This window comes from Brasilonema sennae CENA114, assembly GCF_006968745.1.
In the GTDB taxonomy this organism is placed as follows: domain Bacteria; phylum Cyanobacteriota; class Cyanobacteriia; order Cyanobacteriales; family Nostocaceae; genus Brasilonema; species Brasilonema sennae.
Genome location: NZ_CP030118.1, coordinates 1,243,996 through 1,301,666, shown reverse-complemented (window position 1 = coordinate 1,301,666; position 57,671 = coordinate 1,243,996). Strand labels below are relative to the sequence as shown.

The 57,671-nt window shown below is 42.4% G+C and carries 55 protein-coding genes, 1 tRNA gene and 2 pseudogenes (1 of these 58 running past the window's edge); 30 read left to right on the top strand and 28 right to left on the bottom strand.

The annotated features are described in order from the left end of the window. The first annotated feature begins 297 nt into the window (after positions 1–297). Positions 298–453: a ribbon-helix-helix protein, CopG family gene (locus DP114_RS05515; RefSeq protein ID WP_071654251.1), complete on the top strand. Its 156-nt coding sequence runs from the start codon at positions 298–300 to the stop codon at positions 451–453. Between the two features lie 63 nt (positions 454–516). Here DP114_RS05515 and DP114_RS05510 read toward each other — a convergent pair whose 3' ends face one another. The 3 genes from DP114_RS05510 to DP114_RS05500 all read right to left on the bottom strand — a co-directional run bounded on the left by DP114_RS05510 (position 517) and on the right by DP114_RS05500 (position 2,799). After that, the gene (locus DP114_RS05510; protein ID WP_171975652.1) at positions 517–1,269 is read right to left on the bottom strand and encodes a phycoerythrobilin:ferredoxin oxidoreductase; all 753 of its coding nucleotides are present in this window, start codon (positions 1,267–1,269) and stop codon (positions 517–519) included. A gap of 93 nt (positions 1,270–1,362) precedes the next feature. Then, entirely contained in the window at positions 1,363–2,094 is a 732-nt protein-coding gene (locus DP114_RS05505) for a 15,16-dihydrobiliverdin:ferredoxin oxidoreductase (RefSeq protein WP_171975651.1), read from the bottom strand. 114 nt (positions 2,095–2,208) lie between these two features. After that, entirely contained in the window at positions 2,209–2,799 is a 591-nt protein-coding gene (locus tag DP114_RS05500; protein WP_169266870.1) for a phycobiliprotein lyase, read from the bottom strand. A gap of 191 nt (positions 2,800–2,990) precedes the next feature. On the opposite strand from DP114_RS05500, the gene DP114_RS05495 reads away from it, so the two are divergent. The 3 genes from DP114_RS05495 to DP114_RS05485 all read left to right on the top strand — a co-directional run bounded on the left by DP114_RS05495 (position 2,991) and on the right by DP114_RS05485 (position 5,904). Beyond that, entirely contained in the window at positions 2,991–3,812 is an 822-nt protein-coding gene (locus tag DP114_RS05495; RefSeq protein ID WP_169266869.1) for a pentapeptide repeat-containing protein, read from the top strand. Between the two features lie 306 nt (positions 3,813–4,118). Continuing rightward, positions 4,119–4,796 (top strand): AIM24 family protein, encoded by a 678-nt coding sequence (locus DP114_RS05490; protein WP_169266868.1) that lies wholly within the window; start codon positions 4,119–4,121, stop codon positions 4,794–4,796. A gap of 142 nt (positions 4,797–4,938) precedes the next feature. Next, positions 4,939–5,904 carry an acetamidase/formamidase family protein gene (locus DP114_RS05485; RefSeq protein ID WP_171975650.1) on the top strand — a complete coding sequence of 322 codons (966 nt, stop codon included), beginning with the start codon at positions 4,939–4,941 and terminating at the stop codon, positions 5,902–5,904. Positions 5,905–5,948: 44 nt separating this feature from the next. Here DP114_RS05485 and DP114_RS05480 read toward each other — a convergent pair whose 3' ends face one another. The 3 genes from DP114_RS05480 to DP114_RS05470 form a co-directional block, all read right to left on the bottom strand. Beyond that, positions 5,949–7,154 (bottom strand): MFS transporter, encoded by a 1,206-nt coding sequence (locus tag DP114_RS05480; RefSeq protein WP_171975649.1) that lies wholly within the window; start codon positions 7,152–7,154, stop codon positions 5,949–5,951. A 206-nt stretch (positions 7,155–7,360) separates the two neighbouring features. Further along, positions 7,361–8,341 carry a 2-dehydropantoate 2-reductase gene (locus tag DP114_RS05475; protein WP_169266865.1) on the bottom strand — a complete coding sequence of 327 codons (981 nt, stop codon included), beginning with the start codon at positions 8,339–8,341 and terminating at the stop codon, positions 7,361–7,363. A gap of 285 nt (positions 8,342–8,626) precedes the next feature. Then, positions 8,627–10,156, bottom strand: coding sequence for an acyl--CoA ligase (locus DP114_RS05470; protein ID WP_171975648.1), 1,530 nt, complete (start codon positions 10,154–10,156; stop codon positions 8,627–8,629). A gap of 229 nt (positions 10,157–10,385) precedes the next feature. Between DP114_RS05470 and DP114_RS05465 the strand changes: the two genes are divergently transcribed. Further along, positions 10,386–11,528, top strand: coding sequence for a BMP family ABC transporter substrate-binding protein (locus DP114_RS05465; RefSeq protein WP_171975647.1), 1,143 nt, complete (start codon positions 10,386–10,388; stop codon positions 11,526–11,528). A gap of 39 nt (positions 11,529–11,567) precedes the next feature. Here the strand turns inward: DP114_RS05465 and DP114_RS05460 are convergent, their stop codons facing one another. After that, positions 11,568–11,975 (bottom strand): retropepsin-like aspartic protease family protein, encoded by a 408-nt coding sequence (locus DP114_RS05460; protein WP_171975646.1) that lies wholly within the window; start codon positions 11,973–11,975, stop codon positions 11,568–11,570. A gap of 192 nt (positions 11,976–12,167) precedes the next feature. On the opposite strand from DP114_RS05460, the gene DP114_RS05455 reads away from it, so the two are divergent. The 3 genes from DP114_RS05455 (at position 12,168) to DP114_RS34295 (ending at position 14,268) form a co-directional block, all read left to right on the top strand. Further along, positions 12,168–12,665, top strand: a complete 498-nt coding sequence (locus DP114_RS05455) for a helix-turn-helix domain-containing protein (RefSeq protein WP_169263472.1) — start codon at positions 12,168–12,170, stop codon at positions 12,663–12,665. 31 nt (positions 12,666–12,696) lie between these two features. Then, complete coding sequence (locus tag DP114_RS05450; RefSeq protein WP_256379389.1) at positions 12,697–13,371, top strand: transposase; 675 nt, start codon at positions 12,697–12,699, stop codon at positions 13,369–13,371. Positions 13,372–14,076: 705 nt separating this feature from the next. Then, complete coding sequence (locus tag DP114_RS34295; protein ID WP_216669969.1) at positions 14,077–14,268, top strand: hypothetical protein; 192 nt, start codon at positions 14,077–14,079, stop codon at positions 14,266–14,268. 112 nt (positions 14,269–14,380) lie between these two features. Here DP114_RS34295 and DP114_RS05445 read toward each other — a convergent pair whose 3' ends face one another. Continuing rightward, positions 14,381–15,616 carry an LL-diaminopimelate aminotransferase gene (locus tag DP114_RS05445; RefSeq protein ID WP_171975645.1) on the bottom strand — a complete coding sequence of 412 codons (1,236 nt, stop codon included), beginning with the start codon at positions 15,614–15,616 and terminating at the stop codon, positions 14,381–14,383. A 191-nt stretch (positions 15,617–15,807) separates the two neighbouring features. Between DP114_RS05445 and DP114_RS05440 the strand changes: the two genes are divergently transcribed. Next, positions 15,808–16,749, top strand: coding sequence for an SPFH domain-containing protein (locus tag DP114_RS05440; protein WP_171975644.1), 942 nt, complete (start codon positions 15,808–15,810; stop codon positions 16,747–16,749). Positions 16,750–16,752: 3 nt separating this feature from the next. Further along, positions 16,753–16,929 carry a type II toxin-antitoxin system antitoxin gene (locus DP114_RS05435; protein ID WP_169266859.1) on the top strand — a complete coding sequence of 59 codons (177 nt, stop codon included), beginning with the start codon at positions 16,753–16,755 and terminating at the stop codon, positions 16,927–16,929. 37 nt (positions 16,930–16,966) lie between these two features. Here DP114_RS05435 and mtnC read toward each other — a convergent pair whose 3' ends face one another. Together mtnC and DP114_RS05425 are read right to left on the bottom strand one after the other, a co-directional pair. Further along, the gene (gene mtnC / locus DP114_RS05430) at positions 16,967–17,695 is read right to left on the bottom strand and encodes an acireductone synthase (protein ID WP_171975643.1); all 729 of its coding nucleotides are present in this window, start codon (positions 17,693–17,695) and stop codon (positions 16,967–16,969) included. Positions 17,696–17,787: 92 nt separating this feature from the next. Next, on the bottom strand, positions 17,788–18,306 hold the full coding sequence (locus DP114_RS05425) for a pentapeptide repeat-containing protein (protein WP_171975642.1): 519 nt from the start codon (positions 18,304–18,306) through the stop codon (positions 17,788–17,790). A gap of 307 nt (positions 18,307–18,613) precedes the next feature. Between DP114_RS05425 and DP114_RS05420 the strand changes: the two genes are divergently transcribed. Then, positions 18,614–20,158: a mercuric reductase gene (locus DP114_RS05420; protein WP_171975641.1), complete on the top strand. Its 1,545-nt coding sequence runs from the start codon at positions 18,614–18,616 to the stop codon at positions 20,156–20,158. Between the two features lie 67 nt (positions 20,159–20,225). Here the strand turns inward: DP114_RS05420 and DP114_RS05415 are convergent, their stop codons facing one another. Beyond that, the gene (locus DP114_RS05415; RefSeq protein ID WP_246163064.1) at positions 20,226–21,509 is read right to left on the bottom strand and encodes a helix-turn-helix domain-containing protein; all 1,284 of its coding nucleotides are present in this window, start codon (positions 21,507–21,509) and stop codon (positions 20,226–20,228) included. A 570-nt stretch (positions 21,510–22,079) separates the two neighbouring features. On the opposite strand from DP114_RS05415, the gene mgtE reads away from it, so the two are divergent. Further along, a complete protein-coding gene (gene mgtE / locus DP114_RS05410; RefSeq protein ID WP_169266855.1) occupies positions 22,080–23,480 on the top strand; it encodes a magnesium transporter in 1,401 nt (466 codons plus the stop codon). Positions 23,481–23,737: 257 nt separating this feature from the next. Here the strand turns inward: mgtE and DP114_RS05405 are convergent, their stop codons facing one another. Further along, positions 23,738–24,001, bottom strand: a complete 264-nt coding sequence (locus DP114_RS05405) for a hypothetical protein (RefSeq protein WP_172195163.1) — start codon at positions 23,999–24,001, stop codon at positions 23,738–23,740. A gap of 8 nt (positions 24,002–24,009) precedes the next feature. Then, positions 24,010–24,375: a hypothetical protein gene (locus DP114_RS05400; RefSeq protein WP_171975640.1), complete on the bottom strand. Its 366-nt coding sequence runs from the start codon at positions 24,373–24,375 to the stop codon at positions 24,010–24,012. Here DP114_RS05400 and dtd point away from each other — a divergent pair. From dtd to DP114_RS05385, 3 genes are all read left to right on the top strand, one after another. Further along, positions 24,362–24,796 carry a D-aminoacyl-tRNA deacylase gene (gene dtd / locus DP114_RS05395; protein WP_171975639.1) on the top strand — a complete coding sequence of 145 codons (435 nt, stop codon included), beginning with the start codon at positions 24,362–24,364 and terminating at the stop codon, positions 24,794–24,796. The two genes, DP114_RS05400 and dtd, sit on opposite strands and share 14 nt — an antisense overlap. 104 nt (positions 24,797–24,900) lie before the next feature. Continuing rightward, positions 24,901–25,236 (top strand): photosystem II reaction center protein Psb28, encoded by a 336-nt coding sequence (gene psb28 / locus DP114_RS05390; protein WP_171975638.1) that lies wholly within the window; start codon positions 24,901–24,903, stop codon positions 25,234–25,236. Between the two features lie 503 nt (positions 25,237–25,739). Beyond that, positions 25,740–26,147 carry a response regulator gene (locus tag DP114_RS05385; protein ID WP_169268868.1) on the top strand — a complete coding sequence of 136 codons (408 nt, stop codon included), beginning with the start codon at positions 25,740–25,742 and terminating at the stop codon, positions 26,145–26,147. A gap of 153 nt (positions 26,148–26,300) precedes the next feature. On the opposite strand, the gene DP114_RS05380 is transcribed toward DP114_RS05385, so the two are convergent. Next, positions 26,301–26,480: a hypothetical protein gene (locus DP114_RS05380; protein WP_169268869.1), complete on the bottom strand. Its 180-nt coding sequence runs from the start codon at positions 26,478–26,480 to the stop codon at positions 26,301–26,303. Between the two features lie 439 nt (positions 26,481–26,919). Here DP114_RS05380 and DP114_RS05375 point away from each other — a divergent pair, with 439 nt between their 5' ends. Further along, the gene (locus DP114_RS05375) at positions 26,920–27,468 is read left to right on the top strand and encodes a DUF2854 domain-containing protein (protein WP_171975637.1); all 549 of its coding nucleotides are present in this window, start codon (positions 26,920–26,922) and stop codon (positions 27,466–27,468) included. 761 nt (positions 27,469–28,229) lie between these two features. After that, the gene (gene ltrA, locus DP114_RS05370; RefSeq protein ID WP_169268871.1) at positions 28,230–29,462 is read left to right on the top strand and encodes a group II intron reverse transcriptase/maturase; all 1,233 of its coding nucleotides are present in this window, start codon (positions 28,230–28,232) and stop codon (positions 29,460–29,462) included. 412 nt (positions 29,463–29,874) lie between these two features. Here ltrA (DP114_RS05370) and DP114_RS05365 read toward each other — a convergent pair whose 3' ends face one another. Continuing rightward, positions 29,875–31,269 (bottom strand): transposase, encoded by a 1,395-nt coding sequence (locus tag DP114_RS05365; RefSeq protein ID WP_246162595.1) that lies wholly within the window; start codon positions 31,267–31,269, stop codon positions 29,875–29,877. Between the two features lie 84 nt (positions 31,270–31,353). Between DP114_RS05365 and DP114_RS05360 the strand changes: the two are divergent. Both DP114_RS05360 and ltrA (DP114_RS05355) read left to right on the top strand, forming a co-directional pair. Then, positions 31,354–31,645: pseudogene (locus DP114_RS05360) on the top strand (reverse transcriptase N-terminal domain-containing protein); the annotation flags it as partial. Positions 31,646–32,324: 679 nt separating this feature from the next. Further along, the gene (gene ltrA, locus DP114_RS05355; protein ID WP_169264597.1) at positions 32,325–33,980 is read left to right on the top strand and encodes a group II intron reverse transcriptase/maturase; all 1,656 of its coding nucleotides are present in this window, start codon (positions 32,325–32,327) and stop codon (positions 33,978–33,980) included. Between the two features lie 452 nt (positions 33,981–34,432). On the opposite strand, the gene DP114_RS05350 is transcribed toward ltrA (DP114_RS05355), so the two are convergent. Next, a complete protein-coding gene (locus tag DP114_RS05350) occupies positions 34,433–34,693 on the bottom strand; it encodes a CRR7 family NDH-1 assembly protein (RefSeq protein ID WP_169264598.1) in 261 nt (86 codons plus the stop codon). 845 nt (positions 34,694–35,538) lie between these two features. Here DP114_RS05350 and DP114_RS05345 point away from each other — a divergent pair. Then, positions 35,539–36,573, top strand: a complete 1,035-nt coding sequence (locus DP114_RS05345) for a GGDEF domain-containing response regulator (RefSeq protein WP_171978120.1) — start codon at positions 35,539–35,541, stop codon at positions 36,571–36,573. Positions 36,574–36,661: 88 nt separating this feature from the next. Here the strand turns inward: DP114_RS05345 and DP114_RS05340 are convergent. After that, positions 36,662–36,733, bottom strand: a tRNA-Thr gene (locus DP114_RS05340). A gap of 23 nt (positions 36,734–36,756) precedes the next feature. On the opposite strand from DP114_RS05340, the gene DP114_RS05335 reads away from it, so the two are divergent. After that, the gene (locus DP114_RS05335) at positions 36,757–37,029 is read left to right on the top strand and encodes a DUF3493 domain-containing protein (protein ID WP_169267794.1); all 273 of its coding nucleotides are present in this window, start codon (positions 36,757–36,759) and stop codon (positions 37,027–37,029) included. A gap of 299 nt (positions 37,030–37,328) precedes the next feature. On the opposite strand, the gene DP114_RS34290 is transcribed toward DP114_RS05335, so the two are convergent. From DP114_RS34290 to DP114_RS05320, 3 genes are all read right to left on the bottom strand, one after another. Continuing rightward, positions 37,329–37,604 carry an efflux RND transporter permease subunit gene (locus DP114_RS34290; RefSeq protein ID WP_211178678.1) on the bottom strand — a complete coding sequence of 92 codons (276 nt, stop codon included), beginning with the start codon at positions 37,602–37,604 and terminating at the stop codon, positions 37,329–37,331. Positions 37,605–38,101: 497 nt separating this feature from the next. Beyond that, the gene (locus tag DP114_RS05325; RefSeq protein WP_171975636.1) at positions 38,102–39,841 is read right to left on the bottom strand and encodes a DUF1565 domain-containing protein; all 1,740 of its coding nucleotides are present in this window, start codon (positions 39,839–39,841) and stop codon (positions 38,102–38,104) included. A gap of 729 nt (positions 39,842–40,570) precedes the next feature. Then, the gene (locus DP114_RS05320) at positions 40,571–40,768 is read right to left on the bottom strand and encodes a hypothetical protein (RefSeq protein ID WP_169267796.1); all 198 of its coding nucleotides are present in this window, start codon (positions 40,766–40,768) and stop codon (positions 40,571–40,573) included. A gap of 747 nt (positions 40,769–41,515) precedes the next feature. On the opposite strand from DP114_RS05320, the gene uvrC reads away from it, so the two are divergent. Next, entirely contained in the window at positions 41,516–43,393 is a 1,878-nt protein-coding gene (gene uvrC, locus DP114_RS05315) for an excinuclease ABC subunit UvrC (RefSeq protein WP_171975635.1), read from the top strand. A gap of 808 nt (positions 43,394–44,201) precedes the next feature. Continuing rightward, entirely contained in the window at positions 44,202–44,381 is a 180-nt protein-coding gene (locus DP114_RS34725) for a replication restart DNA helicase PriA (RefSeq protein WP_169267798.1), read from the top strand. Between the two features lie 50 nt (positions 44,382–44,431). On the opposite strand, the gene rlmN is transcribed toward DP114_RS34725, so the two are convergent. The 7 genes from rlmN to DP114_RS05280 all read right to left on the bottom strand — a co-directional run bounded on the left by rlmN (position 44,432) and on the right by DP114_RS05280 (position 50,511). Continuing rightward, a complete protein-coding gene (gene rlmN / locus DP114_RS05310; protein WP_171975634.1) occupies positions 44,432–45,523 on the bottom strand; it encodes a dual-specificity RNA methyltransferase RlmN in 1,092 nt (363 codons plus the stop codon). Between the two features lie 74 nt (positions 45,524–45,597). Further along, positions 45,598–45,927: an MGMT family protein gene (locus DP114_RS05305; protein ID WP_169267809.1), complete on the bottom strand. Its 330-nt coding sequence runs from the start codon at positions 45,925–45,927 to the stop codon at positions 45,598–45,600. 43 nt (positions 45,928–45,970) lie between these two features. Then, positions 45,971–46,324: a phenylpyruvate tautomerase MIF-related protein gene (locus DP114_RS05300; RefSeq protein ID WP_171975633.1), complete on the bottom strand. Its 354-nt coding sequence runs from the start codon at positions 46,322–46,324 to the stop codon at positions 45,971–45,973. A gap of 51 nt (positions 46,325–46,375) precedes the next feature. After that, positions 46,376–47,161, bottom strand: a complete 786-nt coding sequence (gene cobM, locus DP114_RS05295) for a precorrin-4 C(11)-methyltransferase (RefSeq protein ID WP_171975632.1) — start codon at positions 47,159–47,161, stop codon at positions 46,376–46,378. 262 nt (positions 47,162–47,423) lie between these two features. Continuing rightward, on the bottom strand, positions 47,424–48,074 hold the full coding sequence (locus DP114_RS05290) for a DUF3386 domain-containing protein (protein ID WP_171975631.1): 651 nt from the start codon (positions 48,072–48,074) through the stop codon (positions 47,424–47,426). Between the two features lie 114 nt (positions 48,075–48,188). Continuing rightward, positions 48,189–49,946, bottom strand: coding sequence for a sensor histidine kinase (locus tag DP114_RS05285; RefSeq protein ID WP_169267803.1), 1,758 nt, complete (start codon positions 49,944–49,946; stop codon positions 48,189–48,191). A 328-nt stretch (positions 49,947–50,274) separates the two neighbouring features. After that, positions 50,275–50,511: a hypothetical protein gene (locus tag DP114_RS05280; RefSeq protein WP_169267804.1), complete on the bottom strand. Its 237-nt coding sequence runs from the start codon at positions 50,509–50,511 to the stop codon at positions 50,275–50,277. 582 nt (positions 50,512–51,093) lie between these two features. Here DP114_RS05280 and lepA point away from each other — a divergent pair. The 5 genes from lepA to DP114_RS34285 all read left to right on the top strand — a co-directional run bounded on the left by lepA (position 51,094) and on the right by DP114_RS34285 (position 56,677). Then, the gene (gene lepA, locus DP114_RS05275) at positions 51,094–52,905 is read left to right on the top strand and encodes a translation elongation factor 4 (RefSeq protein ID WP_169267805.1); all 1,812 of its coding nucleotides are present in this window, start codon (positions 51,094–51,096) and stop codon (positions 52,903–52,905) included. A 363-nt stretch (positions 52,906–53,268) separates the two neighbouring features. Next, entirely contained in the window at positions 53,269–54,624 is a 1,356-nt protein-coding gene (gntT, locus tag DP114_RS05270) for a guanitoxin biosynthesis MATE family efflux transporter GntT (protein WP_171975630.1), read from the top strand. A gap of 204 nt (positions 54,625–54,828) precedes the next feature. Further along, a complete protein-coding gene (locus DP114_RS05265) occupies positions 54,829–55,260 on the top strand; it encodes a GNAT family N-acetyltransferase (RefSeq protein WP_171975629.1) in 432 nt (143 codons plus the stop codon). Between the two features lie 371 nt (positions 55,261–55,631). Further along, positions 55,632–56,384 carry a transposase gene (locus DP114_RS05260; RefSeq protein ID WP_216669932.1) on the top strand — a complete coding sequence of 251 codons (753 nt, stop codon included), beginning with the start codon at positions 55,632–55,634 and terminating at the stop codon, positions 56,382–56,384. After that, on the top strand, positions 56,381–56,677 hold the full coding sequence (locus DP114_RS34285; protein WP_211178817.1) for a hypothetical protein: 297 nt from the start codon (positions 56,381–56,383) through the stop codon (positions 56,675–56,677). Before DP114_RS05260 ends, DP114_RS34285 begins: the two co-directional genes overlap by 4 nt. A 62-nt stretch (positions 56,678–56,739) precedes the next feature. Here the strand turns inward: DP114_RS34285 and DP114_RS05255 are convergent. Continuing rightward, positions 56,740–57,003 (bottom strand): annotated as a pseudogene (locus tag DP114_RS05255) (MAPEG family protein); the annotation flags it as partial. 110 nt (positions 57,004–57,113) lie between these two features. On the opposite strand from DP114_RS05255, the gene DP114_RS05250 reads away from it, so the two are divergent. After that, entirely contained in the window at positions 57,114–57,611 is a 498-nt protein-coding gene (locus DP114_RS05250) for a helix-turn-helix domain-containing protein (protein ID WP_169263472.1), read from the top strand. A gap of 31 nt (positions 57,612–57,642) precedes the next feature. Further along, positions 57,643–57,671 carry the start of a transposase gene (locus DP114_RS05245; protein ID WP_256379389.1) on the top strand. It continues 646 nt past the right edge of the window, so 29 of the gene's 675 nt are visible here — the first part of the coding sequence; its start codon is at positions 57,643–57,645; the stop codon falls past the right edge of the window.

Sequence of the window (57,671 nt, the reverse complement as noted above, 5' to 3'; positions counted from 1 at the left end):
TGATATTGGGCATCAGAGTTCTCAGGAATTCTCAGATTTTACTGTTTCAGTATATTGAGAACAGTGTTAACTTATTTAACGAATCTGAGACAAACTCCTCTTTTTATGATTTTAGAGGTAACTGAGCCATAAGATGCTTCTCATTTTTGCCTTCCTAAATCTTTATACAATGGAAAGGGGATCCTTGTGTGTGAAAAGTTGTTAGAACTTAGTTTTTTTTTACAATCGGTAACAATATAGATACAGTCTAGCTTTTAACCTTGACAATACGTACCATAGTTACACCACTTTTGCGCCGTGGCTACCAAGAAAAGTAGATTAAACGTTACATTAAACGACATTGAACGGGAGAAGTTGGAAAAGCTCGCCGAAGAGTCTGGACTCTCCCTGTCTCGTACGATCGCCCAATTAATCCGCAAAGCAAAGCTTAAGCCAAATGATAAGGAAAGTTAACGCTTAACACTGAACAGAGGAAGCGATTTCTTGACCCCCCTGATAACTGATAACTGCTTACTGTTAACTGACAACTGATTCGGTCAGCTTTCTCTCTAGGTCAAAAAGGAAGCCATGAATGTATTCCTCTGTCCACTCTTGGCCGTAGAAACGCTTGAACATTCCTCGTGCTGGGTCTTTCTCGGCGCGATACCGCAAATAGCGCAATTGTGCCTGCTTGATGGTAGCTAGGGCTTGAGTATCCATCACAGGTTCTGCCTGTTCTACAAAATCCAAGTATGCCTTGAGGTAGTCTTTAAACGCGGCGAACACATGGGTTTCAACATCAGTAGTCTCTTTGGGGCGAGTCCAAAGGAATGCGGGCGAAAAGAAAGGGCGGGCTTCTTCGGGAAAGTCTCCACCCCACGGTAGATGTTGCCGATAGCTCTCAAAGATGGGCAGAATCGGTGCGCTATACTTTGCCTGATAGTCCGGATCATCCCGAAACAAGGGTTGCATATCCAGGGCAATCAGGTGTCCTCCTGGCAAGGTTACCAAATCCGCTCCAAAAAATGGCAGATCGTAGTTCAGATCAGGAAAAATAACGAAATTGAGAACTTGGAGTGATTTGCCACCCTGTACGTGCGCTGCCCGAATCTGTCGAAGTTTTGGTGCACAAAAGCCATAACTGGTCGTCACAACTTCCTCTTGATTTTTGCCCTTGCCTGTGATAGCACTTTTGTATTCAAACCCTGAAGGAATGGGATAGGGCATCAGTTCTAATCGCGATTGCAAATAGGCGATCGCATCATCGAGAAACGGTTGATAAAGAGTCATTGGTTATTAGTCATTAGTCATTAGTCATTAGTCATCAGTCATCAGTAATTTTTTTTAACAGATGACTAATGACAGAACACAAGGAGCAAAAAACTACTTTTTAGCGGTAGCGGCTAATGGTACTGCATCTTCAAACAAAAACCCGTAGAGGAAGCGTTCTGCCCACTCATGACCAAAGTAACTGCTGAATAGACCTGACGCCGGATCGCGTTCAGCACTGTATTGGTCGTAATCTTTTTGCGCCTTGACGATTCGCGCAATGTCTTCTGGATCTTGTAGAGGTTCCGCCTCATCTAGCATTTGCCAGTACAAATTCAAGTAGTCGTTGAACGCTGCAAGTAAGCGTGTCGCGACGGTTTCGGCATCTGTTTTGGCAAACAGTAGGTATTTAGAGAAATATTGATTGGCGTCATAAAACTTCATCTCCAAGTTTTGTGCCAAATCTGGATATTTAGCGTGTAGGAATTTCAATGGCTCAATGTACTTGCGCTGATACGCATCATCTTGGAACAGAGGCTGAAAATCAAGCACAACCAAGTTTTTTATTTTGCCGAACGACAGAAAATCTACTCCCAACAAGGGTAAGTCGTAATGATGGTTAGGATAAATAACGCTATTGAAAATTTGAGCACTTTCGCCCGCATCAATGTAGGTATAGCGAATTTTTCGCAATTGTCGGCATTGATAGCACCAGCTTTGAATGGTTGCTGGGTTTCTGCCGCGATCGCTGACCTTCAACTCTAACCCTGCTGGAATTGCCCGATTTTGTAAATTGAATCTGTTAAACAGTTCATTTTCTAAATGTTTTACAAAGGGCTTGTACATTGATATTAATCCGTATTTATAAGACTTTCTCGACAACAATAAAGGATTGTGAGAACCTCTGTCCCATTTCTTTACAAGGATGCAATAATTTGTGACATACTCCAGTTGCCAAACTTAACTTGCTGATGCTCTTGCCAAATTCTGTTCAATCAATTGATTTAAGGTTGCCTCTGATACGCAACGGCGTTCTGAACAATATGTCATCATATATACACCATTTATAGCACGCACAGTACTAACACGCACACGAAAGTCATCAGTAATAAACCAGCACCGTTCTTGTCCCTGGTTGATATCATATTCCGTGTCCATTGTCAAAATGCCATCTTTACCAAACCAGTAGCGACTAGTAACTGGCATTTTTTCCACGTAGCCGCGATCGCGGATCAGTTTTCCAGACAACAAACTTTCATCATCTGGCACATCAACGAGCACCGCCGCTTGATCTGGATTGGGTTCGCGATTGTCCTGGTTTTCCTGCCACATAAAACTGCCTCCTCCCATTGCCCTGGCAGGATCAATTCCTTGATTTTCACAAATCGTTTTCACTCTTGGATCTTCTGGTTCAACGACTTGAATAATCAAATTTGACTCCCCAGACTGATCCGCCGCCAGGTCAAAATGGTGGACAGTGCGTTGGGTAAACCACGTGCCTTGACTCTTACGAAAAAAGTCCATCATAGTCATGGGTGGAATCAGCCGCATTTCTAACCTCAACAGCAGGAAAAGTATAAAGGAATGTAACAAGAATTAATCTTATGTTCCACATTGTACACTTTTATCAGTTATCAGTTATCAAGTACCCGCAGTACCAGTGATCAATTGTTCCCCGTTCACTGTTCACTGTTCACTGTTCCCTGTTCACTGTTCACTGTTCTCAGCGCTCCTTAAAGAAAATGACTGCAAAAAACTCCAATATTTCCTTATCTAGTAACATAGCAGCCCTCAAAGCAGGAGAGGCTGTCAATCATGAAGATTTGTATCAGTCCGACCTCAGGGGACTCGATTTGCAACGAGCAAACCTGCGCCAGACAAATCTGGTTGGAGCCAATCTGAGTGGAGCCAATCTGAGTGGGGCAGATCTGAGTGGTGCTGATCTGCGTAAGGCTGACTTGCAGGGCGCTGATTTGAGCAATGCTAATTTGCAAGGAGCATTTTTGCACCGCACATCTGTTCAGAAAGCAAATTTTAGCGGTGCGAATTTGGAAGGAGCTAAACTACAAGCAGCTCGATATGACCAAGACACAATTTGGCCGGAAGGATTTGCTTACAAAAGCTGTGGAGCAATTGGTCCAGGTGCCAATCTCAGCGGTGCTCACCTCAACACTGCCAATTTGAGAGATGCTGATTTGAGGAATGCAAATCTGTTGGGAGCATACCTATGTGGTGCAGATCTCACTGGAGCAAATTTACAGAATGCACGCCTGAGTGGTGCGGATTTACGGTTAGCCTATTTGACAGGAGCTGACTTACGGAATGCGCGACTGAATAATGTAGATTTACAAGGGGCAGATTTGCGAGCTACCAACTTCAGTGGTGTTGAAATCGAGTACCTTCAGAGTATTGCTGGGGCAGATTTTACTCTTGTTCAGGGATTGAGTGAGGCGATAAGAGCTCTTTTACTCAGCCGTCCTGCTTTAGAATTGGATGCTTGGAATTCCTTTACTCGCAAAACAACGCGTCAAAGTTTAGAAGTTGGTGATAGCGCCAACAAATAAGCCAGGACTTACCCAAAAATAACGTACTTGCACCCGTTGCGACGTCTGGTAGCCAATCTCACAGTCTTCTTCTTTCATAACTCGTGTGTGAGTCCTATAAGCGTTACATTTTTGCGGGATAACTTTATTTTGTTTGCTTACAATAAACTATTTCTCTCGTTCCTTCTCTCTGCCAAGGAACGCATAACTGTGGGTTGCTACCTCTATATAATTGTTGGAAGGTGAGGAGAGCGCGAATGACATGGAACAAGCAAACTTAGTCTTGCAAACAATGAATTTGTATTTCTGTAATAACAGAGGAAAGCAATGGCAACTTTTGAGGTGATAACAAAAGAAGGATTGCGCTTAGTCAAGGTTATTTTACAACACGAAACCGTGAAAACGGAGTCTGGTGCTTTGTACTATATGCGTGGCAATATTAATATGGAATCTAAAGCACCTTCAGCAGGTAGCTTTTTTAAATCTCTAGCAACAGGTGAGAATATTTTTCGACCCACTTATACAGGAACGGGTGAATTATATTTGGAGCCTTCTTTATCTGGATTTCACATCATAGAGTTAAATGGTATTGAATGGATTTTAGACAAAGGAGCATACTGGGCAAGTGATGGATCTGTAGAAGTCAGTGTTGAGAGAAATAAATTATTTTCTGGTTTAATCGGTGGCGAAGGTTTGTTTCAAACTAAAGTCAAAGGTAGAGGAAAAGTGGTCATGGTAGCCCAAGGACCTGTTGAAGAGATACATTTGCAAAATGACCGCTTGGTTGTCGATGGTAATTTTGCAATCGCTCGCACGAACACCCTAAAATATCGAGTTGAAAAAGCCACTAAGTCTATTTTGGGTTCGATGACTTCGGGTGAGTTTTTAGTCAATACTTTTGAGGGAACTGGTACTGTGCTTCTTGCTCCTGTTCCTTATTGGGGAGAGATGTTGCTGCGTCAAATTATCTCAGCACGTCCGACAAATACTTCTAGTTCAGAATAATTATGAAAGCGTAGAAAAGAAAGGAATTATAAATTGAGTTATTCCCTCTATGCAATTTATAATTTAGAATATTTTTCTCGTTCCTTGCCAGAGACAAGGAACGAGAGAAAAACACAAAAATAACAAAATATCATAATAAACAATGCCTCACCACATTCTCAAAGCCACCAGGGAAACTGTGCATCTGGGTGGGTTCTCTCATCTTCTAGAACCAGCACTCACTGTTGACTCTGGCGACACAGTTGACGTAGAAACATACACTGGTTACTACGTTTACGACAAAGCACCACCAGAGTTTGTGACACCTGCATTTTTGGATATTTGCCAAAATCTTCCTCCAGAACGCAAAGTTGCAGCCGGACCACATTTGTTGACAGGACCAATATATGTGCAGGGTGCCGAACCTGGAGATGTTTTGGAAGTCAAACTAGAAGCAATCACACCCAGTTTACCTGTTGGCTTTAATGCGATTCGTACAGGTTGGGGAGCATTACCACATCAGTTTCATCAACCAGCTTTAAGATTTGTTCCTCTCGATTTAGAAAATCAGATTACAGAATTTCCAATTGATAGTGGTATCAAAATTCCTCTCAAACCCTTTTTTGGTATCCTGGGTGTCGCAACTACAGAAGCATCCCGAAACTCAATTCCTCCTGGTGATTATGGTGGTAATATTGATAATCAGGAACTCCAAGCTGGGACTAAGATTTTTCTACCAATTTTTGTTCCTGGTGCTTTATTTTCTATCGGTGATGGACACTCAGTTCAAGGAGATGGGGAAGTTAATGTCACCGCAATTGAGACTTCAATGAACGGCACAATTCAGTTAAAAGTTCGTAAAGATTTGCAGTTGACAACGCCGATTGCCGAAACACCTACAGATATCATAACTATGGGATTTGGTCAAACATTAGATGAAGCTTTGGAACTGGCTTTAAAAAACATGATTGACTTTTTAAAACGCTTCATCAATTTGTCACCGGAAGATGCTTATGTTTTGTGTAGTTTAGCCGTGAATTTTCGCATTACTCAAGTTGTCAACAGTCCGCAAAAAGGTGTTCATGGAATTTTATCAAAGTCCATTTTGCCTAAAGCAATTGAATTATAGAAATCTTATTTTTTTTCAAAAATATTAATTTTTTATGCTTACAGTTAAGAGGGCGTATCACTGCTTTGCTTTAACTTGAGTAGAGGAATGAGAAACCAACAAAGCATTGTAAATACTGCACTGACAATGACAAGGATGGAAACTGGAATTCCCCGATTATATAAGTAACCACCCAAGATAGGACCCGGCTGTTTAGCCAGGTTATACACGGACATTAGCAGTGCGTAGGTTGTTGCTTCCACACCAACAGGACAAGCTCTTGCTGCTAGTTCTAATACACCCAGCATGGATATCATGTAAAAAAATCCAAAAAATATACTCGCCAGGATAGCACTTTGCTCATTCTGTATAAACAACAAACCGAGGGTAGAGACAGCAGTTAACCCAATTGCAAGATTAAGCAGCAACTTTCGTGACATTCTGGCGGCAAAAATCCCAAAAACGATTGCACCTAAACCATTGGCAATAGCTTCAAATGTACCTAAAAGACCTATAAATTGAGCGTCAAATTTCAAAGTATCTTTATAGTAATATACCACGTAATCTACCAGAGGCGGAATAAGAGTGAATTCAAGACAAGCAATAAAGCCAAGAATAGCTAGAAACCGTTGCGATTTTAGTGTTAACAAAAGGGATTTCAAACTACTTTTCATTGAAACAGTTGTGTGCTGCTTTTTTTCATCTCCAAGTAATATGAAGGTTCCAATTAAACCAATCAACGGCACAATTGCAGTTGCTCCAAAAGCGATGGATAGATTAGAATTTGTAGCGAGCCAGCCGCTGATATAATACAGAAGCGCCACACCAAAACTCAGAGAAGTCCATTGAACTGCTTGTAAGAGAGCTGTTTTGCCTAACATCGTGCCTTGAACGACCATGATTTTGTCTGTCAGCACATCGCTAAAAGCTATGCATATATTGACTAAAATAAGACCGCCTGCCAGCATGTTAATCGTATTAACTTGAAAACCGCATAATCCTAATAAAAGAATCAGCGCTAGCCCATAGCAGATAAAAAAATAGCTTTTGAACTGATAGCCAAAGAGCGGAATTGCATCCTGAATGATTCCGAAAAATGGTCTTACTAACCAGGGAAGAAAAATAAAACTGGTGAAGCTTGCCAACTGTGCTGGTGAAAGTCCAAGGTTATCTTTTAGATAGATCCTCAGTGGAAGATTGAAAAGTCCTGGATAACATCCATAAGATTGAATTAAATAATACAGAACCATCATGCAAATAAGTCGGCGCATTGCTGTCTAATCTTCCTTTGTTCTAATCTTCCTAGTATTGTTGCACACTAATTACATGTATTCTGTGCGTTAGATTTAGACGCAAAACTAAACTCAATTGCCGAAAGGTTGGTTTGGATGTCAACCACTTTTTCTAACTTAAAGCCAGACTTGTCAAACAATTTCTGAAAATGTCGTCTTGTGCGCCATCCACCCCCAATATTTTTCTAGTTCCCCATGTGGGTTTTCTCCAGCAACTTAACACTGGCATAGATAGCATCAATATGGGGAGTGGGAGTTCGCGTCAGTCTTCCCAGTTCTGCGACAGCACCAACGATCGCATCCACTTCTGTTGGACGAAACGCTTCAACATCCTGCAGCATCGAAGTTTTGTGAGCACCAACTTTTTGGGCACCGTCAATTCGCTGATCCAAGGTGATGCCAAAATCAATCCCCAGCTTTTGGGCGATCGCCTGTGCTTCGCTCATCATCTGTTTTGCTAGTTCGCGAGTCAAAGGGTATTGGCAAATATGATCGAGTGTTGCACCAGTCAAGGCGCTAATGGGATTAAACGCTACGTTCCCCCACAACTTCACCCACAGATCAGTGCGGATTTGAGTGCGTATGGGTGCTTTCAAACCTGCTGACTTCAAAGCTTGCGCTAACAACTGAATCCGTTCGGTTTTAGAAGCATCGATTTCACCCAGACTGAAGCGATCGCCCTCAATATGTTTAATCACACCCGGTTCAACTATCTCAGTCGCTGGGTAAACAACACAACCAATCACGCGCTCAACATTAATATGAGCTTCAATGGTACCATCTGGATCTACAGATTGAATCGCAGTTCCTTCATACTCGCCGCCGTGCTTGCGAAAGTACCACCAGGGAATGCCATTCTGAGCTGTCACTACCATTGTTTCAGGTTTATAGAGAGAGGGGAGATTGGGGGCGATCGCCGCCACACTCGTAGTTTTAACAGCCAAAATCACCACATCCTGAGGTTCGGCTTGACTCATATCACTAGTTGCCAAACTTGGTGTAGCTACGTGAGTTGAGCCATCTGGCATCATCAGTTTCAGCCCATTTTTTTGAATTGCTTCTAAATGAGCACCACGAACAATCAGCGTCACCTCATTGCCAGAAAGCGCCAACTTTGCTCCCAAATAACCACCAATAGCACCCGCGCCAACAATACAGATTTTCATTTTTTTATCACTCCCCTATAGCAATCCTAAATGAGTTGTAAAAATTATTTTTTGAACGAACCGCCCTTCGGGTTCGCCAGTCCCCCAAACTCCTGCGGAGACGCTACGCGAACGTGACGGAAGCCGCCAAGACGGGGGCTGGACTCACCAAGTCGCCTTAGCGTAGCGTGCGCCTTAGCGCATAGGACGCCAAGAAAAGAGAAAAGAGAGAATTTCACGTAAGCGCAAGCGCACGCTAAGAGCGAACGCGCAGCGGGCAAGGCAGGGCTTATGATGCGCGGATTGCTATAGCTTGAGCAACTTCGCCATATTCAGCCGTTGCAACTTCCCTGTCGCTCCACGGGGTAGTTCATCTAAAATGTGAATTTGGTTAGGGACTTTGAAGTCTGCCAATAGGCTTGCACAGTAAGCCAAAAGTTCCTTTTCGCTGGTTTCACCCTTAAGGACGACAGCCGCGTGAATATCTTCTCCCAAGGATTTATGAGGTACGGCAAAAGCAAGGGCTTCAGCAACTGCAGGATGACGCAGCAGTATATCATCTACTTCTAGTGGAGAAATTTTTTCACCGCCTCGGTTAATTAATTCCTTAATCCGTCCAGTCAGGCGCAGATACCCCTCAGCATCCAGTGTCCCCTGATCGCCAGTACGGAACCAACCATTCACAAAAGCAGTGGCATTAGCTTGTGGGTTATTCTCGTAGCCATCAATTACATTTGGTCCTTTTACCACAACTTCGCCCAAGCTTCCTTGAGGCACTAAATTGCCATCTTCGTCCATAATACCGACTTCCACACCAAAGCCATAGCCAACCGTGCCCGGTTTACGTACTTTAGGCGGTAACGGATTAGTCGCCATCAAGTGAGCAGCTTCGGTCATGCTGTAAGATTCTAAGACAGGAGCATTGAGCGTTGCTTCCATTTGTTCGATAATGACAGGGGCAAGGGGAGCGCTGCTAGAGCGAATGAAGCGGAAGCGGTTCGCTTTGATAATGGCTTCGTTACGGCTAGCTCGCGCTAGAATTGTTTGGTGCATGGTGGGTGCAGCCGAGTACCAAGTGGGTTTATAAGTTTCCACCAGTTTCCAGAAACTTAGAGCATTGAAACCATCGGGTATGACGAGCGTTCCGCCAGATGCCAGAGTTGCCAGCATACACCCCACCAGCCCGTGAATGTGGAACAAAGGCATAAAACAGAGTGTCGTGTCAGCTGGCGAAAGTGAGTATGCACCGATAATATTATTAGCAGAAGCAATCAAGTTACGATGCCGAATCGGGACTCGCTTGGGACGACTCGTGGTACCGCTGGTGTGCAGAATCATCGCCACATCGTCGGAGTCGGGAAACTCTTGATTGCCCAAGGATTTCCCTTCCCCGCAAGCTGTTTTCACTAATTCAAAGCTTAATGTGCCGTTCTCGCTAACCTGAGCATGAATGTGTATCATGTCGGGCGTAGCAGCGGCGATACTCCCAGAAGGAGTCGCCCCTTGGGCGATCGCAGCTTCTGGCACGTCAGGCAGCGTAATCAAGGCTTTTGCCTGAGTATCTTCGTAGTAAAAGCCAAATTCTTCTTGCTTGTATTTTGGATTGAGTGGTGCTGCAGTACCACATAAAGCCGCCGCAATAAAGCTGAGTACCATAGGTACCCCGTTTGACATGGCAATGGCGATGCGTTCGCCCCGTTGCAAACCAAAACTGTTGAGTTGGGATACCAGTTCGACCACGTTCTCACGCAGTTGCTTATAGGTGAGTGTTGATCCCTCTGGTGCAACCAAGGCTGGATGATCGTCTTCCCCTGCTAAAAGCTCAAATATATTCATAGACAACACCTGGAGTAGCCAGGGGAATCACGGTTGATTGTCAATCTAACTAATCACATATTTGTGTTGATTGAGCAATACGTGATTCATATACAGTGAATATGTAAATTTTGCTACTGAGTAAACCAATGAAATTAGCAATTCACACGAGTTCACGCGTGATTGTAATTACGGCAATTTCTGCTACTATAGGACACGCTAGGAGCGGCAATATCTTAACATTTTATTTATGGAGCGTCGTAAGTTTATAAAGTATGCCACTTTAGCAGGAACTAGCTTTACATTTGCTGGTTGTAACCAAGGCGGTAAATCTCAACCACAGGGTGAAGTACCTGTCTGGGCTTCACCTATGGCGGCGAACGAAGTTCTTAAGGTAGGATTTATCTACGTTGAACCTATAGGTGAAGCTGGGTGGACTTATGCCCACGATTTAGGTCGCAGAGAAATGGAGGCAAATCTTCAGCAAAGGGTGAAAACCACTTTTGTGGAAAATGTGAGTGAAGATGCCAACGCCCAAAGGGTTCTTCGTCAATTGGCGTTAGAAGGTAATAAGTTAATTTTCGCGACTTCTTTTGGCTACATGAACCCAACTTTTGAAGTAGCAAAAGATTTTCCCAATGTTCGTTTTGAGCAATGTAGTGGACCTAAACGCGTTACAAATGTCGGTACTTATCTGGGACGCTTTGAAGAACCGCGATACTTAACTGGCATGATTGCTGGTAAAATGACAAAATCGAATGTGATTGGTTTTGTTGGTTCATACCCAATTCCTGAAGTGATTCGAGGAATAGGCGCGTTTACGCAAGGACTGCGCAAGACGAATCCGAAAGCAAAAGTAAGAGTAGTCTGGGTTGAGAATTGGTATGATCCAGCCAAAGAAAGAGAAGCAGCGCAAGCTTTGGTTAACTTAGGTGCAGACGTCCTAACACAAGATACTAACTCTGCTGCCCCGATTCAACTAGCAGAGGAAAAGGGTATTTATGCTTTTGGCTACAACACTGATATGAGTAGGTTTGGTGCAAAAGCTTGTTTAACATCAGATCTGAATCAATGGGGTAAATTTTATACAGAGCAAGCCTTGGCTGTGATCAATGGTACTTGGAAGTCTGAAGAAGTTTGGTATGGAATTGCCCAAGAAATGGTGGATATTTCGCCCTTGAATCCTGTAATTCCTCAAGATGTTCAACAATTGGTGATGGCGAAGCGTGATGAGTTTATTAAAGGTACAGCACATCCTTTTGATGGCCCAGTCAAAGACCAAAACGGTGTGCTGCGAGTCCCGAACGGTCAGGTGTTGAGTGATAGGGAACAACTAGCAATGGATTGGTATGTAGAAGGAATTGAAGGATTGATTCCAAAGGTACAATCGTGAAGGCTTAACCGTGATTGCAAAGAATTGGTTTTGATAGCTTTATTCGCGAAATTCTACAACATCGCGTTTGATAATGACTTCGTGGTTTCCAAAAAAGCTTTGTCCCAGCAGAGGAACATTGCCAATTGCAACCAGTACATTCTCAACCTTCGCTCCACCAACTTCTATCGATTCTACTTCAGCGAGAGGCATTTTTACTTGTTTATTATCAGCGAGTGTGAAAACGGCTTCACCTACTGGTTTTACTTTCAACGTTTTTGCCATATTCTGGGTGATGGTGGTGACAGAAGCACCTGTATCCAAAATCATCTCTTCTTTGTGATCGTCATTGAAAGTAACTTCAATTCTTGGCGTGAGACTATTTCCCCGTTGAACTCGGGCTGGTCCAGACTTACGTGGGAAATGAATAACCAGAGCCATCAATAAAACCAACAAGGCTAGTTCCATATTAAACACTCCGCAGAAATATTAAGTCAATCAACAAACCATATTTTCTATTACAAAGAAACGGGATATAGGAATCCTGTTTGGTTTATGAACTGAACTAGTACAGCACGGCGTAAGTTAACCAGGTATTACTGTGGGAGAATGAGTAATTAGATTAAAAGTAGTTTTTGCTGAGAAGCGGAGAATTAGGATGTGGCAGGATTAGCTCCAAAACAATTAAACTTAAGCGATGGCGATCGCTCAGAACTGCAAGAGTTGGTAAACCGACACAATACAGGGCAACAAATAGTACTACGTGCAAAAATAATTCTTCTAGCGTCAGAGGGGAAAAATAATGGCGAAATTGCTCGAACATTAAATATAAGTCTGGATATGGCTCGTTTATGGCGAAACCGATGGTTTAAAACTAGCGATAAAAAGTTGCCTACTTTTGAGAGACTACGAGATTCGGAGCGTATTGGGGCACCAGTAAAATTTAGTATGGAGCAAGTAATCAAACTGTTTGCCCTTGCATGTTCAAAACCCGAAGACTACGGACGACCAATAAGTCATTGGACACCAAGAGAACTAGCAGACGAAATTATAAAGCAAGGGATTATTGAAAGCATATCTGTCCGCCATGTTGGAAGATTACTAGAAGAGGCAGAACTTAAACCCCACCAGAGTAGTTACTGGTTAACCCCCCCCTAAGGACGAAGAATTTGACGTAAAAGTTGAAGATATTACTGGTTTATACATAAGTGCGATTGAACGTTATCAAAACGCAGAGCGTACAATATCAATTGATGAAATGACGGGTATTCAAGCTACAGAGCGTCTAGAAAAAGATTTACCGATGCGACCTGGTAAAGTTGAAAGAAGGGAGTTTGAGTATATTCGTCACGGTACACAGAGTTTAATTGCTAATTTTGATGTCGCTACTGGTAAGATTATCGAGCCTACTTGTGGAGATTCTCGAACAGAAGTTGATTTTGTTCTCAATATTCGTCGAATCATTGAAAGTGAACCCAATGCTAAAAAATGGCATCTAATCATGGATTGTCTGAATACGCATCAGTCTGAATCGCTGGTTCGTTTGGTTGCAGAAAAAGAAGGTTTGAATATCGATCTGGGTATTAAAGGAAAAAGGGGAATACTCAAATCCATGAAATCCCGTGCTGCTTTTTTAAGTGACAAAACACATCGAATTGTTTTCCATTACACCCCTAAACACTCTTCTTGGCTCAACCAGATTGAAATTTGGTTCAGTATTTTGGTTCGTAAGTTACTTCAGCGTGCTAGCTTCAAGAGTCAGGATGACCTAAAAACCCGAATTCTTGAATTTATCGACTACTTTAATAAAACAATGGCTAAACCTTTTCAGTGGACATATAAGGGTAAAGTGTTAGCTGTCTAATACTTGGTTTATTTACGCCGTGCTGTACTAGTTGAGCTAGGGAACTCTTAATAGGGGGCGCTTAGCATAAACTGTACCTAGCTGATAAAAATCAAATAGGAATTCTGTAGAACCTTTCAGATTCCTTTGCCAAATACATTGGTCTTGAAAGATTGCTTATATCGTTTTACAATGAGGCTGCATACAATAGGAAATTACTTCCACAGTGATTTCCCTATAATTCCTAGGCATCTTAAAGCTTTAAGATTCTGTGCAAGCTCAATGTAATTTGATATTAAACAATTTGTCGTTGTATAGCAATCCGGTTTTATTTGGTGAAAGTACTTGCGTAGGAAGGCAATAGGGAACTCTTAACGCTTAACAGGAAATAAGGCTCTTTGAGGTGTACGAAGCTTCGCAAAAATCAAATAGGAGTCCTATATATTTCTTCAATAAGAGAAAATAGCCTTTCTTTAGATAAAGGTGTGCATAAACTTTACTACAGTGCAAGGAAGAATGAAAACTGTTTGAAAAAAAAGTTTACTTATCGAACAACCAGAGTGATCAAATTAGGTACTGAGTAACTGAAACTACAAAAGTAAAAACCTAGCAGGAGCCAAGGAAAAGGATTAATTCCAAACGTACAATCGTGAAGGCTTAACCGTGATTGCAAAGAATTGGTTTTGATTGCTTTATTCGCGAAATTCTACAACATTGCGTTTGATAATGACTTCATGGTTACCAAAAAAGCTCTGTAGTAACCGTTCAGGGGGCAAGAAAGTGACGCAACTCAGGAAGCAGCGCCCTTATTTGGCGGTAGCGAGAACTGGCTCAAAGACCCCTAACTGGCAGTTGGCGGTTATAGCATCAAATCCTGTGAACGGTTACTCACAACTTGAAGCTTTTGAAAGTGAATAAAAAAAGCAAACACTACCGACAGTCAATCTTTAGTGTTTGCTGATTTTGAAACAGGTGCATTTACCGCAAAACGATAAACACTCACTAACAATTTTAAATCATGTCGAAACCATTAGGACGTGAATCTGTCTGTAATTCGCTTCATCGCCTCCTCCACATTCTCCCGACTATTGAAAGCGGAAATGCGGAAGTAACCTTCCCCGGCTGCACCAAACCCAGAACCAGGTGTACCTACAACATTGCAAGTGTGCAGCAACTTATCGAAGAAATCCCAACTGGACAAACTATTTGGAGTTTGTACCCAAACGTAGGGTGCATTCACTCCACCGTAAACTGCTAATCCTGCGGCTGTGAGTTTCTCGCGAATAATTTTGGCATTCTCCAAATAGAAGCTAATCAGTTCCTTTATTTGCGCTTGTCCTTCCTGGGAGTAAACTGCCTCAGCTCCACGTTGCACAATGTAAGATACGCCATTAAACTTGGTAGACTGGCGACGGTTCCATAGCTTCCACAGTTCCACATCGGAACCATCGGCTGCTTTTGCTGTCAGGTTTTTCGGGACAACGGTGAACGCACAGCGGGTACCAGTAAAGCCTGCATTTTTGGAGAAAGAACGAAATTCAATCGCACATTCCCTCGCTCCTTCAATTTCGTAGATGGAGTGAGGTAGTTCCGCATCGGTGATATAAGCTTCGTAAGCTGCGTCGAAGAAAATGATGGAACCATTTGCTCTAGCATAGTCCACCCATGCTTTTAAGTGTTCTTTCGTAGCAACGGCTCCTGTGGGGTTATTTGGGAAACACAGGTAAATTAAATCCACTTTTTGAGAAGGAATCTCAGCAGTGAAGTTGTTTTGGGCGGTAATGGGCAGATAAACTAAGCCCTCGAATTCGCCTTTATCGTTTGCTGATCCGGTATTTCCTGCCATCACGTTTGTGTCTACATATACAGGATAAACAGGATCTGTGACGGCGATAATGTTGTTGTTACCAAAGATGTCGAGAATGTTGCCTGTGTCGCATTTAGAACCATCGGAAGTGAAGATTTCCGATGCATCAACTTCGCATCCTCGCGCTTGAAAATCTTGGGCAGCTATTTTTTCTAGCAACCAAGTATAGCCTTGTTCTGGACCATAACCTTTGAATGAAGCGCGATCGCCCATTTCTTCAACCGCTTTAATCATTGCTGTTCGGCAAGCTTCCGGCAGTGGTTCTGTAACATCACCAATCCCGAGTTTGATTATTTTAGCATCTGGATTGGCTTGAGCGAAGGCATTCACCCGTCGCCCTATTTCCGGGAACAGGTAACCTGCTTTGAGCTTGAGGTAGTTGTCGTTAATTGTTGCCATAGTAGTTTGATACAAATGTCATAAATAAACAGCTTACAGTATCGCAGCAGAAAGCCCACTTCACGCGCGGAGTGGGACGGACAGATACCTAGGCTGGGAGAACGCCAGATGCTTTACTAAGAACCTCAGCACTTTGGCAAATTTGATATTTCAGTAGTATCATCATGATACCACTCTAGCTGATAAAAACTATGGAACAAAAAATCAAAGAATTTCCAGCGTTCAAGGTCAACGGCTTCGTCATCTTGGCTGTGGTAGTCGCGCTCACGCTCCTAGGAGGGTGGTATCTTTGGTCTAGCGTGCAGGGGTTAGAAGCTTTACTGGCAAGAGGTTTGAAAGTGACTGATTTTATCGGTAGTGACGATACTGTTGCAGAGTTTATTGCTTGGTTGGCTGCTACACTCCTGGTTGTTATCATCCCATCGCTATCAGGATTCTTTAGCGTTGAGCCTAATCAAGCGGTGGTGTTGGTACTGTTTGGGAAATACATGGGAACTGTGCGCGAATCGGGCTTTTGGTGGACAAATCCCTTTGCTAGCAAGCAAAAAATTTCGCTGCGGGTTCGTAACTTCAACAGCAAAATCATCAAAGTCAATGATGCTGAAGGAAGTCCGATTGAAATTGCGGCGGTTGTCGTCTGGCAGGTTTTCGATTCAGCGAAGTCAAAGTTTGCAGTCGATGATTATGAAGAATTTGTTGCCATTCAAAGTGAAACCGCCATTAGATCTTTAGCCATTCGATATCCCTACGACAGTCCAGATGAAACACAAACTCCTTCGCTGCGGGGAATTCCCGATGAAATCGCTCACGCCCTGCAAAAAGAACTCCAAGCCCGTTTGGAAGTAACGGGTGTAGAAGTGATTGAAGCACGACTTTCGCATCTTGCCTATGCACCAGAAATCGCTCCAATGATGCTGCGACGACAGCAAGCAAAAGCGTTAATTGATGCGCGACGGCAGATTGTCGAGGGTGCAGTGGGGATGGTGAATGAAGCGTTGAATCGTCTCAGTCAAGAACAAATGGTGAATTTGGATGATGAGCGCAAAGCTTCTATGATTAATAACCTGTTGGTTGTCCTCACCTCTGAGCAAACCGCCCAACCCGTTATCAATGCTGGAACACTTTATAATTAAGAAATGGGACAAAAAAAACGATTTTTGTTACGTCTGGATGAGAGACTTTACGAGATTGTGGAGAAATGGTCTGCAGATGAACTAAGAAGCGTGAATGCACAGATCGAGTATCTGTTAACTGACGCTGTGAAGAAAGCAGGACGCTGGAAGGAAGACAAGGGTAAATCAGAGCAAGAGTGAGAGCGAAATATATTTTATACACGTACTGTAAAAGGCATCAAACGTTATCAAAATTGTGAATCGCTGCAAACCCTTCCGAATCCGACGAATGATTCCCCAGTCGTATGGAAAACAGCGTTTGCATTCCAGCAACTTGAGCTGCTTTCAGTTCAGCAGTGACGTCTGAGATAAAGAGAATCTTTTCTGGTGCGATTCCGATAGCATCAGCTATTTTGCGATAACTCTCGGCTTCTTTTTTGGAACCAGTTTGGGTGTCAAAGTAACCGCTGATAAAAACAGTCAAGTCTCCCACCTCACTGTGGCGAAACAGGAGTTGTTGCGCTTGCACACTGCCAGATGAGAAAATAAACAGCCGTTTGCCAGCAGTTGTCCAGCGTTCAAATGCGGGTTTTACGTCTGCAAACATTTGCGATCGCAATGTACCATCCCGATACCCCTGATCCCAAATCTTACCCTGCAACGATTTTAACCCTGTCGATTTGCGGTCAATAGCAATCAAATGGTGGATATAACGAACAGCCCCCGTCACCTCCGTTTCTTGCCAATCAGGTACTGACAACCCCTGTGCCAAATCAGTTTCGTACTCTTGCCTTAACCATTGCAAATCAGTTTGCACCTGTGCATCCTGCTGATGAGTTGTCAGAAAATCAGCTACATAGTCGCGGGCAAATGGAAATAACACCCCGAAGACGTAGTCAACCGGGGTTGTTGTGCCTTCAATATCCAAGAGGATAACGTCTGCGGTATTAGAGTAGCCTGTGCTCATAATCAGTGAACAGTGAACAGTAAACAGTTAACAAAAGAAACAGATCCGTATTTTCTGTTGTAACTGATAACTGGTAACTGATAACTGATTATTCAGCTACATCCCAAGCTGTCACGGGTTGACACACCTGTCACAGGATTAACTCCATCAGCACGTTTGCACATCAACTTCACTTCGTAAGCATCAACAATTGAATTAGAAAAATCTGCTCCTGTAATCACCGCATCAAAAAAGTGACTGCTGGTGAAAATGGCATCAGTCAAAATGGCGTTGGTTAAATTCGCTTCACTAAAGATCACGCGATCAGCAAATGTTTCTGCAAGATTCGCTCCGCTTAAATCTGCTTTCAGGAACGATCCCTTAGTGAGAATAGTTCCACTTAGATTTGCCCCTTGGAAGTTTGCCGCCTGCATAATTCCACCTGCAAAGGACGTTCCATGTAAATCTTTATTGGAAAAATCTTGATGTTCTAAGTTGGCGAGCGTGTAATTAACCTTATTCTCCTGAGCTAAAACAGCGGCGGGATTCAACAGTAATCCGCAAAGAGTTAACACAAACAGGAGCAGGACACTGAAAATAGACTGTAACCGAGTTTTATCTTTTCGCTTCATTATATAAATACCTTACTTCAGATATTAACTTTGATAGAGCTTGATTGAATTTGGTGCTGATCATCTCAATGTCACATTTTAATTTGATCTGGTGATTGGAGATAGTATTCTTAAATTGGAATCAGAGTATTAAAATTCCATCTTCCCTTGTCTAGTAGGGAAATGCTTTGTAACTGCTTGTCAATTTTATAACTTACAAGCAAGTACAAAGGTTGTCATCCTTGTGAAGTTAACAGTCTAATTTTTACCACGCAAAAGCAACACTCATAAGACTTTTGCATGATCAATTCTTAAAGGAGATACACCAATGTCAGAACTCCAAAGAGTGACAATTCGCCCTGTAGATGAGTATAACCAGACATTAGTTTCTTACGTACATCCACTGGATTGGGTCAATCCTCAACCTGCTGATTGTTATGATTTAGTGGTTATTGGTGCAGGTACAGCCGGATTAGTAGCGGCTGGAGGTGCGGCGCTTGTGGCTGGGGGTTTAAAAGTAGCTTTGATTGAAAAGCACCTTATGGGTGGGGATTGTTTGAATTTTGGTTGCGTACCATCCAAGTGCTTGATCCGGTCTTCTCGTGTGGTTGGTGAAATCTGGAATGCCAAAGCATATGGAATTCGTACGTCGAAATATGTTGATGTTGATTTTTCTGAAGTTATGGAACGGATGCGACGAGTTAGAGCCGGAATCAGCCATAATGACTCAGCAAAACGTTTCCAAAACATGGGAGTGGATGTTTTCTTAGGGAACGCTCAGTTTTCTAGCAGTGATACTATAAAAGTTGATCACCAGACTCTCCGCTTTAAAAAAGCGGTTATTGCTACAGGAACCAGACCCATACAACCTTCCATCCCAGGAATTGAAGAGGCGGGTTATCTGACTAATGAAACAGTTTTTTCTTTGATTCAAAAACCACTCAGTTTAGTTGTGATTGGTGGTGGTCCAATTGGCTGCGAGTTAGCACAGGCTTTTCGACGCCTAGGTTGTGAGGTGATACTTTTTCACAAAGGTTCTCATATTCTGAATAAAGAAGATGCTGACGCCGCTGAGATTGTGCAAAAAGTCTTTGTCCAAGAAGGCATTCGCTTAGTGCTAAACTGCCAGATACAAAAGGTGGAAAAAACCGAGGACGGTAAAACAATTTATTTTACCTGCAATGGTAAGCAAGATGTGGTCACAGTAGATGAAATTTTAGTGGGTACAGGACGCGCCCCAAATGTGGAAGGTCTGAATTTAGATGTAGTCGGGGTAGAGTACGACGAACGCCAGGGTGTGAAGGTGAATGATTACCTTCAAACCACAAATCCAAAAATTTATGCGGCGGGTGATATTTGCATGAGTTGGAAGTTCACCCATGCGGCTGATGCTGCAGCCCGAATAGTCATTAGAAATGCACTGTTTTCTCCGTTTGGTTTGGGACGCCAGAAACTCAGCAGTTTAATCATGCCTTGGGTAACTTATACTGATCCAGAAATTGCCCATGTGGGAATGTATGAACATGAGGCGCAACAGAAGGGTATTGATGTAGCGACGATTAAAATTCCTTTTACTGATGTAGATCGCGCAGTTGCTGATGGAGAAGAGGAAGGATTTGTCAAAATCCACCATCAAAAGGGGTCTGATAAAATTTTGGGTGCTACTATTGTTGCCCGCCATGCAGGTGAGATGATTTCACAGATCACAACGGCAATTGTCGGTAATATTGGCTTGACTAAACTGAGTCAAGTGATTCATCCTTATCCAACTCAGGCTGAAGCCATTAGGAAGGCAGCAGATGCTTATTATCTCTCGACTGCCTTCACACCAAACACCAAAAGATTATTAGCCTGGGTGAGAAAGTTTTCCTGACTTTATTCACCTTCACTTTTAAAGTATATACAGCACATTGCAACTAAATGAAGTACAGTACTGAGGTCTAAAAGGCAAACTTATCAGCCCTTTTTACTTCTGAACGCCAGAACCCTAGATCGGGAGATCCTCCTACAGTGCTAGCTTTTGCTGACTCCTCAGTGCTGAATTCTGCTGTATCTTTCAAAATAATGTGGTGTTTGGAATCCAAACCAATCTTGCCTTGTTGTTGTAACTTACCCATAAGTCGTGTAATCGTTACCCTAGTTGTGCAGCAGGCGCTGGCAAGTTCTTCATGAGTCAGGCGAATATTCAAGCGAGTTCCTTCTAGCACCCTTTGACCAATTTCGTGTTTTAAAAGCAGTAACAATTGCTCAAACCTATCTTGTACCCGTCGTCTACCAGCAATCAGCAAAAAAGATTCTGTTTGCCATAACCGTTGATTGATTTTTGGTAACAGTATGTGACTCAACGTTGGTGAAGCTGCAATTTCTGCAAGGTGAATTGACACTAGTTTCACATCGGATAGAGCAGTTGCTTGGTAAGCTTGTAGCGAGGTCAGATTTGAACCAAAAACCATTCCAGATCCTGCTAACCCAATGATTACTTCCTCTCCGCTTTCATACAGTGTATTTAGCTTAACATAACCTTCACATATATACCAAATCATGCCTGGTTTGAGAGGGAGAAAGTCTCCTTTACTACATTTGTGCCAAAGCTTGTTTTGAGTTACGTCGGAGTCATGATCCAACAGTGCTAATTCTACTTGGTTGCGATCGCTTATGTTACGCACTAGCCACCTGAGTCCTATTGGCTGACGTAGCTCATTACGGATAACTCCCACTGTTATGGCGGCGTCAAATAACTCGTCATTGCGTTTGTGAAGATGTAGGACTAACTCTTTTGGTTTTTTGGATTCCGCTAATTGGCTCAGGTAGCCGCGAAAGTTTTGGCGATCTTCAAGCGCTACGAAGTTAATTATTGGTTTGCTCAGCATAGACTGCTGTGAGACGTTCAGTAGTGTCCCCGCAGTATGGTTAGCCTCTTTAATTATGCCTAACATATCTGTCACTAAATAGGCATCTGGTGCAAACTCAAATAAATCCTGGTAGCGTTGGCGTTCTATTTCTAACAAGTTTCGTGTTAGCAACAGTTCTTCATTTTGCTGATAAAGTTCCTGTACAGCCACATTGACAATTTCTGAGGTGCTACCAAGTTCGATAAGAGTTTGCGGTAGTACATCTGGTATAACAGGATTTGTACTTAGATTTTGGTATAAATCTGTTAAACGCCTGTGCATTCCTGACACGCGTTTGGTAAATTGGTCTATTTCTAATTTGTCTATATTCACTGTTGATTTCCTCTACACAGCTTTCAAGCTTAAACAAAAAATCTAAGGTAAAAATGAAGTTTAGAACAGACACACTGTAAGTCAAAAAATATATAGAGCAATTGCTTCTAAAAATTGCTCTTTTGCGCTAAGCCACTCAATGATAAAATTCTATTTTCATGAGTGGTAATTTTGACTAAAATTTATTTCCTCCACTCAAAATGAAGAATTTTCGGCAAATCCTAAGCTTTTACAAGATTTTTCAAAAACAGTATTGGTGTGTAGTACTTCCTAAAACCCCTTTTTCAAATATCTGTCAGAAATTGTTGAAAATTTCTTAAAAAAAACAGTAGTACACCTAAGCCCAACACTGCCTTTGTATTGGAGTGAAAACGCCAAAAATTCCACTCTATTAAAAAAATAACAGATTTTACGGTTAATTTGTCCACTTAATCCTAAGATTTATGACAAAACCTTTAAATTAAATTCCCAATTCTAAACCTCTCTGATCGCAGATTAATACAAGACCAGTTGTCATCTATAAAATTAGGTAAAGTAGACTATTTCGCATTATTACCCTAGTTGTATCTTATGCAAACTCCAAACGGTGTGACATCTACCCTGCAAGACGTATCGCGCAGAGAATTGCCAGAGATAGTCACAGTTCAATTGCAAATCCTGTTGGAAGCGGGGGACTTGCAGGAAGCAAAAGCGATTTTGGTACCTGTACAGGCTCCAGATATCGCTCAGGCAATTGAAGGTTTACCAAAAGCAATGCATGCTTTGGCATTTCGCTTGCTTTCTAAACAAGAAGCGATCATTGTTTATGAATATCTTGACTATAGCGTCCAAGAACGGCTGATCGAGGAATTGAAAAGTCAGGAAGTTCTTGATATTGTTGAAAAAATGTCGCCAGATGACCGAGCGAGGTTATTTGACGAATTACCAGCAACAATCGTTAATCGATTGCTAGAACAACTCAGCCCCAACGAACGCCAAGCAACATCTTTACTGTTGGGTTATGAAGCAGGAACTGCTGGACGGATTATGACGCCAGAGTTAATCTTGCTCCAAGAAGATTTTACAGTGGCTCAAACTTTGGAGCGGATTCGCAGCGTCAATAATGCGAGCGAGATGATTTATTATCTCTATATTACTAATGCAGCAAAGCGGTTGACTGGAATTTTGTCTCTACGGGATTTGGTGACTTCTCAAGCAGAGGAAAAGATTGGCAATGTTATGACTCAAGAAGCGGTGTTTGTCTACACCGATACAGACCAAGAAGAAGTCGCTAGGATGATACAACGATATGACTTTCTTGCTGTACCTGTGGTGGATCGAGAACAGCGTCTTGTTGGTATTATTACCGTTGATGATGTCATAGATATCCTACAAGAGGAAACAACTGAAGATATCTACACATTGGGTGGTGGAGTACAATCACGAGGTGACGGCTATTTTCAGTCAAATTTAATTTCAGTGGCTCGCAAGCGAGTTGTCTGGTTGTTAGTCTTACTTGTGACCAACACTGTTACAGGAAGTATTATTAAATCTCAAGAAGATATCTTGTCGAAAGTGGTAACGTTGGCGGCGTTTATCCCCTTGCTCACTGGTACTGGTGGGAATGTTGGGGCGCAGTCCTCCACAGTGGTGATTCGTGGAATGAACACTGATGAAATGGGTGCTTTGAAACCATTGCAAGTTGTTGGACGTGAAGCACTCGCAGGTGCATTGCTGGGAACAATATTGGGAACGATCGCCACAGTATGGGCTTTCTTTTTGCAAAATAATTTAGAGGTGGCGATCGCAGTTGGAACTAGTCTTGTAGCTATTTCTATTTTAGCCTCCGTCTCTGGTTCCGCACTCCCGTTTTTGTTCCGCCTACTGCGTTTAGATCCAGCATTGATGTCAGCACCCTTTATCACGACAGCTGTGGATGTCTTAGGTGTGTTGATTTACTTTAACTTGGCACGGGTTATTTTAAAAATGTGAGAAACACTCACAAAGCAGTTACCAGTTACCAGTTACCAGTTACCAGTTACCAGTTACCAGCGATCACTTATCAGTCATCAATTGCTTGTTCCCTGTTCCCTGCTATAAGTGCCTACACACCGGATTCCTATAGATATGCGCGTTATTATCCAGCGAGTCAAATCATCTCAAGTGACAGTTAACGGTGAGTCCAGTGCTTGATGAGGGTTTCCCGACCTAGGCATCTGGTGAGTCCAGCGCTCTTGGTAGGGTTTCTCTCATGTGCCACTTCTGTGCCCAGAGCAGCGCCTTGCGGTGAATCCAGCGCTGCCAAGAGTTGTGCCTTGCGGAGCCAGTACTTGATGAGGGTTTCCCTCACTTGGTATCTGGCGTCGGGTTAAGCGCGTTGTGGAGCCAGCCCCGTGCGGAGAGCAGCGCCTTGCGGGGGTTCCCCCCGTTGTGGCGACTGGCTGTCGGGTTCCCCCCGAGCCAGGGGACTGGCGTGCAACTAGCCCCGATAGGCGTAGCCGTGCCGCAGGCATAGGGGGCGCTACGCAAACCCAGAGGGTTTCCCGCCGTAGGCGACGGGCGTTCCCGGAGGGAGCCAGTCCTTGATGAGGGTTTCCCGACAGAGGGACCTGGTGAGACCAGCGCTGCAGGAGGGTCTACCTCCGTAGGCGACTGGCGAACCTGAAGGGCGTTGGGGTTCCCCCAAAGTTTGTCGGGGGAAGCAACCCAAGCGACGAGCTTTGACCGTTGTGGCGACTGGCTGTCGGGTTCCCAAGGCACGTTTTCGGGGGAAGCTTCCCCCGAAAAGCTGCCGCCCCGTTGTAGGTGGGTAACGCCTTCGGGCAGGGTAGAATGTGGCGTCAGGCGACGGGCGTTCCCGATAGCCATAAGGCGTGGCCGTTCCCACTAGGGCGAACCCGAAGGGTGACATTATTGGTAAAATTGGTCGAGGGTTAAACTTGCTTGTGGGCATTGCCGCCACAGACACTGATGCCGAACTTGATTGGATGGTGCGTAAATGTTTGGAACTGCGACTATTTGGTGATCAACAAGACGGATCGCGCTGGAAAAAATCTGTACAAGAAATAGGCGGCGAGTTACTAGTCATCAGTCAGTTTACGCTTTATGCTGATTGTCGCAAAGGTCGCCGTCCCTCCTTTGATCGTTCAGCAGATCCCAAAGTCGCTCAACAATTGTATAATCGTTTTGTTGAAAAGTTACGCGAAAGGGGTTTGCGAGTCGAAACAGGTCAATTTGGGGCAATGATGCAAGTCTCAATAGAAAATGACGGATCTGTTACTTTGTTACTAGAGCGAGAAATAGCATAACAGTTTATACGGAAAAGTAAAATCTCAGCAGCCGCTAGACTCCTATGTACAAAAAGATGAGACAATATTAAACAAACAATAACAAAAGTTTAAATTCACTCATCATGGCTCAAATTCAGTTCTCCAGAGGTAAAAACGAAGAAGGCATTCCACAGGTGCGCCTGACGCGATCAAAGAGTGGTGACAGTTCAACAGCAACGTTTCTGTTCCAAAATCCCAAAGCTTTGGATAGTAACAGCGAAGAAATCACTGGGATGTACATGATTGACGAAGAAGGAGAAATTGTTACCCGCGAAGTCAAGGGTAAATTTGTCAACGGTAAGCCAGAAGCAATAGAAGCTATTTATCTGATGAGATCCAAAGATGAGTGGGAGCGCTTTATGCGGTTTATGGAGAGATATGCTGAAGAAAATGGTCTGGAATTCAGCGGAAAATCTTAAACAGTCATGATTCAAACACAAACTCAGATTGTATAAAGTCACAAAAAAATACCGTAACTCCACAGAGGTTTTCAGGCACTTTTCATTTTTTGAAAGTTTTAAAGTCCCATTCATAGTCTGTTGGATATCTGTGTACTATTGGAATCAGTTGTGGGCTACTTGAGTTGTTTGTTCAGGCTCGATACTGCCCAGTTTGGTATCACCCATACCTATTCTGGGCTTGTTCTAAACTCTACAACTCCATTAATTACTCTTTTTCGGTTATCTCCTAACCATAGTTGAATTTTCTTTTTAAAGTTTTTGTAAGTCAACGCAGACAGTGTTGCATTCTTTTTTTAATGGTATGACTGATTCGATATTGCCTGAAAAAAAAAATTTTCTTAATAATTTAATTTATTGCAATGGAGAAAGATGAAGTTATTCAACCATTAGATAGAGTAAGTGTAACCAACTATTTTCATAAACTATAGAGGTTATCATAAGTCGTCTTTACTTTAACGTGGATGTTAATGTTGTCCTGTGAGCCTTCTACATTGCGTGTTCTAGTGGTTGACGATCACGAACTCACTCGTCTAACCCTAAAATTAGCCTTTTCTGCTCAGGAAAATCTTCAAGTTGTTGGTTTAGCCAGCAATGGTCAAGAAGCTGTAGAAATGGTTAAACGCTATAAGCCTGATGTGATAGTACTAGATTTACATATGCCAGTTATGGATGGTTGGCGTGCTTCGGGTTATATTAAAGCGATCGCTCCAAATACCCAAATCATTGCTTACTCCTCAGTCGAAGACAACAAATCTCAGGAAACGAGGGAATTGGCTAGCTTGGATGCTTTTTGTAAGAAAGAGACACCAACAGGCGAACTTATTGCCCTTGTTAGAAAATTGGGACAAAGTCCATCTAATGATTGGTAACTAGATCAATTATACAACAGATCAACTTGGAAAATGTAAAGCTGCGTATATGGGAACTCAAGAAAATGGAGGTTTTGAAGAGCGTCACACTAAGCTGTAAGTTAGTGTTTGATGACGCTATTTTTAGTAATTTGTATCCCTTGTTAGAACTAACTAAATTTCTGTTTGTGAAAAGGTTCGTCTATACTCATCAATAAGATCATCCATTTCTTCGAGAGCCTGATTCACGTCAACTCTTAAAATTCCTAAGTTTGGTTGTTCCAAGAGACTGAGTAAATACTCTCGTTGACTTTGAACCTTAAGCACTCGTTCTTTGATAATTTGTGCATCCATTGCTATCCTCCTGTCTTCAACTGATAGATTTACATAATATAATTGCGCACAACGACCGAAAAGGTGCAAATAGCGCTATCACTGTTTCAGGTGACACAAGAGGTACCTGCTGTTAAACCCTTGAAGCCAAAACTTTCCACTCTTGAAGCTATAAACACAGATCCATCTTTAAGTTCGCTACAACCCAAGCTGTCGTTGCCGTGTAATTCGAGCTGGGCTTTGAAAACCGCGCTTTATATTAACAAGCTAGACAGGCATGATAGCTGCAAATTGTAACTATCATACCATTTCTTTCCACTTTTTGCTAGCTTTGAGCGATCAAATCTCACCTGTGTTCTACTTCAATTTACGATAATTGACTCCTGCTCTTCCCTAAGTTGTTCCTGATCACCGATGATAGAAAAATAATGGTACTAGGAAGACATAACGAATTAAAATCATGTTAGGTCAAATTTCATTAGGAACGCTAGGTATAACCATCGGCGGTGTTTTGACTATCATTGGTTTTGCTGCCTACGCTGCAGACAATGCCACACTTAATCTTATCGGTTTTTTTTATGGAATTCCTCTTTTACTAGGAGGATTAGCACTCAAAGCTAACGAGCTTAAGCCTGTACCCTTGAGTCAACCTACGACGCCACAAATGTTGACACTTAGAGAAAAGCAAGGAACTCCTACTCAAAATAAAATTCGCCAAGACATTACTCGATTTCGCTACGGTCAAGACGTGCATTTATACGAAGCGCTCTCATTTCTGAAGCTTGGTTCTACAGATGATGATATACCAGTTGTCACACAATTACAAGAAACAGAAATTAATGGAGCTTATGCTTTGATTTTGAAATTTGATTCCCCAGCGGTACCAATCGAAGTTTGGCAAAAAAAGCAGGAAAAAATGACCAGTTTTTTTGGCCCAGGGGTAGAGGTAAAAGTGACACAGCCAGAATCTGAGAAAATTGATTTGACGCTAATTGCTACTGAAAAGTAGTTATTATTCACTAGTTCTGAGTTATTTGATCAAAAGGAGTCAGAAGTCAGCGAAGAGGCATGGGAGCACCCGAGCACTCCTTGCAGGGGAAAAGACTTCATACGGAGTCTTACACGAAGTGCGATTCGTTGGCTGTCGAATCTCGGTAACCAGTCCGGCGCGACCTGAAATGGTCGTTTAGTAAGTGGAGGCTTCTCCGCCAAGGGATTCACACCCCTTGCCCTCACGTAAAAGACTCATTCGAGTCCGGTCACGACCTAGTAGGTAACGAAAAAGTCGGAATGCAGACCACGAAAGTATCTTCGACTACCAGCCTAAAGGTGGTCAAGAGCAAGAGGAAGTTTTTCAATGGTGAACAAACGTAAACTGTTTATAAAACTGCGTGATGTACCAAAGAGCCAAATAAGGCTGATAGGCTTTACCCAAAAGGGACGTGGATGGATTAGTGACTCGGACTTTCACTAACCGTGTGAACAAATTTCCACCGCAGAAAAGACAGCACCTAAAGAAAAACAAGAAAACTAAACGACACAACAGGGTAAACCCCACAAAGTCTAGGAAAGGTCGAATATTCCTAGTAAGTCTGAGGCAACGAAGACCGAAATCTCTGGAGGGTAGAGGATGGAAGAAAAAGCGAATGCTGGTTTGTAACGAACCAGATAGGGGTTGAAACATCACCCTTGACCGAAAGGAAAGCAGACTTCTTCTGGGTCTTATACGAAGGAAACCGAACAAAGGAATCTAATCTAAGGACAAGTTAGATGATGTCAGATTTGACTTCAAACGGACTAAAGAAACAGCTAGCGAACTGGAACCATATTAATTGGAGAAAAATCAATAAAGCTGTTAGAAACCTACGTCAAAGAATCTTTCGTGCGAGAAAGCTTGGTAACTTTGGCAAGTTAAGAAACCTGCAAAAGTTGATGCAAAGAAGTCACTCCTGTTTACTATTGTCAATTCGACGCATCACCCAGACCAATCAAGGAAAAGAAACGGCAGGCATTGACAAGGAAATTGTCAACACCCCGGAGCAAAGGGTGATTCTGGTAAACAATTGGAAAGGTGGAAACCTTAAACCAACACGCAGGGTAGAAATACCCAAGTCTAACGGCAAGAAACGACCGCTCGGAATCCCGACCGTGCGCGACAGAATCGAACAAGCAATAGTAAAGAACGTACTAGAACCTGAATGGGAAGCTGTGTTTGAGCCTAATTCCTATGGGTTTAGACCGGGAAGAAGCTGTCAGGATGCAATAGGGCAATGCTTTAACAAAGTAGGGTTCAATAAAGCAGGTGGACACGCTTGGGTTCTAGAAGCTGATATCAAAGGCTTCTTTGACAACATAGCTCATGAATCCATTCTGACGATGATTGGTAATTTTCCTAACCGAAGACTAATCAAAGAATGGTTAAAAGCGGGTTTTGTGTTCCAAGGGAAACTCAACCCAACGGAACAAGGTACGCCACAAGGGGGGGTAATTTCACCTCTTCTAGCCAACATTGGCTTGCATGGCTTAGAAAGCTACATTAAAGCCACCAATCCAAAACTTGGTGTGGTACGTTATGCCGATGACTTCATTGTCACGGCTAGAGATAAGGAAAGTCTCGAAATCGCCCAAAACTTGATTCAAGCATGGATGTCAAAACGGGGTCTTGAACTCAGTCCTGAGAAGACGTTAATTACGTCAATGGAAGATGGCTTTGACTTCTTGGGGTTCAATGCTAAACACTACAACGGAAAACTTCTAATAAAACCATCCAAGAAGAAGGTTTTAGCCTTCTGTACACGGATTGGCAAAGAAATTAAAAACCTCGGTAGTGCAGAACAGGAAGTTTTAATTAACAAGCTCAATCCAATTCTCAGAGGTTTTGCTAACTACTACAAAGGTGTAGTAAGCAAAGAAACCTTTAACTACATCTCACATCGAGTGTGGCGATACCTTTGGCGTTGGGCTAAGCGTAGACATCCCAGCCCTTTCAACGCGAACAAATGAACTAGTGAGTCATTCCAATGACACAAGTTGCAGATGAGTAGGAAAATAGATATTTTCGACCAATTTTAGCGTGTGTTAACTCTGAGAGTTATGAGTGGAGTTGAGACTAAAAATCGGCGATCGCCATCGACAGTAGAAACTTCGCTTAGGCGTGAGCAAAAGGTGTGATGAGCGAACAAGCGGAAATGCTCGAGTTGTCTCCAGGAGGCACGAGGGGGGCTGCGCCCTCCCTCAGGACTCCCCCCGTTGCCTGTCGCTGAGCGACCGCCGCTATCAAAATAGCGAGTGAAGCGGCATCGCCTGTCGTGGCGGTCACTCACCCTTCGGGTTCGCAGTCGCTACAACGGGGGGAACCCCCGCAACGCGCTGCGAACCGCTTCGCTGCGACAGGCTCAAAAAAAGATTACTTATCTCAATAGATATCTAAAAGGCGTGCAGTCGAAACATGACGATGTCTATGATCAACAATTAAAGGTTGGCGTTTTTTCTTCGGACTTCTTATGGCTTTGAGAAAACGTTTGAGATTCACGCCAGTCGCCAGCTGTTGTAAAAGTTGTCCCATTTGGTCTAAAGAATATGTCCTGAATATTTCCCACTGCTGGGATGGAATAGCAATCATCATCCCGCGATATGTGCCTTGAATTTCATCTACTAAGTAGAAATCAGACAAACCTGCATCAATTTTGGCGATGCCATGTACGCTTCCTAAGGCGGCTTTTAGAGTGGCGAGAATGTTGTATGTTACTAACGCCATCGAAAACGAGAACAGGGCAGCTTTAGGATAGGCTAACGTTTGAATTTCGGCGTTAAAATTTTCAGTTACGGTTTGAAAAAGGGTTTCTAGACTCCAACGATTACGATATAACTCGGCTATTTTTGCCGCATCAGCGTGGCTTAAGGGTAAGTTTGTCAAAATCGCTATTTCCCATTCTTTGTCTCGTGTTGGCACAAACAACTTCAGCACAACTCGTCGGCATTTTAAACGATTTCCCTCGTAACAAATTTCGATGCACTGCTCAAAAAGATTTCCTGTATCGGTTTGACCCAAAGCTCTTAAGGTGCTCAGTTCTGTCCAACCTAAAGACCCATGTTGCCGAATCACAAAGAAAGCTTTTTGCTGTGCAATCGTCCACAGAAACTTGGCTGTGCAAAAATTCCGGTCTCCAGTCCAAACATCGTTTGGTTGTACACCAGACAGCACATTATCAAATAAACTCCGCTCATTTGCATGACCATCTTGACAAAGAATAATATCTATTACCAGTTTTGATAGTGGATCTAATACAACTATTGCTTTACCTGGCAAAGCTTTAGCTGCAAATAAACGAATTGCATCTAATCGATGGTCTGTAGCAGCCAAACAAGTCCCATCTACAATTTTATGCCGATATCCTGGTAGTGGATTTGGCTGTTCTCCACCCATGATTTCAATTAGCACTCGCAAATCGCTCGCTGTTTCTCTTACCAATGCTTGACTCACACTCAGTTCTACACCGCAGAGCTTTTTATATAGTGCTGTGGTGCTCACAATCAGGTTTGTTGCTCTGGCTTTATAGGCGGCATGAACCGATTTTTGAATTCCACACACCACCAAACTCATCAAATCTACTTGGCTGGAAAATAGTAATTCTTGCTGGTGCTGTACTTTCGCGTGAGTTTCAAATAATTTATCCATCCGTTCCGGGGCAAATACACGCTCCATTAATCCTCGTGCCATTACACTTACTGGACTTTCTTGGACAAATTGTTCAAAAATGGAGCGTAGCATCTTGACACCCAAACTCGCCCTTATATCTTGAGGATACATCGAAGTTGTACCTCAGATTCCTGACTGGCACAGGGTTTTAGATTTCAAAATCCTAGTTCATTTGTTCGCGTTGAAAGGGCTGGCATGATTAGGCACAGTGACATCACTAGTGAATCTTGGAAAGACTTACCCTGGAAGAAATTCCGCCAGAGTCTATTCCGCCTACAAAGAAGGTTGTATAAAGCAGTTCAAGTTGACGACATGCGGAAAGCGCGGTCACTCCAGAAACTGATACTGAAATCCAAAGCTGCAAGAATGCTGGCGATACGTCAAGTAACTCTGCGATTACGCTGGTAAAAGGACGGCAGGTGTTGATGGCAAAGCGTCCCTCACCCATGAAGAACGCTTTTCGCTTGAGAAACTTTTCAAGTCCCAAAAAAGTGCCAATATGGTGACTCGCTGGCTGCCTACCCTACGGTACGCTCGGATCTAACACACAGGTGCGGGACATAAGCGCGACTTGAAAGGTCGTTTAGAACGGAGAGCCGACTCTCCTAGAGAATTCACACTCTCTACCCTAATGTAAAAGACTTTCCGGAGTCCGGTCACGCCCAAGTAGGTAACGAAACAGGCGGAATGCAGACCACAAACGTAACCTTAACTACTAGCCCAAAGTGGTAAGGAGCAAGAGGGAGTTCTCCCAAGATGAACAAAAGTAAATTGATGTTTAAACTGCGTCATCGCACAGGGAGCCAAATCAGGCTGACAGGTTCCAACCAAAAGGTAAGTGGGTAGATTTATGGTTTTATGCTCTATAAATCGTGTGAATATAACTCCCACCGCAGGAAAGTCAACATCTAAAGGAGAATATACACTAAGCGAAACAACAAGGTAAACCCCATAGAGTCTATAGGATGTCGATACCAATAGTAAGCTAACCGCAAGGAAAGCAGAATCCTCTGGAGGGTAAAGGATGGAGTAAAAAGCAAAAGCCCGTTTGTAATGAACGAGATAGGGGTTCAAACTTTGCCCCTGACCGAAAGGAATAGCAGACTTACTCTGGGTCTTATGAGAAAGAGAAACTCACAAAGAAACTTAATTCAAGGACAAGTTAGATGTCGTACCTCGGTACAACAAACGGACTAAGAAAACCACTAGAAGATTGGAGCCAAATCAACTGGCGAAAAATCAACAAAGCGGTTAGGAATCTGCGTCAAAGAATCTTTCTCGCGAGAAAACTTGGTAACTGGCGGAAGTTGAGAAACCTCCAAAAGTTAATGCAAAGAAGCTACGCCAACCTATTACTCTCTGTTCGGAAAATCACTCAGACCAATAAGGGTAAAGCAACGGCAGGAATTGACAAAGAAATAATCAATACCCCAAAGCAGCGAGTGAAGCTGGTAAACAACTGGAGTGGAGGAAATCAAGATCCTACAAAACGGGTAATGATCCCCAAAGCCAACGGTAAGAAACGACCGCTCGGAATCCCAACCGTGCGCGACAGAATCGAACAGGCAATAATAGTCAATTCACTAGAACCCGAATGGGAAGCCGTATTTGAACCAAACTCCTATGGATTCAGGTGCGGTAGAAGCTGTCATGATGCCATAGCACAAAATTGGATAAGATTAAATGCAAGTCCAAATGCTAGAAATAACTGGGTTTTAGAAGCTGATATTCAAGGATTCTTCGACAATATTGCCCATGAATCTATCCTTAGACAACTAGGTAATTTCCCAAACAAAAACCTAATCAAAGGATGGTTAAAAGCTGGATTTATCTTTGAAGGGATATACAGCCCGACAGAAACGGGTACACCACAAGGAGGGGTTTGCTCCCCGCTCCTAGCCAATATCGGATTGCATGGATTAGAAACCTTTATAAAATCCACCAATCCAAAACTTGGAGTGGTTAGGTACGCTGATGATTTTATAGTCACAGCTAGAGACAAAGGAAGCCTCGAAAATGCCCAAATCCAGATTCAGCAATGGCTGTCAGAAAGAGGTTTGAATCTCAGTACGGAGAAAACGTTCATAACGTCAATGGCAGATGGTTTTGACTTCCTCGGCTTCAATCACCGCCATTATAATGGCAAACTGCTTATCAAACCCTCGAAAAAGAAAGTCTTAGACTTTTGTAAACGAATCGGTCAAGAAATAAAAGCAATGAACGGATGTGAACAAGAGGTAGTCATCAAAAGACTGAACCCAATTCTCCGAGGTTTTGCTAATTATTACAGAGGTGTGGTTAGTAAAGAAACCTTTGAATATGTCAAAAGTAGAATATGGCAATACCTCTGGCGTTGGGCTAAACGTCGCCATCCCAACAAGAACACAAAATGGGTACGGAAACGTTACTTTCAGACCAGAAATCGCAAGAAATGGACGTTCGCTACATCTACTAGCGACCGCCGAGGCAAACAAAAGGATTTAATCCTATACCCGATAGCGTACACGCCCATCGAACGCCATGTAAAGGTCAAGGGGGAAGCATCACCGGATGACCCCTCACTCAAAGAATATTGGGAAAAACGCCACCAAAAATATGGTAAGAGCTACTGGGAGAAAAACTCTCGGAATTATAAAATCGCTCAAAACCAAGACTGGAAATGTACCTGTGGTGAACCATTATTCAATGGAGAGGAAATAGAAACCCATCACATCGTACCTGTTGCTCAAGGTGGACTTGATGACGTAAAAAACCTTCAGCATCTACACAAAGCGTGTCATAAGCAGGTACACACAAAATCCAAGTCAACTCGCTTGAAGTAAGGCTTGAGCGCAGTGAGTGCGAAAGTCTCATGCTGCGTTCTTAGGGGAGGGGAGAGCGGTGACGCTCGAACCTTACCCGACTACCTGACATCGACTCTACCAAAATTTGGGAATTTTTAGGGAACAACGCGATCGACAGATCAACAAAATACAGGGCTGACCATTTTTTCAGGGTCAGGCTCCGGTAAAGGGGACAACTAATTTTTCTTAATCATTTTTTTCCCTGCTCACGGGCTTGTGCTACAAGTCGGCTCTGCCGACGGCACATGCTAACTCCTGCCCTTCGGGCAACAGACACAAAGTAGTGTGCAAGGGAGGGCATAGGAGATACCCGAAGGGGTTTCCCGACAGAGGCATGTGGCGTACGCGCTGCCTCACCCCGGCGCTACCTCCTCCTGGCAACTGACGTCTCTATTCTTCTGAGCTAATGACTAAGAGCTAATGAATAATGTTTATTTTTCTAAACGAACAGCATACCACTGTAAATATCGACCAGAACCAACATCTAACTCGCAACTCGTATCGATTAAATATTTTGCTCGTGCCTCTACTGAATCAAGAGATTGTAAATCGGGTGGCAAGTCCTCAAATTTAAATGTGTGTAAAATTTCTTTGAGCTTCTCTAATAACTCTAAAGCAGAAAGAAATTGTTCGGGTTGGTTTGTTTCTAAAACGACAAAATAGTCTTGTTGATACATTAATGAATCTGGCATAAGTAGGTGAGTTAAATCAAGGATAGGATAAAGGATAGGTATAGATTAGTGAAATCAGTGTTCTATATAACAATTCTAAATAATCAGCCCTATGGCTAATGTCATGGCTGCACCGTATGCGCTTTGCCCATACGTGAAATATTTGCTCTCGGCTATGCTTTGTCCAAAGTTGTAACAAATGACTCCGGCTTCGCTCTTTTTTAGGGAATTAGAACAATTGGAAAAATCTAGATGTAAAAAAAGTTTGAGGTCTACAAAGGATATGATCACTTAAACAATATCTCATTTTAAACAACAAGTGCTCGTGCGATATGGGCTCGTCGCCTCCCTCCTTGTTTACTAGAACACCGATTCACTAATCCCAAAAACCCGGTTTCTGTTACTGGGAAGACCGAAGTTTCGTTAACTCAACAAGAAAAAACCGGGTTTTTTAGTCACAATTATGAATACTGAATCGGTGTTCTAGGTTAACTTATGGGAAAACCCTCTTCAAAATCCAACTAGGGCGATAAGCCGGAGAACTTCGGCGTGAGCGCGAAGCAACAGAGGTCTTCAATGCATCGCCATCTTTGCTAACGCACCAAATCCAGATTTTTTATTGCATTTTTGTCAAATCTAAACAAGCGTGGGAAATGATTCATCACACCTTTGGGCATGTTTATAGTACGTCTTCAACGTTCATGTGTAGCCTATCCTTTTGGGACTGGTGTAATCGCAAAGACTGTATTTTATGTTTTTCAATGTTGACTTACTTGTATAAGTCACGGTGTTGGATAATTGCTTAATGATTTCACACGGTGATCTATATGTTGTTTAGTATTTTTGGCTCCTATGGAATGCAACTCATGTCAGGCATAAGCCCATTGTTCATCACCAAAGAAACTCCTGTGATTCTCGTGGCTGATGATGACAAGTCAACGCGAATGCTGTTGCGTGATGCTATGGAAAAGGAAGGCTATCGAGTAGTCGAGGTTAGTGATGGTAAACAGTGTCTAGATGTATACGCATCTGTCAAACCTGATTTAGTTTTACTAGATGCTGTTATGCCTATTATGGACGGCTTTACATGCTGTAAGCAACTGAGCAAAATATCCAGCAATTTTGGTAACTCAACACTTGCTAATCCAGTGATAGAATCTTCATTGAACACCAGTGCGATTTCACTACTTTGGAATAGTACTCCCATATTAATGATTACTGGCTTGGACGATCCTGAGTCAGTGGATCGCGCCTTTGAAGCAGGAGCAACCGACTATGTCACCAAGCCTATTCACTGGGCTGTTTTGCGTCAGCGCGTACGAAGACTACTCCAACAAGCGCAACTGTACAAACAGTTTGAGGCTGCTACCCATGCTTTGCACGAACTTGCCAACATAGATGGATTAACTGGAGTGGCTAATCGTCGCCGCTTTGACCACTATTTAAATATTAAGTGGTTGAACTTAGCACAGGAGCAACTGCCTTTATCACTGATTTTATGCGATATCGACTATTTTAAACTTTACAACGATAAATATGGTCACCCTGCTGGAGATGTCTGTTTGCAAAAGGTAGCTGCTGTCTTGAACCGTTTGGCTCAGAGAAATGAGGATTTAGTAGCGCGTTATGGTGGTGAAGAATTTGCAGTGATTATGCCTAACACTCATGCTGCTGGTGCTGTTCACGTTGCAGCTAGCATACAAGCTGGAGTCAGGGAATTACAAATGGATCACTCAGAATCTGAGGTTAGCCATTACCTCACCTTGAGCTTAGGGGTAGCGACGACACTCCCCAGTTTTGAAGCTTCTTCAAAAACTTTAGTTGTTGCAGCAGATAAGGCGCTTTACCAAGCAAAAGCAGAAGGACGCAATCGCATTATACTCAAGCAATTGAACTGTTGAGTGGTTTTAGCTTTACAATAGAAATAGTCAAACTGTGGTTAAGATAACAATTAATTTAACTAAAATTTTGCAAGTTTCTTACTAAAAAAGCCGATGACGGGATTTGAACCCGTGGCCTGCTGATTACGAATCAGCTGCTCTACCACTGAGCCACATCGGCATACCTCCGGATTATTATAGCTTATGACGCAACAAAATAACAAAACTCGTATTAATTCAGAACAATACGCCCGTCTCAAGGCAGAAGCCACAGCCCCCTATCGGGGCTTACGGCAATTTATCTACATTACTTGTGGTGCTTCTGGTTTTATTGGTATAGTCATCTTTCTTTCTAAGGTACTTGCAGGACGTGATGTTGAGAGCGCGTTGCCGAATTTAGCACTTCAAATTGGAGTCGTTGCTTTAATGGTTTTTCTTTGGCGTTGGGAGCAGCGTAGACAACAACGCCCCAAATAGCAATTAATTACAGTTGACTTCTGAATCGTGTTTGAAGCTTATCTTTGTTGGTGATTGATTATTTTTCATAATCAATTGGGAATTTTTTTATCACAAAATCTCCTATTTTCCTTTTTTGAAGTGAATTACAAGCTTTTGCGATAGCGTCTCATACCTTTAGAAAAGTAAGCTCATAAAGAGGTCAAACAGCTTAAAACCAGCTATCCAGAATAGAAGCTGAGATTCAACTTTGGTGCTTTGAAGGCTTCATCGAGAGAAGCTGCTACGAACAAAGTATTGTCCAAGCCGATCGCTACCTTTTATCCTGGCGGAAAATTGGGTTGTAACTCCGCCCTTTTCTCTTTGATTGCTTTTGTCGTATTCCAAGCATTTGTACCTGGGAGTTGATAAGCTAACAAAATGACTGCTGGTGAATCGTCAAATAACGTTGTCGCACTATAATATTGCGCCCCAACTACCGCTCGACCAACATCTTTTAACCGCATAAGCGTACCATCATAGTCTTTTTGCACCACAATGTCTTCTGCTTCTGCAGGAGTAGGTAAACCAACAACTTGCTCGTAGAGCAATTTCATACTGCTGCTACTCTGTTGTCTTGTCTATTCTTGTGGTTCTTCTCACATTCTTGCTATTTTTTTGGGAATATTTTAGGCGTTACAGATTTGATAGCGTCCCCTTTTGACCTTGGCGAACAACAAAAATTCTGGTTAATTGAAGGATGAAGTGTATTGTTTTCTAAAAATTTGTGTTTTCACTTTTGCTCTATATTTTTTTGTATTTTTATATACGAGTATCAAAATTTTAATTAAATTAAATTAATCTTTCTTCACTTTGCGAAATACAAAACCATAAAAAATAAAAAAATTATTAGAAAATATCAAACGGGGCGAATTTACTGAGAGACTAAGTATAGTTCAAACGGGGTCAGCTTATATAAAGACCCTGAATATACATTTCAAATGTTTTTTAAAAAGGGGTCATGTAGATTTAAAGACCCGAATGTTAGCTCAAATAACAATATGTAAAGCGCCAGACGAACAACTTGTCAGTCATGGCGCTTTTAACTTTCAACTTATGGAGTTCTTACCAAATACGGAGAAGGAATTGCTTTAGCGCTTCCTTTATTAACTAGTGCTTGGTAAACAAAGGCAGCAACTTCTGCCCTGGTAGCTTGACGATTGGGATTTAACTCCTTAACTGTCGGGTAATTTATCACCAGTTGCTGTGCAGTGGCTGCGGCTACTGAATTGGTGGCATAGTTGGGAATCTGGGAAGCATCGTTATATATGGAGAGAACATTCTGATTATTCACAGATAAGTTCATACCGCTTGCTAAGGAGACTAGTACCTGCACTCGCGGAATTTGTTGCTGTGGTTTAAAGGTACGATCAGGATACCCAGAAACAAAGCCACCTTGATACGCAGATTGAATGACTTGGAAACCCCAGAAATTACTGGCGACGTCGCTGAAATTTGTGACTTGGCGCTTAGCTGTGGGTGCAAAGGCTTTGGTCACAATGGCGGCAAATTGAGCACGGGTGACAGGTTCATCAGGTTTAAAAGTGCCATCGGGAAATCCAGCAATAATATTCTTAGAGGCTAGAGCTTCGATGTAGCTTTTTGCCCAATAATTAGCTGGCAAATCCTTAAACGCAACTGCGCCACCTGCTGATGGTTCAACCTTGGCGGCGACAAATTCCACTTGACCAAGAATGCGCTTGGGGTCAATATCATTGCCGACCGCCACAATAGTATTCTTACCCTTGCTGTTGTTCACGTCATGGGCAGTATTACTGCGGATCAAGTTACCGCCAGGACTTTCAGCGGTGCCAAGGTCAGGTGAAGCATTCATGATCACGATTATGCCATCGCGTTTATTCTTTTGAATGACATTTTTACGGAGTACTGGTTTCGCTGATTCGGAAATAAACAGACCATCTTGGTTTCCAATAATCTGGTTTCCTTCTACTAAGGGTGTGGAAGTACCACCGATCGCTAAACCAAAACCTGTGTCCTGAAATAAATTATTCCGAATCTCTCCAGTCGCCGACTTAGCAACTGAAATCCCATTGCCTTTGTTTTGAACAAAGACATTATTTTCTATTTTTGGATTACCTTGACCTGTAACAAAAACACCATCTCGTACACTATTAGTAAACGTACTATTTGTGATTATAGGATTAGTCGATTCCACCCATATACCAGTACCACGTTGTTGTGGGTTGGTGACTGTTACTCCTGTGATCGTGCTATCTTTATCAGCACGAATCGTCATATTCTGACGGGCAAAAGTAGGACTAATATAAACGCCACTACCTGTAATTAATACTCCCTGACCTTTTGTCGATTCATCACCGCGCAACGTCACGCCTTGTTTGATTAAAAGTGGAAAAGTTTCTCCATTTTCTTGGTTATAAGTACCAGGAGCAAGTTGAATAACTGTACCTGGCTGGGCTTGATTAAGAGCGTAGGTAATGGTTTTATATGGAGCAGCTTCCGAGTTACTAGCACTAGTGCTGTCTGTACCAGTTTGTGGATTGACGTAAATAACGCTCGCTGCGGTTGGAGCTTGTAGTGGAGGAGTTTGGACTGAAGGATCTTGCACTGAAGGAGCTTGCGCCGTAACAGTTGAGGCAATACCTTTAGTGTCGATCGCACCAGCGTTAACCTCAGATACTGGTATTATGAACCCACCAGAAACGACTAATAAAGCGGTTAGTCTTGCTGGAAAAGACAAGGTAAATGTAAGGGATTTACCAGTTTGAATGCGAAAATTTTGCTTTTGCCGAGTATGAAATCCCTGAGGTGCCATTTTATTATTAATGATCTGCGGAAATAGTGTTAGTTGATAATGGTGTCTCTAACAGCAGGCGTTGCTGTAAAACTCATGCAAACTATAGCTGAAGACCTGTATATTGACATCTGGGTTCCTGCGTGAAAAACAGAAATTTTTACATTCTTTTACATATAGTTTGCACATCGACGCGAATTTTGCGGAGTAGGGGTATTTCATACTTCCCTACACCAAGCAACTCTTATTCTAAATTCTTTCTTCTACACTTAATACCATTCATCCGTACACAGATCAAAAATAAATCAGATTTCTTCAAGAAACCTGATTTTTGAGGTTAAGTAATGTATTGTAAAACAAAGATGCAATTCATGATTTATGACTAATAACTACTAGCGTTCTTACTTTGTCAAAAGTCACTCAGTGCAAGGGAAGTGGATTTCCCGACAGTTCAGAACTGTCCACCCTTACAGAGTCGAACCAGTTGGGTTTTACGAGCCTTGGAAACTGCCTTCAAAGGAAAGTATTAATTTTGACACTTACTGCTTCGCCAGTTGACGGCACTTGCGTGACTGTCGGCACAAATGACAGTTAATCAACTGGCACACGACTGAAAAATCAGTCGTGTGGGTATTCCATCCCGATATAAATAACGCAGAGTTTCAATTCATTTTATTTATTGAAACTCTGCTTCGGGGCTATCTGCCTCCCGCGTTATTTTAGGTATGTTTATTGACGCGTCCGCACTCATTAGTAAGCTAATGTTTCTAAGGTTTCGCGCAAATAACCTTGTACTTGTTCCTCAAGGCGTAGCTTCTGAAATTGAGTATCGCGTTCTAGTAGCCAGCGCTTGAAACCAGAACTTGCTGCGATCGCGGACTTTAAGTTATTCCAAATTTCAGCATTAGCACTAAATTCGTAATCCTTAGAAGTTTTCATTCCAGCCATAGTTTCTTGTTCCTTAGTTTCAAATATGAATCTTTAGAGCTAAGTTTAATGAAGCTGTAGCTCTTGTAACTATTACATTTTACTAATTCTTTCTCAGGGTAATATCTATCTTGCAGCAAATTCTGTGTTATTCGACACGAAAAAATTGAGTTATACTCACTGAAATAGCCCAAAAGATTATAGAAAACATTCAAGCGGCTATGGCAAAGACGAAACCTAGTTATCTTGATGATAGCCGCGCAAGTCAGTCTTTGGGTTAATACCAATTCTGTGTAACCCTGATTTTGATGATAAAGTATTTTAAGAAGAACACAGAACGCAGTAATCAGAATATCCCCACGGATGGAATCCGGGGGATTTAAGAAAGGGAAAAACTTTCTTGGTCTCCAAAGGATTTATCCGGGCGTTTGGGTCTAACACGAAAAAATCTGGCAGCCTTCAAACAACGAGTACTCGTAAATGCTGACAGGTCAACAAATACAAGGCTGCCAGATGTTTAGGGGACAATGAAAGGGCTTTATACCAATACTCAAGACCAGAACTCTTAATCATACTAAAAAAGCGCGTTTAATATTCTGAGTTCTGAGTTCTGAGTTCTTTTTTCGGTAAAAACTAACTTAGATTCCGATCCCCGACTTTTCACCAGAAGTCGTAAATCTTGTTTATTCAATCTTAAATTTAGAAAACAAACAGTAATTTTACTTAAAATAGAGATAGATAAATTCGTAGAATGACCAAACACTGGTTGTGACAACATCTGCTCAAATAGTACCACTCGTCAGAGAACCTGAACGCCTAGAACTCCGACTACAAGAAATTCCGCCAGAACCTGGAGTTTATTTGATGCGAGATGGAAGCGATCGCATCATCTACATAGGCAAATCGCGGAAGTTGCGATCGCGTGTTCGTTCTTATTTTCGAGACTCACAAAGACTGAGCGAACGCATCGCTACAATGGTTAAGCAGGTGACAGAAATTGAATTTATTGTCACCGATACCGAAACTGAAGCTTTGGCGTTAGAAGCCAACCTGATCAAGCAGCATCAACCTTATTTCAACGTATTACTCAAGGATGATAAAAAATATCCTTACGTGTGTATTACATGGTCAGAAGATTATCCGCGTATTTTTATCACTCGCAAACGTCAAATAGGGAAAGAAAAAGATAAATTCTACGGTCCTTATACTGATTCTGGCTTATTACGGGAGATATTGCGCTTGTGTAAGCGTATCTTTCCTTTGCGACAACGTCCTCAGCCATTGTTCAAAGATCGTCCTTGCTTGAATTACGATTTAGGACGCTGTCCGGGTGTATGTCAGTTGCTGGTTTCACCTGAAGAATACCGCAAAACTGTGCAAAAAGTGGCGATGGTTTTTCAAGGTCGAAGTCAAGAACTTATCGAGACTTTAACTGAGCAAATGCAAAAAGCAGCTGAATATGAAAACTTTGAGTCAGCAGCACGGATTCGTGATCAAATTGCTGGCTTAAAGTCCCTGAGTGCTGATCAAAAAGTGTCTCTACCAGATGATACAGTTTCCCGTGATGCGATTGCGCTCTTTAGTGACGAACAACTCGCCTGCATTCAATTATTCCAGATTCGTGCTGGGCAATTGGTAGGACGTTTAGCATTTGTCGCGGATGCTCACGCGGAACCAGGTGCTATCTTACAAAGAGTGTTGGAGGAGCATTATCAAACTGCTGACTCTGTAGAAATTCCCACAGAGATTTTGGTACAACACGAATTACCTGATGGGGAGATATTAGCGGATGTGCTGACTGCGCGTAAGGGAAGAAAAGTCACGATTTTTAATCCACAGCGACAAGTCAAGGCAGAATTGATTGATATGGTGGAGCGAAATGCTCAATATGAGTTGCAACGAACGCAAAAATTAAGCGATCGCAACCAACAAGCGATGCACGATTTAGCCACCATCCTCGATTTACCCGAGTTACCTCACCGCATCGAAGGTTACGACATTTCCCATATCCAAGGTTCAAACGCCGTTGCTTCCCAAGTCGTGTTTATTGACGGTTTACCCGCCAAGCAGCACTATCGCCATTACAAAATCAAAAATCCTACAGTCACAACAGGACACTCAGACGATTTTGCCAGTCTTGCTGAAGTTATCCAGCGTCGCTTTCGCAAGTATATCGAAGAGCCGCACTTAGCGCGAATGGGAAATCCTGATTGGCCCGACCTTATCATGATAGATGGTGGTAAAGGTCAGTTGTCATCTGTGGTTGCAGTCTTGCAAGAAATGAATTTATTGGAAGATTTGCGAGTCATTAGTTTGGCAAAACGGCGAGAAGAAATCTTTTTACCAGGAGAGTCCGAACCACTGGAAACTGAGTCAGAACAACCCGGAGTACAACTTTTGCGGCGTTTACGAGATGAAGCGCATCGATTCGCCGTGAGTTTTCATAGACAACAGCGCAGTGATAAATTGAAGCGATCGCGTTTAGATGAAATCTCTGGTTTGGGACACCATCGACAAAAGTTGCTCTTAGGACATTTTCGCTCTGTTGATTATATTCGACAAGCAACACCTGCACAGATTGCCGAAGTACCGGGTATTGGTCCTCGTTTGGCTCAAGAAATTTACGATTATTTCCATCCTTCTTGAAATTCGTATCATGTAATACTGTTTTATTAACAAAAAAGTGTTGGGTAATGGATAATTGGAAAAAACCCATTATTCATTACCCATTACCTATTACCCATTACCCATTACTAAGAACTACGTTAGCAAACATAGGCAATCCGGTTAATCTCCATAACTGGAATTTTTTATAAAATTTTTTGCTCACGAGTTCATATCATTATCAATAGTAAACAAAAATAAAGAAAAGCTAAAAAGTTACATAGTGTTACTAATCCTAAAGGTAGAGTGAGTTTTTAATGAGTGCTTTTTAGATATGCCTATTTACAGATTACAGTCCTTCGCTTCTAGATTTTAACTATTGAGGTTTAGCCTCCAAGGAAATTGTGGATACTCTACACAGCGTTTGCTTGCGATATAAGACCGTATGAGAGCTTGAGCGTGACAAAAAGTGGGTAAAGATTGATATTCTGGAATAATTTTGGAGTTTTTAACTGTTTACTGTAAATTTAACTTCCCAAAAAGTTCTGTATTTCATAGTAAAAAAGAAAAACTTGACCTGATCACAAAAAACGAAGTCTCAACGTCTTAATGGTTGGGATCACGAGATTTATAATTAGAATCAAAAAAGATAAATGATTTATATATCCAGAGTTGGATAACATAGACCTTTAAGATGAACATAATTAAATAAAGACAAATAAAAAAGAACAGTTCATTTTATGTTAATGTAAGCGATATAAATTATGATTTGTTGAATTTTGTAAATCGAGAAGATTTACACGTTTCATTTGCTTTTTTTCAAAAAAACACGAAAGTTAAGGATTTTCAAATGCAGATAGTACAAAATGTTCGCTGCCCAAATTGTGGTAGCGAAGGTGAAAGACATTATTTATTAGATAGTCAACTAACTCGGACACAATGTGCAACGTGTGACTACTTAATGATCACTTGTACACGTACTAACAAAGTGATTGAAGCTTACGCTCCGGGTATTCTTGCACCGCGTTAGTTAAATACTCAATACTGAGTCCTGATTTGTGAGAGGAAATGACTCACGATTCAGGACTCTTTTTTGTTCTCATTTGTTCTCAATTGTCCACAAGCAGCATCAGCTTCTAAACCACGGGAGTAGCGAACACTAACCGCAATTTGTTGCTGCTTGAGGACTTTGACAAAAGCTTGAATTCGATTTTCGTTAGGGCGTTTGTAATCTGCTTCTGTGATGGGATTGTATGGAATTAAATTAACATGACTCTGGAATCCTCGCAGGTGTCGTGCTAATTCCAAGGCGTGTTCTGGCAAATCGTTCACGCCAGCAAGAAGAACGTATTCAAAACTGACACGGCGTCCAGTAATTTTGACATACTCCCGACATTCAGCAAGCAAATCTTCTATAGGATAGGAACGGGCGCTGGGAATGAGTTGTTCCCGGAGTGCTTGGTTGGGGGCATGGAGACTGACAGCAAGAGTGACTTGTAACTGGTGTTGAGCAAGCTGGCGAATGCGATCGCGTATTCCAACAGTAGAGACAGTCAAGTTACGCTGTCCAATACCCACATCTTGATTTAAAGATTTGACAGATCCTATAACATGATCTGTATTTAACAATGGTTCACCCATGCCCATAAATACCACATGGCTGACTCGTTGTTGAAAATCTTCTTGAACCGTCAACACCTGATCAACAATTTCATGACGTCCCAAATTGCGCTTATATCCTTGTTTACCAGTAGCGCAAAAATCGCACGCCATCGGACAACCCACTTGAGTTGAAACGCAAACTGTTAAGCGCTTTTCTGCGGGAATACCCACACACTCAATAATTTGATCATCACTGAGTTGCAAAAGATATTTGACGGTACCATCAGGAGCGACAGAGCGGTACTGTATATTTGAGCGCCCGATGGGAATTTCTGCAACTTCAGCACGCCATTGTTTAGAAAACACAGAGATATCCGAGAGCGATCGCACTCCCTTTTGATAAATCCACTCGTGCAGTTGCTTTCCTCTATAAGCCGGTTGTCCCTGTTGCTGTACCCAACCCGTTAACTCCTCTAAACTTGCTCCTAGAAGCGGTGGAATAGAGAGGTTTGGTTGTTGAACAACACTAGTTTTCGGGGAGGGGAGTACAGGGACAGATTTAACAGACATGGTAGTTAGGAATTGGCTTTGAATCTCTATGGTAGGCGATTGCTACTCTTGTTGTTTGAGTTTATCACTTCTGGTCAGTCATCTACATTTAAGGAGGGTTGCCACAGATACTCTCGCAAGTTCATTTTTCCTTCTGTGTTAAATTTTATCCCTTCTTGCTCCAGGAGCGATCGCTGCAAATTATCTCCTCCATATCGCGAAGGAGATTGAGATATCTCGCCTTTAGCATTAATAACTCGATGCCACGGGACATCGGATAAGCTTATATCTAGACGGTAGAGAGCATAACCTACCAGACGCGCTTTACCATATAGATTTGCTAAATCCGCCACCTGTCCATAGGTTGCGACTCTTCCCTTGGGAATCTGACGCACTATTTGATAGATGACATTGTAAGTAGACACTGGCACTGATTCAATACAACTCTAAGGCATTTGTACAAAAAAACTAACCAAAAGTTGTGCCATTCCAGCCCCACATCGCACCCTTGGCGTCAGCGAACTCTATATATATACGATTTTGAGGCACTTTTAGCGCCTTGTTAATCTCCTGGCAAAAGTCTTGGCTCATCACTTCGGTTTGGTCTGGCTTCATTGTACCGACACTTTTAACCTCGATGTAGCATACTGGCTCAGTCGTGCCAGCAAATGTCATGGGAACTGCTGCTTCAAAAGCTGTCATAATGTAGCTTTCTGGTTTTCCGGTATGCTTAGCTAACTTAGCTGATAGGCTTTTGAGCAATGCTTCAACTTCTTCTCCAAGAGGAGCAGATACAGAAGTTTGGACTTTAATTAAAGGCATGGCATTTTCTTGTTAGTTTCCCATTGTTCAGTTTACCGAATAGCAGAGTCTTCAACTGTGATATGAGCGAAACAAGTGACTATGTTCGGGATGATATAAACGAGAGCGTGCTGATGCTTGGGAAAGTGCAGGGCTGATTACGTAAAGTGTGGTGCGAATTAGCTTTTCTGTGTGAGTACACTCTGCCATTTTATGGAGAGGAACAACCACTATTTTTTCATCAGACCATCCTAAGCGATAGCAAATAGCTACTTGTGTTTCAGGTGAGTAGTGTTGGAGTAGTTTAGCTTGAGCTGCTTCAACGTGACGTGCACTCAGATATAAACATAAACTAGCTTGATGGGCTGCGAGAGTGGTTAATTCTTCTGTTTCGGGAACTTTTGTACGTCCGCTGATGCGCGTGAGGATGATTGTTTGGACTAAACCGGGAACAGTGAGTTCTACTTTGAGTTTCGCAGCTGCTGCTTGAAAAGCACTAATACCTGGTATCACTTCAAAAGGAATTTCCGCTTCTGCCAAAAGATACATTTGTTCGTGGATGGCGCTGTAGAGACTCGGATCGCCAGAATGGAGACGGACGACAGATTTGTGCGATCGCACTCGTTCGATCATAATTGGCAAAATTTCTTCCAAAGTCTTGTTCACAGAGGGAATAATTTCTGCATCCTCGCGGCAAAGCTCTAAAATCTCTTGAGGTACTAAAGAATCAGCAAATAAAACAACATCGGCAAGTTTTAGGAGTTTTTGCGCCTTAAGAGTCAATAACTCTGGGTCTCCAGGACCTGCACCGACGATGTACACACCAGATTCTAGAGATATATAATTACTTTTTGTCATTCACTTCGTTAGTAGATTCGTGCATATCGCAACATACAGCAACTCATCCAAAAAAATTTTTGGCATTTCCTCAGTATCTTTCCGGATAGAACCCCTCCTTCTAGTAGAGTGTATTGGTAGATGCACCCTGGTTAAGCCCTAGAGAATTCTCTGGGGCATTTTTTATTCAGTGAACAGTGAACAGAGGAAGCGATTTCTTGACCCCCCTGATAACTGGTAACTGATAACTGATAACTGTTAAAGCTTTTCGGGTATGAGCTAGCTAAACAATCGCTGCTTCTAGTAGCTTAATATTGAAATAAGCAAACTCAGTTGTTGTGCTAGCGCCATCTTTATCCTCTTGCACAACCTGCTTAGTCATCACATAGTAATCGTCTATCTTCTCATAAGAATCTTCAAATTTGAGAATGCTGGTGATTTCATTTGTTTTCAAGTTACGAAAAACCGCATCATAGCGAGTTCCAAGGTAACCAGAACCTGTATCGAAATTTTCGTGAGTATTAATAATAAAAGCCATACGACCCAGGATGCGACTAACCTGACAAATCTCATTGCCCCGGACTTTATAATTTGAACCCATACAGTCGCCATTTACCAAAATTTCTATTGCACCATCGGAGTCTTGTTCACCCAGGCAAAACTCGTGCTTTCCATGAGACTGCTCAAAACTTGTACGTTTACGATGGGTGACTGTATCTCGCAATTGGGTAGAAATCCCTTCTTGTACTTGCTCATCTGCAACACCCGTAACTTCTACGCTTAAATCCCGGTTGATCCGAATCTTACCTGTGTGAACTTCATCTGGTTGAACGAGTTGCACATCTGCACTGTAGCCAGGAAAGTTTTCATCCCAAGTGTAACGACTTTCGTAAGCGGTTTGGAATATCTGACGGGCTGTTGTTGGATGTGTCATAAAACCATTTTGACTTCACCTACTCCTCCAGTTTAATTCACTGAGCACAGTAAAATCAGTTATCACTCATCAGTTACCAGTTATCACTGTTCACTGTTCACTGTTAAGCGTTTCCTACAACTCTTGGGAATCACTATCTGGGGACAAAACCATAACTGGTTGTTGATAAAGCGGAACAGTGAATGTTACTGTTGATCCTAACCCTTCGCCCAAACTATAAAAATTAACCTGACCTCCCATCGCCTCTACGAGCTTTTGGGATATTGCTAGCCCCAAACCTGTACCACCGTACTGGCGAGTACGAGAACTATCTACCTGACTAAATAATTGAAACAGTTTCTCCTGTTTGTCAAGAGAGACACCAATACCAGTGTCTGCCACCCGCACTCTCACCATACCAGGAAATTGTTGGTCTTGAAATGTGACTTTTTTGCGAACGACATCGGTTGTAACAGTGATACCGCCTTCATGAGTGAATTTGATCGCATTACTAACCAGATTTAGCATCACTTGCTTGAGACGTTGGTAATCACCGTAGACGATAACTTCATCAGAGGTAGGAGGCATATTAATTTGAACGCTGAGATTTCTCCCCTCTGCTTGAGGTCGCATAAAACCTTCTACATCACTGAATAACTCATCTAATTTGACTGATTGCAATTCCAGTTCCATTCTGTCTGCTTCAATTCTGGCAATGTCTAAGATGTCATTGATAATATCAAGCAGATACAGTGATGATTTATGAGCTTCTTCTAGAAATTGTCTTTGTTCTTCTGGATCATCAGCCATGCCTTCCAAAATCAACTTCAAAAATCCGATAATACCGTTAAGTGGTGTTCTCAGTTCATGGGTGACATTGGCGAGAAATTCTCTGATGCGGCGAGTGGCTTGTTCGGCTTGTTGACGCGCGTTTTCTAGTTCTTTGTATAAAATTGCGTGGGCGATCGCTGTTCCTAGTTGATCTGCCACATCTTTTGCTATTTCAAGTTCTTCTGGGCTGACTGTACAGTATTTTGTGCCTAAAGTAATAGCAATCAATCCATTAGGTTCGTCTTGATGGGAAGTCGCAACCACTAACATTTTCTGCTGGTCAAACTCAAGATGTTGTGGGTTTTTTGCCAAAATCGGTTGTAGAGTTGCCAATGCGTCAGCAAAGCTCGGCTCAGAAGCTATATCTATTTCCAAGCCAAGCATAGAACTTAAAGATGGCTGGCGATACTCTGCTATCACCTGCACTTTCGTGCTAGAGGACTGGTAGGGACAAATGATGCAGCGTTCCAATTGCAGCGCTTTCCCCAAACTATCCACCGTTTGTTGCCAAATAATATCCAGATCCAATGTCCGCCGAATATTTCTGGTAATTTGGTTTATGAGTTTATGGTGACGCCGTGAACGTGTGGCTGAATCTAAGTGTACAGGTATTGGAGATGTCAAGTTTTTTTCTTCTTTGCTGAGTGCTGTTTGCAGCAGTCGTCCCATGACTAAAACTGTTGTCGGAGTGCTTGCCAATGAGGGCATTATTGGACTCATCACCAACTCCAACTCAAACAACTGCTGACCGTAGCTAAACCAGCACTTATACCTCTGGGGTATCAAAGTTGTCAATATTTGCTGCAATTTTTCCACATACACAGCCTGCTCGACTGGGGTGAAGGCACATTCTTTCCCGCTTTTAGCTTCAAGAATTTGCACAGGATTTAACCCTAGGCATTCGCTGTGTTGCCACCAGAAACTTAGATAGCGTCCTGTACTATCTTGCGTGTACACCAACTCGGCTCCTAAATTTGCCCATGAGCCATTAGTGTTACTGGTAATATCTTCTAGATTTTCTGACAATATGTTCGACCTTTGGGAGTTAGCAGTAATACTCATGACCCGAGTTGGATAACATAGAAGCCAACCCATTAAATAAGCTTTACGATTCGCTGGCTTAGTTGGGAAGAAATTTTGATCGCTTTAGCACACGCTTCGCGGCGATTAATGAATTGTTGTGCCAGAAAACACATTTTCAAATCCTTGTATAGCAAGAATTTAGATAAATCGTGTTTCTTTAATATTTCACTGCCATACGCATGCCCGCGTCTGTTGTTACGAGTCCAATCGCCGCCTGATCTCCGGCTTAATATCTAGCATCAAAATTTTACATTTTTTCATCCTCCATATGTGTCTTACTTTTTACATTTTTGAGCTTTTTGTGAATTTAATCGTTCCACTCTCCCCGAGCTGGTAAAGGTTTACGCACAGGTGTACGCGTCAGTTCATCGTCTCTTGGGCTTTCACCCTTCAACCACTGACGGATCGCCACCTCAATGACTTTGCTTGGATCATTGGTGAGATGCTGAATTTGTTCTAGCAAGTCGGAGTCGAGGCGAATAGCAATCTCTACCTTATCGGCAAGTCTTTGTTCCGCATCGGTAGTTTTCTCTTTCATATTCATAGGATGATATACTCTGAACTTGTTTTTCCAAGGCTTGGTAAAGTCACTTTCTTCACATCAGTAGGGCACCTGTCAAGCACCTCTGCCGGAAGACGTTGGGCTTGAATTTGAGCAGCAGGGCGGCTTTTGCACCTCTTTTTAGGGGGAAGAGGACACCCCCGCCGCGAGACGTGGGGGGATTGCGGGTAGCCGTTGCTCATGAAGTCCGTATTTTGTACTTCTTGTTGTTTATTGTACGCCCCTAACTGATAAATACGATAAGCTATGCATAGACCTTTATATCTTCATTAAAAAGTCTACAAGTTAATATTCATTTGTCAGTACTCATTAGTCAATAGTCCTAAGTCCTTAATCCTTGGTAATTGGTTGTTGGTCAAGAGTCAAAATTTGTTCTCACGCCAGAACAAGCGTGAGGGAGATCCTCATCAAGTACTGGCTCCCCTGCAATCCAAATCTAACCCAAGCGCTTCCTTTGTTCCCATCTCCTCATCTTCTCATATCACCGTCTGAGCCAATAAAGCATTAAAATACGTTAAGTATATTGCTGTTTTATCCTTTGTTGCTGATAAACCAAAGAACTATATGACTGATGTACCTGCAGCTCGTATTCGGAATTTTTGTATTATAGCTCACATTGATCACGGAAAATCTACCCTAGCAGACCGCTTGCTGCAAGTGACAGGCACTGTAGATCAGCGGGAGATGAAAGAACAGTTTCTCGACAACATGGATTTGGAACGGGAGCGCGGCATTACAATTAAGCTGCAAGCTGCCCGAATGAATTACAAGGCAAAGGATGGTCAGGAGTATGTACTTAATTTAATTGATACTCCTGGACATGTAGATTTTTCGTATGAAGTATCTCGCAGTCTTGCTGCTTGCGAAGGTGCGCTGTTGGTAGTGGATGCTTCCCAGGGAGTGGAAGCTCAAACCCTGGCAAATGTTTACTTAGCCTTAGAGCATAACTTGGAAATTATCCCGGTTTTAAACAAAATCGACTTACCAGGAGCAGAACCAAACCGAGTCATCGGGGAAATTGAAGAAATTATCGGTTTAGATTGTAGTAATGCAATTCTTGCCTCTGCCAAAGAGGGAATTGGTGTTGGTGATATTTTAGAGGCAGTTGTTGAGCGGATACCACCGCCACGAAATACGGTGAGCGATCGCCTACGCGCATTGATTTTTGATAGCTATTACGACAGTTACCGGGGAGTGATAGTTTATTTCCGGGTGATGGATGGCACAGTGAAGAAGGGCGATCGCGTTTATCTGTTGGCTTCTGACAAGGAATACGAAATTGATGAGTTAGGAGTGCTTTCTCCCACCCAAAAGCAGGTTGAAGAACTCCACGCTGGAGAAGTCGGTTATTTAGCTGCTGCAATCAAAGCTGTGGCTGATGCACGGGTGGGAGATACAATAACATTATCTAACGCTAAAGCTGCTGAACCATTACCTGGTTATACAGAAGCTAATCCAATGGTCTTCTGTGGAATGTTCCCCATTGATGCTGATCAATTTGAAGACTTACGCGAAGCTTTGGATAAGCTAAGACTCAACGATGCAGCACTGCACTTTGAACCAGAAACTTCTAGCGCGATGGGTTTTGGTTTCCGCTGTGGCTTCTTAGGCTTGTTGCATATGGAAATTGTCCAAGAACGCCTAGAGCGAGAGTATAACCTCGACTTAATAATTACAGCTCCTTCTGTGGTTTACAAGGTGCACACTCTCAAGGGTGAAGAGGTGTACATCGACAACCCCAGTCACCTACCCTCTCCCAACGAACGGGAAAAAATCGAAGAACCCTACGTCCAAGTGGATATGATTACACCAGAAGGTTACGTCGGCACTTTGATGGAGTTGGCGCAAAATCGACGTGGTATCTTCAAAGATATGAAGTATCTCACCCAAGGACGTACTACACTCACTTACGAGTTGCCCTTGGCAGAAGTTGTTACAGACTTCTTTGATCAAATGAAGTCGCGTTCTCGGGGATATGCCAGCATGGAATATCACCTGATTGGCTACCGGGAAAATCCCCTCGTCAAGCTCGATATTTTAATTAATGGCGATCCTGTGGATTCTTTGGCGATGATTGTCCACAGAGATAAAGCATACAACGTTGGGCGCTCAATGGCAGAAAAACTTAAAGAATTGATTCCTCGCCATCAATTCAAAGTCCCAATTCAAGCATCGATTGGCAGTAAAGTTATCGCTAGTGAACATATTCCGGCATTGCGCAAAGACGTGCTTGCTAAATGCTACGGTGGTGACATTAGCCGGAAGAAGAAACTCTTGCAGAAGCAAGCCAAAGGTAAAAAGCGGATGAAATCTGTGGGTACGGTGGATGTTCCGCAGGAAGCTTTTATGGCAGTACTGCGTTTGGATCAGCAGTAACCCCACTTTTTTCCCTGTTGATGGCAATGTTTTTGGAACTGCAGATGCACGCAGATGTACGCACATAATCACAGATAATTTATCTGGTATACATTTGTGTGTGTTTGTGGTTTTATTGTCAATATATAGCAGTCGCCAGGTAGATTAGGGCACGAACTAATGAGAAAACATGGTCACCAAGAGACTTGAAAGTCTGTTAAGCGTTAAGCGTTCCCTGCTATATTCTTTCAATGATTGAAGAGGACACACGGATTTCTCCGGTCACCCGTCACGAATGACCTTTGTGCGAAGAAACATAATTAGTACTCGCTTTTATAAACAGTTAAATCATAGAAAATTTACAGGAATATTTAGGATTGTTATATGTTTGACTATGTAAAAGCGAACCATGACCTGTTCCGTCGTTTTTACAGACTGACAGTTATCAATGTTCTTTCCAATCTCACAGAGCCTTTGGCAGGTTTGATCGGTATTGCATTCTTAGGTCATCTCACCGAAATCCGTCATTTAGCAGGAGTTAGTTTGGCTACAGTTCTCTTCAACTACATCTACGAGAACTTGCTCTTTTTACGGATCTCAACTACCGCAGTAACATCTCAAGCCGTCGGACAGGACGACCAAGAGGCGATATTACTAGCAGGAGTGCGAAATGGCTTCATAGCTTTAGTGCTGGGTGTTCTCATCTTTGTGTTGCAGTACCCTATAGGAGCGGTAGGGTTTCATTTATTGAACGGCTCTCCAGAAGTTGAGTCTATCGGACTGGATTATTTTAACGCCCGGATTTGGGGAGCACCTGCAGTTTTGCTCAATTTTGTAATCATTGGCTGGTTTTTGGGACGGGAACAAAATGGCAAAGTGTTGCTGTTGACCGCTGTTGGCAACGCCGCTAATATTGTGCTGACTTATTTCTCGATTATGCGGTGGGATTTGGGAAGTACAGGGGCTGGACTGTCTCATGCGATTAGCGAGTATTTGACGTTATTGGTAGGTATGCTCTTGGCGTTTCGCTCTATCGAGTGGCAAGAATTGCGAACAGCACTCCAGAAGTTTTGGGAATCGTCGGCTTTTCAAGCTACTTTTTTCCTCAATAGTGACCTACTGGTTAGATCTTTAGTTTATATGTCGATTTGGACAATTTTTTTCAATCTCAGTGCCACTTTCGGAACAGATGTCTTAACAGAAAATGCCTTGCTCCAACAGGTAGTATTTCTGCTCGCATACTTGATTGAAGGAATAGGATTCACTACGGAGACTTTAACCGGAAATTTTAAAGGTCAATCCGCTGATGATCAGTTACTGCCCTTATTGCAGATTTCGCTGTTCACTAGTTTGCTGGTGGGAGTTACCACTTCAGGAGCGTGCGTTTTGTTACCTGAGACTGTATTTGGGTTGTTAACCAATCACGCTGAACTGATTGAGCCAATTAAACACTATGTACCTTGGTTATTCTTCGTCTTGAGTTTTTTTTCAATTGCTTGGATTCTGGAGGGGTATTTTGCAGGATTAACAAAAGGGCAATCTTTACGTAACGCCGCCTTAATGGCAGCTTTATTGGGATTTGCACCAGTGGCGTTTTGGGCATGGTCGGCTGAGAATAACCATCTTTTGTGGTTGGCGACATCAGCGTTTATGGCATCAAGAGTACTTCTACTTGGAGTCCAGTTACCAGAGATGTTTGAAAGTCATTCAACTAACGCTAGTCAATTGCCCAAGCTATAGCGATCGCGCGTATCGCGCTCAAACTGCTTTTTTGCTCATCTATCGTCACAGATGGAAATAATTAGTAGCTCGCAACAAAGGAAAAAAATCGAATAAGCACCAGGAGAAAGCGGCATGTTGCTGTTGTTGCACCTGCGGTGCAAATAATCACAGATAATTTATGTGTGTACATCTGTGGTTTTATTTTCAAAATCTTGACTGAACATGGTGAGAATTCGACTTTATGACTCAAAGGATTTAGAAAACATTCTTCAGCTTTGGTATCGAACTTGGCACCAGACATTTCCCAATATTCAACATCCACAGCCATATTCTGCATGGAAATCTCGCTTTTGTGATGATCTTGCTGTCACAGGAGAAGTTTGGGTTGCCGAAGTTGAACATCACATTGTAGGCTTTGTCGTAGTGATAAAACAAGAACAGTATTTATCACAGATTTTTGTGAATCCCGAATATCAAAATTGTGGTGTTGGTTCAGCCCTACTCAACAAAGCTAAAGAGATTTGTCCACAAGGATTAATGCTTCAAACATTACAACAGAATATACGAGCTTGCGTATTTTACGAGAAGCATGGCTTTAAAGCTGGTAAGCTGTCAGTCAACTCACATCTTGCACCTAACCGAACAAACCCGTAAAAGGCAAATAAGGAGTACAAAAATATAACAGAAGATGAATCAATAATTTAAGTACATAAGAGTGATAAAGAAACTTAAAGTAGCCGTAATTTTACATAAAAAGCTTCCAAAAATACAAGATGTAGGGATGACTATTTGCGTCATCCTGTAGTGCGATCGCCTACGGCGAGCGCGGAGCGCCAGCGCTAACTTTAATTTCAAAAACGGAATTTGCTTTGATAGCAGAAAATATGAGAGAAAGGGCGTGAAATATCGAATTTTTTATAGCAAGAACAATGCTTACCTACGCCCAAAAGCTAGTATACAATCTCAAAGAGTTAATGCCGACGCAATACCAAAAAGATAATCTTGATGCAATGCTGGGATGATTTTTGGAAGCGCAAGGGCATCCCTTACCTGAACACTCTCAAACCAAATCTCCGAGTGCATTGAGTCGGTTTTTAAATATCAATCCTTGGTCAACAAGGGATATGATTCGTATTGTTCGTAACCATGTATTAGAGACGAGCTTAAAGGTTTTTTCAGCAGAAGGGAAAGGACGTAAACCATTTTTACAGGTTATCATTGACCTAACGACTCTTGAAAAACGGGGTAAATTTAAAAACTTTGAGGATTTAATAAGAGTTTATAACGGTAAACGTGGTCTGCATATAGTAGTAGTTTATTTAGTTGTCGGAAAGTGGCGCATACCTTGGAACTTCCGTGTTTGGAGAGGTAAGGGTACACCTTCACCCGCTCAACTAGGACTCAGGTTAGTTAAGCGTTTACCTAAATCTTTAACTGAACGCTTTCGGGTGAATATTTTGGTTGATACGGCTTTTGGGAGCGTGGAATTTCTTCATGGTGTACGCAAGTTGAAATATCATGCGGTTACAGGTGTGGCTATTAACCGTAAATTAGTTGATGGAAGAGTTTTAAGACATTTACACAAACAGGGACAACAAGTCCGTTTGGTTGGTTTAAAGTTTCCCGTTACCGTATCTTGGTATTACTTAAAGCGCGATAAGGGCAAGCTTGAAAAACGTTTTGTCTTGTCTACTCGTCCCATTAAAGCTTCTACTCTCAAGTGGTGGGGTAAGCGTCGTTGGCAAATTGAGGGATGGTTTAAAACCGCAAAGCAATGACCCAAAGGGTCACGCTTCGCGAACGTTTTGGTTTGCACCGTTTTGGACAGGGTTCTCTCCTTGGCATGTATCGCTGGCTGATTCTTTCTCTGACTGCCTACCTCATTGCTCATTGGACTTATCTTCATATTCAGTCTGGATCACCACCTGATTGGGGTCAGGCTGCACAAACTGCCTTAGAATCAATTTTTACCCAAATAGTCGTGTCTCTTCTTTTACTTGATATTGAACGCTTAGCTCCCCTCGCACGTAGTTGTGGTTTTGACATTCATATTTCCAGGTGCAAGATGTGAGTCAATAAAATTAATGGGCAACCCAATATTCAATATCACTGGAAGCCTTTGATAAATACATACTAAATGATACCTTTAATGCCATAATAAACACAAGCTAGGCTACCAAGTATGTAGACAAACAAGGTAATAAAAAAGCCAGTTGCCCGACCAATAGAAGGCCCATAAGTTGTAATTAAACCCCATGCATGAGCAACTCTGGCTATTGTGAGAACGCCACCCTCTAACCAAATGAGCCAATTTGGCGCATGCATTAACTCAAGAGCAATGACAAAAAGTAATGCTAGGGGCACATATTCCGCGAAATTCCCATGCGCGCGAACCTTACGCTGTAAAGCACCCTAGTACAGCACGGCGTAAGTTAACCAGGTATTACTGTGGGAGAATGAGTAATTAGATTAAAAGTAGTTTTTGCTGAGAAGCGGAGAATTAGGATGTGGCAGGATTAGCTCCAAAACAATTAAACTTAAGCGATGGCGATCGCTCAGAACTGCAAGAGTTGGTAAACCGACACAATACAGGGCAACAAATAGTACTACGTGCAAAAATAATTCTTCTAGCGTCAGAGGGGAAAAATAATGGCGAAATTGCTCGAACATTAAATATAAGTCTGGATATGGCTCGTTTATGGCGAAACCGATGGTTTAAAACTAGCGATAAAAAGTTGCCTACTTTTGAGAGACTACGAGATTCGGAGCGTATTGGGGCACCAGTAAAATTTAGTATGGAGCAAGTAATCAAACTGTTTGCCCTTGCATGTTCAAAACCCGAAGACTACGGACGACCAATAAGTCATTGGACACCAAGAGAACTAGCAGACGAAATTATAAAGCAAGGGATTATTGAAAGCATATCTGTCCGCCATGTTGGAAGATTACTAGAAGAGGCAGAACTTAAACCCCACCAGAGTAGTTACTGGTTAACCCCCCCCTAAGGACGAAGAATTTGACGTAAAAGTTGAAGATATTACTGGTTTATACATAAGTGCGATTGA

Excerpts from the sequence above, each read along its gene's own strand:
- DP114_RS05510 (WP_171975652.1), bottom strand. The coding sequence starts at position 1,269 with ATGACTCTTTATCAACCGTTTCTCGATGATGCGATCGCCTATTTGCAA.
- DP114_RS05505 (WP_171975651.1), bottom strand. The coding sequence starts at position 2,094 with ATGTACAAGCCCTTTGTAAAACATTTAGAAAATGAACTGTTTAACAGA.
- DP114_RS05500 (WP_169266870.1), bottom strand. The coding sequence starts at position 2,799 with ATGCGGCTGATTCCACCCATGACTATGATGGACTTTTTTCGTAAGAGT.
- DP114_RS05495 (WP_169266869.1), top strand. The coding sequence starts at position 2,991 with ATGACTGCAAAAAACTCCAATATTTCCTTATCTAGTAACATAGCAGCC.
- DP114_RS05490 (WP_169266868.1), top strand. The coding sequence starts at position 4,119 with ATGGCAACTTTTGAGGTGATAACAAAAGAAGGATTGCGCTTAGTCAAG.
- DP114_RS05485 (WP_171975650.1), top strand. The coding sequence starts at position 4,939 with ATGCCTCACCACATTCTCAAAGCCACCAGGGAAACTGTGCATCTGGGT.
- DP114_RS05480 (WP_171975649.1), bottom strand. The coding sequence starts at position 7,154 with ATGCGCCGACTTATTTGCATGATGGTTCTGTATTATTTAATTCAATCT.
- DP114_RS05475 (WP_169266865.1), bottom strand. The coding sequence starts at position 8,341 with ATGAAAATCTGTATTGTTGGCGCGGGTGCTATTGGTGGTTATTTGGGA.
- DP114_RS05470 (WP_171975648.1), bottom strand. The coding sequence starts at position 10,156 with ATGAATATATTTGAGCTTTTAGCAGGGGAAGACGATCATCCAGCCTTG.
- DP114_RS05465 (WP_171975647.1), top strand. The coding sequence starts at position 10,386 with ATGGAGCGTCGTAAGTTTATAAAGTATGCCACTTTAGCAGGAACTAGC.
- DP114_RS05460 (WP_171975646.1), bottom strand. The coding sequence starts at position 11,975 with ATGGAACTAGCCTTGTTGGTTTTATTGATGGCTCTGGTTATTCATTTC.
- DP114_RS34295 (WP_216669969.1), top strand. The coding sequence starts at position 14,077 with ATGACTTCATGGTTACCAAAAAAGCTCTGTAGTAACCGTTCAGGGGGC.
- DP114_RS05445 (WP_171975645.1), bottom strand. The coding sequence starts at position 15,616 with ATGGCAACAATTAACGACAACTACCTCAAGCTCAAAGCAGGTTACCTG.
- DP114_RS05440 (WP_171975644.1), top strand. The coding sequence starts at position 15,808 with ATGGAACAAAAAATCAAAGAATTTCCAGCGTTCAAGGTCAACGGCTTC.
- DP114_RS05435 (WP_169266859.1), top strand. The coding sequence starts at position 16,753 with ATGGGACAAAAAAAACGATTTTTGTTACGTCTGGATGAGAGACTTTAC.
- mtnC (WP_171975643.1), bottom strand. The coding sequence starts at position 17,695 with ATGAGCACAGGCTACTCTAATACCGCAGACGTTATCCTCTTGGATATT.
- DP114_RS05425 (WP_171975642.1), bottom strand. The coding sequence starts at position 18,306 with ATGAAGCGAAAAGATAAAACTCGGTTACAGTCTATTTTCAGTGTCCTG.
- DP114_RS05420 (WP_171975641.1), top strand. The coding sequence starts at position 18,614 with ATGTCAGAACTCCAAAGAGTGACAATTCGCCCTGTAGATGAGTATAAC.
- mgtE (WP_169266855.1), top strand. The coding sequence starts at position 22,080 with ATGCAAACTCCAAACGGTGTGACATCTACCCTGCAAGACGTATCGCGC.
- DP114_RS05405 (WP_172195163.1), bottom strand. The coding sequence starts at position 24,001 with ATGCCTGCGGCACGGCTACGCCTATCGGGGCTAGTTGCACGCCAGTCC.
- psb28 (WP_171975638.1), top strand. The coding sequence starts at position 24,901 with ATGGCTCAAATTCAGTTCTCCAGAGGTAAAAACGAAGAAGGCATTCCA.
- DP114_RS05385 (WP_169268868.1), top strand. The coding sequence starts at position 25,740 with ATGTTAATGTTGTCCTGTGAGCCTTCTACATTGCGTGTTCTAGTGGTT.
- DP114_RS05380 (WP_169268869.1), bottom strand. The coding sequence starts at position 26,480 with ATGGATGCACAAATTATCAAAGAACGAGTGCTTAAGGTTCAAAGTCAA.
- DP114_RS05375 (WP_171975637.1), top strand. The coding sequence starts at position 26,920 with ATGTTAGGTCAAATTTCATTAGGAACGCTAGGTATAACCATCGGCGGT.
- ltrA (WP_169268871.1), top strand. The coding sequence starts at position 28,230 with ATGATGTCAGATTTGACTTCAAACGGACTAAAGAAACAGCTAGCGAAC.
- DP114_RS05365 (WP_246162595.1), bottom strand. The coding sequence starts at position 31,269 with ATGTATCCTCAAGATATAAGGGCGAGTTTGGGTGTCAAGATGCTACGC.
- ltrA (WP_169264597.1), top strand. The coding sequence starts at position 32,325 with ATGTCGTACCTCGGTACAACAAACGGACTAAGAAAACCACTAGAAGAT.
- DP114_RS05350 (WP_169264598.1), bottom strand. The coding sequence starts at position 34,693 with ATGCCAGATTCATTAATGTATCAACAAGACTATTTTGTCGTTTTAGAA.
- DP114_RS05345 (WP_171978120.1), top strand. The coding sequence starts at position 35,539 with ATGTCAGGCATAAGCCCATTGTTCATCACCAAAGAAACTCCTGTGATT.
- DP114_RS05335 (WP_169267794.1), top strand. The coding sequence starts at position 36,757 with ATGACGCAACAAAATAACAAAACTCGTATTAATTCAGAACAATACGCC.
- DP114_RS34290 (WP_211178678.1), bottom strand. The coding sequence starts at position 37,604 with ATGAAATTGCTCTACGAGCAAGTTGTTGGTTTACCTACTCCTGCAGAA.
- DP114_RS05325 (WP_171975636.1), bottom strand. The coding sequence starts at position 39,841 with ATGGCACCTCAGGGATTTCATACTCGGCAAAAGCAAAATTTTCGCATT.
- DP114_RS05320 (WP_169267796.1), bottom strand. The coding sequence starts at position 40,768 with ATGGCTGGAATGAAAACTTCTAAGGATTACGAATTTAGTGCTAATGCT.
- DP114_RS34725 (WP_169267798.1), top strand. The coding sequence starts at position 44,202 with ATGCAGATAGTACAAAATGTTCGCTGCCCAAATTGTGGTAGCGAAGGT.
- rlmN (WP_171975634.1), bottom strand. The coding sequence starts at position 45,523 with ATGTCTGTTAAATCTGTCCCTGTACTCCCCTCCCCGAAAACTAGTGTT.
- DP114_RS05300 (WP_171975633.1), bottom strand. The coding sequence starts at position 46,324 with ATGCCTTTAATTAAAGTCCAAACTTCTGTATCTGCTCCTCTTGGAGAA.
- cobM (WP_171975632.1), bottom strand. The coding sequence starts at position 47,161 with ATGACAAAAAGTAATTATATATCTCTAGAATCTGGTGTGTACATCGTC.
- DP114_RS05290 (WP_171975631.1), bottom strand. The coding sequence starts at position 48,074 with ATGACACATCCAACAACAGCCCGTCAGATATTCCAAACCGCTTACGAA.
- DP114_RS05285 (WP_169267803.1), bottom strand. The coding sequence starts at position 49,946 with ATGAGTATTACTGCTAACTCCCAAAGGTCGAACATATTGTCAGAAAAT.
- DP114_RS05280 (WP_169267804.1), bottom strand. The coding sequence starts at position 50,511 with ATGAATATGAAAGAGAAAACTACCGATGCGGAACAAAGACTTGCCGAT.
- lepA (WP_169267805.1), top strand. The coding sequence starts at position 51,094 with ATGACTGATGTACCTGCAGCTCGTATTCGGAATTTTTGTATTATAGCT.
- gntT (WP_171975630.1), top strand. The coding sequence starts at position 53,269 with ATGTTTGACTATGTAAAAGCGAACCATGACCTGTTCCGTCGTTTTTAC.
- DP114_RS05265 (WP_171975629.1), top strand. The coding sequence starts at position 54,829 with ATGGTGAGAATTCGACTTTATGACTCAAAGGATTTAGAAAACATTCTT.
- DP114_RS34285 (WP_211178817.1), top strand. The coding sequence starts at position 56,381 with ATGACCCAAAGGGTCACGCTTCGCGAACGTTTTGGTTTGCACCGTTTT.